General features: G+C 66.7%; 41 protein-coding genes, 3 tRNA genes and 2 pseudogenes. 19 read left to right on the top strand and 27 right to left on the bottom strand.

The genetic code is table 11. From position 1 onward, the window contains the following. Positions 1 to 241, bottom strand: a pseudogene (locus tag C9E82_RS20295) ((S)-ureidoglycine aminohydrolase); the annotation flags it as partial. Between the two features lie 43 nt (positions 242 to 284). After that, positions 285 to 1,616 (bottom strand): C4-dicarboxylate transporter DctA, encoded by a 1,332-nt coding sequence (locus tag C9E82_RS20290; RefSeq protein ID WP_119897912.1) that lies wholly within the window; start codon positions 1,614 to 1,616, stop codon positions 285 to 287. Between the two features lie 200 nt (positions 1,617 to 1,816). Between C9E82_RS20290 and C9E82_RS20285 the strand changes: the two genes are divergently transcribed. Then, complete coding sequence (locus C9E82_RS20285) at positions 1,817 to 2,719, top strand: LysR family transcriptional regulator (protein WP_119897911.1); 903 nt, start codon at positions 1,817 to 1,819, stop codon at positions 2,717 to 2,719. Here the strand turns inward: C9E82_RS20285 and C9E82_RS20280 are convergent. From C9E82_RS20280 to C9E82_RS20230, 11 genes and pseudogenes are all read right to left on the bottom strand, one after another. Continuing rightward, positions 2,716 to 3,573: a DUF2189 domain-containing protein gene (locus C9E82_RS20280; RefSeq protein WP_119897910.1), complete on the bottom strand. Its 858-nt coding sequence runs from the start codon at positions 3,571 to 3,573 to the stop codon at positions 2,716 to 2,718. The two genes, C9E82_RS20285 and C9E82_RS20280, sit on opposite strands and share 4 nt — an antisense overlap. 297 nt (positions 3,574 to 3,870) lie before the next feature. Beyond that, a pseudogene (locus C9E82_RS20275) lies at positions 3,871 to 4,738 on the bottom strand (IS701 family transposase); the annotation flags it as partial. Between the two features lie 171 nt (positions 4,739 to 4,909). Further along, positions 4,910 to 7,972, bottom strand: coding sequence for an efflux RND transporter permease subunit (locus tag C9E82_RS20270; protein ID WP_170162058.1), 3,063 nt, complete (start codon positions 7,970 to 7,972; stop codon positions 4,910 to 4,912). Between the two features lie 22 nt (positions 7,973 to 7,994). Continuing rightward, the gene (locus C9E82_RS20265; RefSeq protein ID WP_119897908.1) at positions 7,995 to 9,113 is read right to left on the bottom strand and encodes an efflux RND transporter periplasmic adaptor subunit; all 1,119 of its coding nucleotides are present in this window, start codon (positions 9,111 to 9,113) and stop codon (positions 7,995 to 7,997) included. Positions 9,114 to 9,146: 33 nt separating this feature from the next. Next, positions 9,147 to 9,542, bottom strand: coding sequence for a hypothetical protein (locus C9E82_RS20260; RefSeq protein ID WP_119897907.1), 396 nt, complete (start codon positions 9,540 to 9,542; stop codon positions 9,147 to 9,149). Further along, positions 9,532 to 10,302 carry an SDR family oxidoreductase gene (locus C9E82_RS20255; RefSeq protein WP_170162057.1) on the bottom strand — a complete coding sequence of 257 codons (771 nt, stop codon included), beginning with the start codon at positions 10,300 to 10,302 and terminating at the stop codon, positions 9,532 to 9,534. The genes C9E82_RS20260 and C9E82_RS20255 overlap by 11 nt, the downstream gene beginning before the upstream one ends. A gap of 10 nt (positions 10,303 to 10,312) precedes the next feature. Further along, entirely contained in the window at positions 10,313 to 11,080 is a 768-nt protein-coding gene (locus C9E82_RS20250; RefSeq protein WP_119897905.1) for an SDR family NAD(P)-dependent oxidoreductase, read from the bottom strand. Between the two features lie 6 nt (positions 11,081 to 11,086). After that, on the bottom strand, positions 11,087 to 12,238 hold the full coding sequence (locus tag C9E82_RS20245) for an oxidoreductase (RefSeq protein WP_119897904.1): 1,152 nt from the start codon (positions 12,236 to 12,238) through the stop codon (positions 11,087 to 11,089). Positions 12,239 to 12,241: 3 nt separating this feature from the next. Continuing rightward, positions 12,242 to 13,429: an AfsA-related hotdog domain-containing protein gene (locus C9E82_RS20240; protein ID WP_170162056.1), complete on the bottom strand. Its 1,188-nt coding sequence runs from the start codon at positions 13,427 to 13,429 to the stop codon at positions 12,242 to 12,244. A 30-nt stretch (positions 13,430 to 13,459) separates the two neighbouring features. After that, the gene (locus C9E82_RS20235; protein WP_170162055.1) at positions 13,460 to 13,906 is read right to left on the bottom strand and encodes a DUF2867 domain-containing protein; all 447 of its coding nucleotides are present in this window, start codon (positions 13,904 to 13,906) and stop codon (positions 13,460 to 13,462) included. A 55-nt stretch (positions 13,907 to 13,961) separates the two neighbouring features. Further along, entirely contained in the window at positions 13,962 to 14,555 is a 594-nt protein-coding gene (locus C9E82_RS20230) for an NAD(P)H-dependent oxidoreductase (protein WP_119897901.1), read from the bottom strand. Positions 14,556 to 14,832: 277 nt separating this feature from the next. Here C9E82_RS20230 and C9E82_RS24200 point away from each other — a divergent pair, with 277 nt between their 5' ends. Then, positions 14,833 to 15,066 carry a hypothetical protein gene (locus tag C9E82_RS24200; RefSeq protein WP_147393073.1) on the top strand — a complete coding sequence of 78 codons (234 nt, stop codon included), beginning with the start codon at positions 14,833 to 14,835 and terminating at the stop codon, positions 15,064 to 15,066. 18 nt (positions 15,067 to 15,084) lie between these two features. Here C9E82_RS24200 and C9E82_RS20225 read toward each other — a convergent pair whose 3' ends face one another. Continuing rightward, positions 15,085 to 17,874, bottom strand: a complete 2,790-nt coding sequence (locus C9E82_RS20225) for a bifunctional aconitate hydratase 2/2-methylisocitrate dehydratase (protein WP_119897900.1) — start codon at positions 17,872 to 17,874, stop codon at positions 15,085 to 15,087. Positions 17,875 to 18,221: 347 nt separating this feature from the next. Further along, a tRNA-Tyr gene (locus C9E82_RS20220) sits at positions 18,222 to 18,305 on the bottom strand. A gap of 124 nt (positions 18,306 to 18,429) precedes the next feature. Here C9E82_RS20220 and rlmB point away from each other — a divergent pair. The 3 genes from rlmB (at position 18,430) to C9E82_RS20205 (ending at position 20,377) form a co-directional block, all read left to right on the top strand. Beyond that, positions 18,430 to 19,233: a 23S rRNA (guanosine(2251)-2'-O)-methyltransferase RlmB gene (gene rlmB, locus C9E82_RS20215; protein WP_119897899.1), complete on the top strand. Its 804-nt coding sequence runs from the start codon at positions 18,430 to 18,432 to the stop codon at positions 19,231 to 19,233. Positions 19,234 to 19,322: 89 nt separating this feature from the next. Continuing rightward, positions 19,323 to 19,730 carry a YHS domain-containing (seleno)protein gene (locus C9E82_RS20210; RefSeq protein WP_147393072.1) on the top strand — a complete coding sequence of 136 codons (408 nt, stop codon included), beginning with the start codon at positions 19,323 to 19,325 and terminating at the stop codon, positions 19,728 to 19,730. Between the two features lie 215 nt (positions 19,731 to 19,945). After that, positions 19,946 to 20,377, top strand: a complete 432-nt coding sequence (locus C9E82_RS20205; protein WP_183154121.1) for a CoA-binding protein — start codon at positions 19,946 to 19,948, stop codon at positions 20,375 to 20,377. A 51-nt stretch (positions 20,378 to 20,428) separates the two neighbouring features. On the opposite strand, the gene C9E82_RS20200 is transcribed toward C9E82_RS20205, so the two are convergent. The 6 genes from C9E82_RS20200 to C9E82_RS20175 all read right to left on the bottom strand — a co-directional run bounded on the left by C9E82_RS20200 (position 20,429) and on the right by C9E82_RS20175 (position 26,772). Beyond that, on the bottom strand, positions 20,429 to 22,564 hold the full coding sequence (locus C9E82_RS20200) for an OmpA family protein (RefSeq protein WP_119897897.1): 2,136 nt from the start codon (positions 22,562 to 22,564) through the stop codon (positions 20,429 to 20,431). Between the two features lie 208 nt (positions 22,565 to 22,772). Further along, the gene (locus C9E82_RS20195; protein WP_119897896.1) at positions 22,773 to 23,612 is read right to left on the bottom strand and encodes a ferredoxin--NADP reductase; all 840 of its coding nucleotides are present in this window, start codon (positions 23,610 to 23,612) and stop codon (positions 22,773 to 22,775) included. A 54-nt stretch (positions 23,613 to 23,666) separates the two neighbouring features. Further along, on the bottom strand, positions 23,667 to 24,038 hold the full coding sequence (locus C9E82_RS20190) for a DUF934 domain-containing protein (protein ID WP_119897895.1): 372 nt from the start codon (positions 24,036 to 24,038) through the stop codon (positions 23,667 to 23,669). Further along, positions 24,035 to 24,766, bottom strand: a complete 732-nt coding sequence (locus C9E82_RS20185; protein WP_119897894.1) for a phosphoadenylyl-sulfate reductase — start codon at positions 24,764 to 24,766, stop codon at positions 24,035 to 24,037. The genes C9E82_RS20190 and C9E82_RS20185 overlap by 4 nt, the downstream gene beginning before the upstream one ends. After that, positions 24,759 to 26,417, bottom strand: a complete 1,659-nt coding sequence (locus C9E82_RS20180; RefSeq protein ID WP_119897893.1) for a nitrite/sulfite reductase — start codon at positions 26,415 to 26,417, stop codon at positions 24,759 to 24,761. Before C9E82_RS20180 ends, C9E82_RS20185 begins: the two co-directional genes overlap by 8 nt. Next, a complete protein-coding gene (locus tag C9E82_RS20175; protein ID WP_119897892.1) occupies positions 26,410 to 26,772 on the bottom strand; it encodes a DUF2849 domain-containing protein in 363 nt (120 codons plus the stop codon). Before C9E82_RS20175 ends, C9E82_RS20180 begins: the two co-directional genes overlap by 8 nt. Before the next feature lie 99 nt (positions 26,773 to 26,871). Here C9E82_RS20175 and C9E82_RS20170 point away from each other — a divergent pair, with 99 nt between their 5' ends. Genes C9E82_RS20170 through arsH form a run of 3 tightly spaced genes read left to right on the top strand, consistent with a single transcriptional unit; the run spans position 26,872 to position 28,490 of the window. Continuing rightward, positions 26,872 to 27,387 (top strand): Lrp/AsnC family transcriptional regulator, encoded by a 516-nt coding sequence (locus tag C9E82_RS20170; protein WP_119897891.1) that lies wholly within the window; start codon positions 26,872 to 26,874, stop codon positions 27,385 to 27,387. A 42-nt stretch (positions 27,388 to 27,429) separates the two neighbouring features. Then, the gene (gene arsC / locus C9E82_RS20165; protein WP_119897890.1) at positions 27,430 to 27,798 is read left to right on the top strand and encodes an arsenate reductase (glutaredoxin); all 369 of its coding nucleotides are present in this window, start codon (positions 27,430 to 27,432) and stop codon (positions 27,796 to 27,798) included. Beyond that, a complete protein-coding gene (gene arsH, locus C9E82_RS20160; protein WP_119897889.1) occupies positions 27,798 to 28,490 on the top strand; it encodes an arsenical resistance protein ArsH in 693 nt (230 codons plus the stop codon). The genes arsC and arsH overlap by 1 nt, the downstream gene beginning before the upstream one ends. 6 nt (positions 28,491 to 28,496) lie before the next feature. Here the strand turns inward: arsH and iscR are convergent, their stop codons facing one another. After that, positions 28,497 to 28,955, bottom strand: a complete 459-nt coding sequence (gene iscR, locus C9E82_RS20155; RefSeq protein WP_119897888.1) for a Fe-S cluster assembly transcriptional regulator IscR — start codon at positions 28,953 to 28,955, stop codon at positions 28,497 to 28,499. 175 nt (positions 28,956 to 29,130) lie between these two features. Between iscR and C9E82_RS20150 the strand changes: the two genes are divergently transcribed. After that, on the top strand, positions 29,131 to 29,793 hold the full coding sequence (locus C9E82_RS20150) for an alpha/beta hydrolase (RefSeq protein WP_119897887.1): 663 nt from the start codon (positions 29,131 to 29,133) through the stop codon (positions 29,791 to 29,793). A 28-nt stretch (positions 29,794 to 29,821) separates the two neighbouring features. Then, the gene (locus tag C9E82_RS20145) at positions 29,822 to 30,946 is read left to right on the top strand and encodes an HD domain-containing protein (protein ID WP_119897886.1); all 1,125 of its coding nucleotides are present in this window, start codon (positions 29,822 to 29,824) and stop codon (positions 30,944 to 30,946) included. 52 nt (positions 30,947 to 30,998) lie between these two features. Here C9E82_RS20145 and C9E82_RS20140 read toward each other — a convergent pair whose 3' ends face one another. Continuing rightward, complete coding sequence (locus tag C9E82_RS20140) at positions 30,999 to 31,907, bottom strand: Hint domain-containing protein (protein WP_240643513.1); 909 nt, start codon at positions 31,905 to 31,907, stop codon at positions 30,999 to 31,001. Positions 31,908 to 32,416: 509 nt separating this feature from the next. Here C9E82_RS20140 and C9E82_RS20135 point away from each other — a divergent pair. The 7 genes from C9E82_RS20135 to folE2 all read left to right on the top strand — a co-directional run bounded on the left by C9E82_RS20135 (position 32,417) and on the right by folE2 (position 41,011). Continuing rightward, a complete protein-coding gene (locus tag C9E82_RS20135) occupies positions 32,417 to 33,628 on the top strand; it encodes an NADP-dependent isocitrate dehydrogenase (protein ID WP_119897884.1) in 1,212 nt (403 codons plus the stop codon). Positions 33,629 to 33,688: 60 nt separating this feature from the next. Further along, positions 33,689 to 34,114: an EamA family transporter gene (locus tag C9E82_RS20130; RefSeq protein WP_119897883.1), complete on the top strand. Its 426-nt coding sequence runs from the start codon at positions 33,689 to 33,691 to the stop codon at positions 34,112 to 34,114. A gap of 72 nt (positions 34,115 to 34,186) precedes the next feature. Further along, the gene (gene purQ / locus C9E82_RS20125; RefSeq protein ID WP_119897882.1) at positions 34,187 to 34,855 is read left to right on the top strand and encodes a phosphoribosylformylglycinamidine synthase subunit PurQ; all 669 of its coding nucleotides are present in this window, start codon (positions 34,187 to 34,189) and stop codon (positions 34,853 to 34,855) included. Positions 34,856 to 34,936: 81 nt separating this feature from the next. Then, positions 34,937 to 36,712 (top strand): sensor histidine kinase, encoded by a 1,776-nt coding sequence (locus C9E82_RS20120; protein ID WP_420849819.1) that lies wholly within the window; start codon positions 34,937 to 34,939, stop codon positions 36,710 to 36,712. Positions 36,713 to 36,734: 22 nt separating this feature from the next. After that, entirely contained in the window at positions 36,735 to 38,060 is a 1,326-nt protein-coding gene (locus C9E82_RS20115) for a sigma-54-dependent transcriptional regulator (protein ID WP_119897881.1), read from the top strand. Positions 38,061 to 38,727: 667 nt separating this feature from the next. Next, positions 38,728 to 39,915 (top strand): O-succinylhomoserine sulfhydrylase, encoded by a 1,188-nt coding sequence (gene metZ, locus C9E82_RS20110; protein WP_119897880.1) that lies wholly within the window; start codon positions 38,728 to 38,730, stop codon positions 39,913 to 39,915. A 118-nt stretch (positions 39,916 to 40,033) separates the two neighbouring features. Beyond that, entirely contained in the window at positions 40,034 to 41,011 is a 978-nt protein-coding gene (gene folE2, locus C9E82_RS20105) for a GTP cyclohydrolase FolE2 (protein ID WP_119897879.1), read from the top strand. Between the two features lie 48 nt (positions 41,012 to 41,059). On the opposite strand, the gene C9E82_RS20100 is transcribed toward folE2, so the two are convergent. Next, positions 41,060 to 42,700 (bottom strand): OpgD/OpgG family glucan biosynthesis protein, encoded by a 1,641-nt coding sequence (locus tag C9E82_RS20100; protein WP_240643512.1) that lies wholly within the window; start codon positions 42,698 to 42,700, stop codon positions 41,060 to 41,062. Between the two features lie 334 nt (positions 42,701 to 43,034). On the opposite strand from C9E82_RS20100, the gene C9E82_RS24645 reads away from it, so the two are divergent. Continuing rightward, positions 43,035 to 43,484: a universal stress protein gene (locus C9E82_RS24645; protein ID WP_170162054.1), complete on the top strand. Its 450-nt coding sequence runs from the start codon at positions 43,035 to 43,037 to the stop codon at positions 43,482 to 43,484. A gap of 241 nt (positions 43,485 to 43,725) precedes the next feature. Here C9E82_RS24645 and C9E82_RS20090 read toward each other — a convergent pair. Next, positions 43,726 to 43,801: transfer RNA gene (locus C9E82_RS20090), tRNA-Thr, on the bottom strand. 448 nt (positions 43,802 to 44,249) lie between these two features. On the opposite strand from C9E82_RS20090, the gene C9E82_RS20085 reads away from it, so the two are divergent. Next, positions 44,250 to 44,325 (top strand) — tRNA-Lys (locus tag C9E82_RS20085). A gap of 177 nt (positions 44,326 to 44,502) precedes the next feature. Here C9E82_RS20085 and C9E82_RS20080 read toward each other — a convergent pair. Both C9E82_RS20080 and C9E82_RS24870 read right to left on the bottom strand, forming a co-directional pair. Beyond that, positions 44,503 to 44,877 carry a hypothetical protein gene (locus C9E82_RS20080; protein ID WP_119897877.1) on the bottom strand — a complete coding sequence of 125 codons (375 nt, stop codon included), beginning with the start codon at positions 44,875 to 44,877 and terminating at the stop codon, positions 44,503 to 44,505. Further along, a partial coding sequence (locus tag C9E82_RS24870; protein WP_205962161.1) for a hypothetical protein occupies positions 44,868 to 45,099 on the bottom strand: 232 nt, incomplete at its 5' end. The genes C9E82_RS24870 and C9E82_RS20080, both read right to left, overlap by 10 nt.

Genomic DNA, 45,099 nt, shown 5'->3' with positions numbered 1-45,099 from the left:
GCTCGACGATATACTGGCTGAAGGTCTCGGCGAAGCCCGAGAGCGGCCGGGCCAGGACCCACATGCGCATCCCCTGCCAGCCGGGCAGGAGGCTGGTGACGATGTCGCGCATGGTGCTGGACGGGATCACCGCATAGGCCTCGGTGAAGACCGCGGTGTCGGTGGTCAGGTCGCTCTGCGGCGGAAGGCCGGTGGCGGGGCCCGCGTAGCGGGCGGCGGGATGGGGCGACAGATCGGTCATCGAGGGCTCCTGCGGCGGATGGGTTGCGTGCCTTTCGGGATGGTCATACATGCTGCACCTCCTTGTCCGCCTCGCTCAGCGGCGCGGGTTCCTCCAGGATGTCGAGGCTGTCCAGATCCTCGCCATCCAGCACGCGGCGGGCACGATCCCGGTCGATATCGCCGACCCAGGAGGCGACCGCGACGGTGGCCACGCAATTGCCCAGATAGTTGCCCATCGCGCGGGCGATCCCCATGAACCAGTCCACCGACAGCACCAGGACCAGGCCGATCGCCGGGATGGCGGGAACGGCGGTCAGGGTCGCGGCCAGGATCACGATGGCGGAACCCGGCACCCCATGCGCGCCCTTCGAGGTGATCAGCGCCACGCCGAGGATCGTCAGCAGGTCGAAGAAGGACAGGTCGGTATTCGTCGCCTGGGCGATGAACAGCGCCGCAAGGGTCAGGTAGATCGAGAAGGCATCGAGGTTGAAGGAATAGCCCGTGGGAACCACCAGCCCGACCGTCGAGTCCTTGATGCCAAGATGTTCCAGCTTGCGCATGGTCTGCGGCAGCACCGCATCGCTGCTGGCGGTGCCGGCGACGATGCCGATCTCGGTACGCATGTAGCGGATCAGCTTGACCAGGCTGAAGCCCGAGACCCGCATCACGAGGCCGAGGATCGCAAAGACGAAGATCGCGACAGTCACGTAGAACAGCGCCACCAGATAGCCCAGCTGCGCCAGCGAGCCGATGCCGTAGCTGCCCACCGTATAGGCGATCGCCCCGAAGACCCCCAGCGGCGCCAGGCGGACGATGAAGCCCATGATGCGGAAGGTGGTGTCGCCGGCAAGCTCGATGATCGACAGAAGCGGGCGCCCGCGATCCCCCAGCAGCGACAGCGCGCAGCCGAACAGCACCGCGACGACCAGCACCTGCAGCACGTCGCCGGTGGCGAAGCCGCTGAAGATCGTGGTCGGGATCAGCTTCATCAGGAACTCGACCGTGCCGCCCTGGCTGACCTGGTCGGCGCGGTCGACATAGGCCCCCAGCGCCGAGGCGTCCAGCATGCTGGTGTCGATGTTCATGCCCGCGCCGGGCTGGAAGACATAGGCAAGCACGATGCCCAGGACCAGCGCGATGGTGGTGATGACCTCGAAATAGATGATCGCCCGCACGCCGACCCGGCCGACCTTCTTCAGGTCCCCGGCCCCGGCGATGCCGTGGACCACGACGCAGAACACGATGGCGGGGATCAGCATCTTGATCAGCTTGATGAAGCCGTCCCCCAGCGGCTTCATGCTGGCGGCGAATTCCGGCGCGAAGAAGCCGACCACGATTCCCAGCACCAGCGCAATACAGACCTGTCCGAACAACGATCTGGACCAACTCGGCATATTCCGTCCTCCCTGAAACGGGCGGCCCGTCGCAGAAGGCCGGCAAGGCTGCGCGCGTCACCGGCAGGCATCCGCCTTGCCGAATTCGCCGCAGCCCGCCCGGATGTCCTGTCGGGCCGCATCCTTGAGTGGCAGGATGATTGGTCAATTCGACAATCTGAGTCTAATATCAAATTACCGCAGATCTATTCGGTTTTGATATGAGAATACGCCAATTGCACTGTTTCGTGGTTCTGGCCGAAGAGCTGAACTTCACCCGCGCCGCCCGGCGGCTGAACATGTCGCAGCCGCCATTAAGCACGCTGATCCAGTCGCTTGAGCGCGAGGTGGGGACCGAGCTGCTCAGCCGCACCAGCCGCAAGATGGCGCTGACCCGCGCAGGCGAGGCCTTCCTGCTGCGCGCCCGCAACATCCTGGCCCAGCACCAGCGCAGCCTGCTGGAAATCGACGAGATCAAGGCCGGGCAGCACGGCATGATCGAGATCGGCACGACCGGGTCGATCCTGCGCGGCGGGCTGGCCGATCTTCTGGCCACCTTCTGCCGCGACCATCCGCGAATCACGGTGCGGATCCATGAACAGTCGCCGACCATCCAGATCAGCGAGGTGATCAGCCGCCGCGCCGATGTCAGCTTCAACCGCTCGATCCCGGCCGATGACGAACTGGCCTATGAATTCGCCTGGCGCGAGGAACTGGTCGCCTTGCTGCCCGACACCCACCCGGCCGCCGGGCAGGAAAGCGTCTCGATCCGCGAGCTGCGCCACGATGCGCATGTGATCCTGCGGCCGGACAGTTCGGATTTCGCGGCCTATGTGATGTCGCATCTGTCCAGCAGCGGCTATCGGCCCAGGATCTCGCAACAGGTGGTGGATGCGCAATCCATCCCCAGCCTGATCGTCGCGGGCTTCGGGGTCGGCGTGGTTCCCTCGGCCATCGCGCGGCTGACCTCGGGGCCGCTGGTCTTCCTGCCGATCCGCCCGGACCCGCCGGTGTCCGACGTCTTCGCGGTCTATCGCCAGCACGACCAGACACCGGCCTTGCAGGTCTTCCTGAAGGCCATGCGCGAGGTTCTGGGAAAACCGCCGGGCGGCGATCGGTCCTAGAGCACCGCCCGCCGATAAAGATGCCATGTCGCGTGACCGAGGATCGGCAGCACCACGATCAGCCCGACGAACAGCGGGATCGTCCCCAGCACCAGCGCACCGGCGACGATCAGCCCCCAGAGCGCCGTCGCGCCCGGATTGCGGCGCGCCACCGCAAGCGAGGTCGCCAGCGCCACCTGCACGCCCACCGGCCGGTCGATCAGCAGCGGGAAGGACACCAGGCCAAGGCAAAGCACCAGGGCCGCGAACAGGAACCCGACCCCCATCCCGATCAGGATCATCTCCCAGCCCGCCGGGGTGGTCAGCGTGTCGCGCAGAAAGGCCACGATGCTGTCATGGGGCACCGGCCCCATCGTGGCGGCCCAGATCAGATGCGCGGCATAGAGCCACAGCACGAAGATCACCGCCAGGATCAGGCCCAGCACCAGAACCGGCCCCAGAACCCGCCCGGTCAGCGTGGCCAGCGCCGCGCCCCAGTTCGTCGCCTCGCCCCGCTCGCGCCGCCGGCTCATCTCGTAGAGCCCGATCGCCGCGACCGGCCCGACCAGCGGAAAGCCCGCGATCAGCGGGAACAGCAGATGCACCTGCCCCGAATTGAAGGCCCAGAAGGCAAGCACGAACCCCATCAGCGGATAGAGCGCCACCACGAAGATCACGTCGGTGCGCAACGCGGCAAAATCCTCGGCGCCCTTTCGAAGCGCCACGCGGATGTCCTCCAGGCCGATCTGCTTGACCTCGGGCCGGCTCGTCTCGTGGCTGCCGATCCCGTCCAGCGCCGCCCCGAGGCCGCGGCCGACTCCGGCCAGCCTCTGCGCGCTCCAGCTCAGCGGGTTTCCGATCGTTTCGCGGGGCATGGCTGCATCCTCCCTGCTTCGAGGGCCCGAAACCGGGCGATGCGTCCGCCGACGAGGCCGGCAAACGCCCGCCAACGGACCGGGCCGAACCATCCTCGCCCTCCAGTCTAGCAGATACAGCGCCAGGTTGCACTCCTGGAATCAGCCGCGCCGTCTTGCACTACTTTGGCAGAAGTCTGTTGAGCATTTTTCGCCACTTCCTACGGCAGCGGGGACAGTTGGCGGCGGCTGACTGAGCTGGATCAAGATCGTCTGCCTGATAGCTGGTAGGCTCGGTTGCGGCGGGGGAGCTGGGGCCCTTTTTTTCCAGCCCGCTGCCTTCAGGCGTCGGGCTTGCAGGAAGGCGAACGCGATCATGGTCATGAGCGCATGTCCTGCCATGATCGGCCCTCGAAGTGGTCAAGGCCCAACTCTTCCTTGAGTTGCTGATGGGCTTGCTCACAGACCCAACGGGCCTTGATGGCCCCGGCCAGTTTATTGAGCGGTGTGTCGGCCGGCAGGTTGCTGAGGTAGTATTTGCGCTCGCCGGTGGAACGGTACTCGCCGACCAGCCAGACCTCCTCGCCGGGCAAATGCTGCTGGCCAAGATTGCCAAGGCGCTGCGGCGGTCCGTCGGCGACGCGGACACGCATGGCAGCGAACCGGGCTGAGAGCTTGCCTTTCGTGCCGCGCCGCCAACTCACGGCCTGCCACTTCGCCTTCCCAAGTATCTGCTGCGCCGGGCGAGATGGGACATCGGGGACATGGTTCTTACGCGGTCGCCCGCGACCGGCGACCGGGAAGATCAGGGCAACCTTGGCCGGGTAGACCTTCTGCTTGTGAGGGATGCCCACGGCCCAGGTCAGTCCGCGCTCGGTGAGCGCCTGCCGGAACGGGCCAGACAGGCCATAGCCGGCGTCGGCCAGGATGCCGCCAAAGCGCGCAGCTGCGCTGCGCACACGGTCGATCCCGGCCAAGGCGATCTCCGGCTTGGGTCACGGTAGGTGCGCGCCTCGTCAGGAACCTTTGCCCGACCCATGCGCGCCGTATCACTGGTCCAGCTCTCGGGCAGAAACAGCCGAAGCCCGATCATCACGGGCACTTCGCCTGATGCCAGCGTCACCGACACAAGGGTCTGGCAGTTGGCGTTCTTGCCGAGCGCCGACGCGTATTGCGGTGCTATCCCAGGGCATTGCTGCCGCGCCTGCGGCGAAACGGGCGCGTGGCACCAGTGCGGTCGACCCACGACCTCACGGACATGCAGCGGTCCGGGCAGGATCGGTGATGCGGCGTCACCGCGCCGGCGTCGGCGCGGCAGCAGGGTCATGCTCTGGCCGTCCCATGCGCCCGGCGGCGATCAGGTGGTTTCTGACGTGCCGGACAGCTGGCGGCGGAACCACAGCGCGTAGAGCGCGGGCAGGAACAGGATCGTCATGAAGGTCGCAAGGATCAGGCCGCCCATGATGGTCAGTGCCATCGGCCCCCAGAAGACCGAGCGCGACAGCGGGATCAGGGCCAGCACCGCCGCGGTCGAGGTCAGCGCCACGGGGCGCGCGCGCAAGAGGGTCGCCTCGATGATGGCCTGGCGCATGGGCATGTGCCTGCGCAGGTTCGCGTCCACCTGGTCGACCAGGATGACCGAATTGCGGATGTCCATGCCCGACAGCGCCAACAGCCCCAGCAGCGCGACGAAGCCGAAGGGTGTATGCGTCAGGTTCAGCACCAGCGAGGCTCCGATGAGGCCAAGCGGCGCGCTGAGCAGGATCAGCACCAGCCGCGACACGCTTTGCACCTGGACCATGATGACCGTCAGCATCAGCAGCAGGACGCCCGGAAAGACCTTGGCGATGGAAAGATTCGCCTTCATCGATTCCTCCCACGCGCCGCCCTGGGTCATGCGGTAGCCGGGGGGCAGGGCGGCGCGGATCCCGTCAAGCTGCGGCCACAACGCGGCGCCCACGTCGGGGCCCTGCACGCCGTCGATGACATCGGCGGCGACGGTCAGGGTTTCCTCGCGGCTGCGCTGCCAGATGATGGGTTCCTCGTTGACGACATGAACGGCGGCGACCTGCGACAGCGGCACCGGGCGGCCGTCGATATTGGCGACGACCGTGTCGGACAGGAAGGCCGGGTCGTTGCGCCGCGCGCCTGCCGCCCGCAAGATCACGTCGAGGCTTTCGTCCTGCTGGCGCAGGACCCCGGCCCGCGCGCCATCGACCGCCATGTGAAGGCGCGCCGCCAGTTGCGCAAGGCTCAGGCCAAGCAGGCGCATCCGGTCCGGCTCGATCTCGAGCTGCAGCGCGGGCGACAGCTCGTTCCAGTTCATGTGCGGGTCGATCATGCGCCGGTCCTGGGCCATGATCCCGCGCACCTCGTCGCCGATCCGGCGCAATTCCCGCGGGTCGGGGCCCGAGATGCGGATCTCGACCGGATAGGCGACCGGCGGGCCGAAGGAAAAGCGGATGACGCGGGCGCGGGCCGCCCCGGCAAGGCCCTGGGACAGGGCCTGTTCCAGCCGCTCTTTCAGCCTCTCTCGCGCGGGGATGTCGCGGCCCAGCACGACAAGCTCGGCATAGGCGGGGTTCGGCAGCGCCGGGTTCAGCGCCAGCCAGAAGCGGGGCGGCCCCTGCCCGACATAGGTCGTGACCGAGGTCGCGTCGGGATCGCCGTCCAGGAAACGCTCGACCTCGGCGGCGGCGCGAGCCGTCGCCTCGATGGAACTGCCCTGGGGCAGGCGAAGCTGGACGAACAGATCGACACGCTCGGATACCGGGAAGAACTGCTTCTGCACGGTGACGAATCCAAGCCCGGCCAGCAGGAACAGGGCCGCGATGGTCCCGATCACCTTGCCGTAATGGTCCACCGCCCAGTGAACGGCCCTGCGCAGCCCTTCGTTCACGCGATCCTGCAACCGCTGGATCCGGGGCGAGTGCCGGTGTCCCTGTGCCGGCAGCAGATGCACGCCAAGCCAGGGCGTCAGCATCACCGCCACCAGCCACGAGGCGATCAGCGCGATGGCGATCACCCAGAACATCGAGGCAAGGTATTCCCCCGTCGATGAGGGCGCGAAGCCGACCGGCATGAAGCCGATGAAGGTGACAAGCGTGCCCGTCAGCATCGGGAAGGCGGTCGAGTTCCAGGCCATGCCCGCCGCCTCGCGCCGGGATTTACCGGCCTCGATGCTGCGCAACATGCTTTCGATGGCGATGATCGCGTCATCGACCAGCAGCCCCAGCGCGATGATCAGCGCCCCCAGCGAGACACGGTGAAGCTCGATCCCCATGGCGCGCATGACGACGAAGGTGATGGCCAGCACCACCGGCACCGACAGCGCGACGACGATCCCCGTGCGCCAGCCCAGCACGACGAGGCAGACCGCCAGGACGATGACCAGCGCCTCGACGAAGGCGGTCATGAACTCCTGGATCGCGTCGTCGACCACGGCGGGCTGGTTTGCCACGCGCTGGACCTCGATGCCCTGGGGCAGGTTCGCCTCGGCCAGGGTGCGGGTGACGATGCGGTCGATGCGGGCAAGGTTCTCGCCCTCGGCCATGACGACGCCCAGGATCACCGCGTGCTGGCCGTCATGGCGCACGATCTGGGACGGGGGCGCGGGATAGCCGACCGTTACCTGCGCCAGGTCGTCCAGCCGCAGCACGCTGTGACCGACCGGGATCGGGACGGCGCCGATGGCGCCGGCAAGCCCGTCGTCCGCGGCAAGGGAGATCCGCAGCCGCTGCTGGCCGTTGTCCAGCGAGCCGGCATCGTGCTGGCGGGTGAAATCCGCAAGCGCGGCAGAGATCGCCTCGGGCGGGACGCCAAGCGTGCCGATGCGCGCGTCGTCATATTCGACCAGCACCTGCCGCGGCTGCTTGCCATAGCTGCGAATGCGGGAAATCTCGGAATGGCGCAGCAGCGCGATCTGCAACCGGTCCGCGATCCGTTCCAGGTCGTGCGGACTGGCCCCTTCGCCCTTGATCGCCAGCAGGACGGAATCGACATCGCCGAATTCGTCGTCGACGAAGGGGCCCTGAACGCCCTCGGGCAGGGTGCCGGCCATGTCATACAGCTTCTTGCGCAGCTGATAGAAGGATTGCGGCACCTGCGCGGGCGGGGTGTGATCCTTGACCCAGACCTGCATCGCCAGATAGCCGGGCGTCGCATAGGTGTCGATGCGGTCGAAATAGGGGATCGTCTGAAGCTTTTCCTCGATCGGGTCGGCCACCTGGTCGCGCATTTCCTGCGCCGAGGCGCCGGGCCACAGCGCGACGACGTTGACCACCTTGATCGCATAGCTGGGATCCTCGGACCGGCCCAGCTTCAGGTAGGAATCCAGCCCGGCAAGGCACAGCACGACGGCGAAGAAGCCGACCAGCGCGCCGTGGCGCACCGCCCATGCGGAAAGGTTGAACGAGATCATCCCCGGCCCTTCATTCGGCGCCTCATTCGGACGCGCGTTCGATGGCATGGACCTGCTGGCCGTCCCGAAGCCGGTTCGCCCCGAGCGCCACGATGTCGAAGGGGCCGTCGGCGGCGGTCTCGACCAGGGCGCTGTCGCCTTCCAGCCGCCGGACCGTCACCGGCAGGCGGTGCAGCCTGCCGCCCTCGACCCGCCAGACCGCCGGGGGGCCGCCCATGCCGTCGTCGAACAGGGCCGCGGCGGGAAGGCGCGTCAGCCCCGCGCCCCGGTTCGCGATCTCCAGCGTCAGCCAGCCGGTATTGCCGAAGGCAAGGCCCGCGACCTGATCCTCGGGCAGCGCGAAGCGGGCGCGGTGCATATGGGTCGCGGGATCGGCCAGGGGGCTGATCTCGCGCAGGGAAACGGCGATGCTGCGATCCGGCGCCCCCCAGGGGGTGAAGCTGGCGGATATGGCGTCGCGCTGCGCGTAAAGCGTTTCGGGCAGATCGGTTTCCGCATCCAGCCCGGGCGTTCCGGCGATCCTCAGGACGACCTGCCCGGCAGAGACGATCTGCCCCGGCTCGATGTCGCGCCCGGTCACCACGCCGTCCGACCGCGCGCGCAAGGTCGCATAGGCCAGCGCGTTCGCCGCGATGTCAAGCTGCGCCTGCGCCCGGTCCAGGCGCGAATGCGCCTCTTGCCGGCTGCGCCGGGCGCTGTCCAGCCCGGCCGTGGACACGACGCCGCTTTCGCGCAGTGAAAGGGTGCGATCCTCGTTGGCGCGGGCGACGGTCAGGGCCTGGGTGGCGGCGGCGACCTCGGCCTCGGCCTGCCGGACGACCAGGTCGAAGTCGCTGCGGTCCAGCCGGGCGATTTCCTGCCCCGCGCCGACCGCGTCGCCGATCTGGACCAGCCGCGCCTGCACCCGTCCCGGCACCTGGAAGGCATGGGGCGTTTCGCTGCGGGGCTGCAGCACGGCGACGGTGCGCCGCGACAGCTGGCCGGGCTGGGGCCGGACCTGCTGGGTGATGACCGTGACCGGGGGCGGCATGGCGGTCCCGTCGGCATCGGCGGCGCTTCCCATGGAGCGCGCCAGCAGCCACAGCGCGGCGGCAAGGCAGCCCGCGCCGCCGAGCGCCGCCATTGCAATCGTCTTGCGCATTGTCACTCCTTCGCGATGCGCCACCTGCCCGGATCAGTCGCCGCGGGGGCGGCGCAATTCCAGGATCGCGATGATCGCCAGGACAAGGCCGATCCCCAGCAGGATCGGCGTCGCGCCCATGGCGACGGCCCAGACCTGCAGACCCACCAGCGCCAGTCGAAGCCCCGCATCCATGCGGCCGAGCTGGACGGTGGGCATCCGCAGCCGGGCGATGGCCCAGATGATGACGAAGCAGCCCGCCAGGTTGATCAGGAACATCGTCGTGGCGTCCACCGGCCGGAAGGCGGTGTCGAAGCCAAGCTGCGCGTCCAGGCCCCGGATGACGCCCAGCACCACGGCGGCAAGCGGCGGAACCGCAAGGCCCGCGGTTGCGATCAGGTCATAGATCGCACCGAAGCGGACCAGGCGCGCATAGCTTTCATTGGTCATCCGAAATCACCTTCTGCTGTAACGGGTCGGGAATGGACTTGAGCAAGTCACGGATCTCGCGGAAGCGGCCCGGCTCCAGCCCGCGGGCGTGGTCCAGCACCGCAAGGATATGGGCTGCGCGTTCGTCCGGCGTCACGACATAGCCGGGCTGGCCTGCCCGCTGGCGCAGGGCATATAGCTCTGGCAGCTCCGGCCCGGCCTGGATCGTCACCTGGCCAAGCGGGGTGGCGACGTTGCACAGGCCCAGGGGCAGGAAGAAGATGTCGGGGTTCTCGATCTGATAGGTCATCATCAGCGCGTTCAGCGCCGCCTTCGAGGTGGCATAGCTCAGCATTCCCGCCCGCTGCCTCTGCCCCGAGATCGAGGCCGAGGCGATGACCTGCCGCGGCCTCTGCGGCAGGGAAAGGCAGGCATCCAGCGTGGCCTTGACGCCGCCCGCGTTCAGCGCCAGCACCGCCATGAAGTCCTGCGCCGCCACCCGCTCGGCGCGGGCGGGCGGCGGGCCGAAGGTTCCGGCATTGGCAAAGACGGTGTCGAAGCCCGCGATCCCCGCCCTGTCGCAAAGCTGCCGGATCGCCGGTGCGACCAGGGCGAAATCGGTCAGGTCGGCGCTGATCGCGTGCAGCGACGGATGCCCGGCCAAGGCCGCGTCGGGCAGGCGGCGCGACAGGCCGCAGACGCGATGGCCGCGCCGCAGAAGCGCCTGGGCCAATGCCGCGCCGATGCCGCTGCTGATCCCGGTGACAAGAACGTTTCCCATCGCCCGCGCCCTAGAACTTGCCGGCGCTGTAGCCGCCATCGGCGTCCAGGACCGCGCCGGTGAGGTAGCTTGCCGCATCGCTCAGCAGGAAGACGGCGGCCTGGGCGACCTCCTCGGGCGCGGCCATGCGCTTCATGGCGGTGACGGCCAGCTTGCGCCGCGTCGCCTCGGGGTTGGCGGCCAGCCGCTCGGCCGAGTTCATGCCGCCAAGCGTCGGTCCCGGCGCGATGGCGTTGACGCGGACGGGGTGGCGGCCGGGCTGCGCCGTCGCCGCCTCGATCGCGGCGACGCGGGTCAGGCTGTTCACCGCCGCCTTGCTGACGGAATAGGCCGCCTGGTCGCCGATCACCTGCACCCCCGCGCAGGACGAGACATTGACGACGCTGCCCCCCGGCTGCATGTCCAGCCTGCGCAACTGCCGGGTCAGGCAGCGCAGCGTTCCCGTCAGGTTGATGTCCAGCACGCGCTGCCAGCTGCCCACATCGATGTCGCGGACCGGCGCGCGGGGCGCGGTGACGCCGGCATTGTTCACGGCATGATGCAGCGGGCCTTGCCGGTCGAGATGGTCGAACAGCGCCTCGACCGAGCCCGCATCGGCGATCTCGCAGGGGTGGAAGCTGCACGCGCCCCCGATCTCGGCCGCCGCGGCATGGCCTTTCTGCGGATCGCGGCCGGTGATGACGACCTGCGCCCCGGCCCGTGCCAGCAGCGTGGCGATGCTGCGCCCGATGCCCTGCGTGCCCCCGGTGACCAGAACGTTCCTTCCTGAAAACGACATGCGGACCTACGAATAGCTGATATGGGACGGGCGAAGGTATTTCGGATTGACGCAGCAATAGACCCGGTCAAGCTGCGGATTTCCCTTGTCGCGGAAGCAGTTGCCGTCGAAGCGGCATCGGTCGACGGGCTGGCCCGCGACGGTCTTCGCAACCAGGTCGTTGTCGGCGAACAGCGCGCGGGTCATGCCGATGAAATCCGCCCCGGTCAGGTCCATCGCCGCTTCCGCCTCGGCCAGGCTGCCGACGAAGCCCGCGAAGCCAAGCGGCAGCCGCGTCGCGGGCCTGAGGGTCGCGACGCCGCGGCGAAGGCGGTCGTTCGCCTCGGGCGAATAGCGCAGCATCGCCGCGAAGGTCTGGCCGATGGACATCGAGCAGGTGATCGCCACCGCGCCCGCCATCTCCAGCATCTCCAGGCAGGGGGCCAGCAGTTCGGGGCGCTGGCCGCCCTCGGGCAGGCAATCGTCGATGCCCAGCCGCACCGAGACCGCCAGCGCCGGATGCGCCTGCCGGATCGCCCGCACCACCTCGATCAGAAAGCGCATCCTGCGCGCCGGATCGCCGCCATAATCGTCGTCGCGGCGGTTGGTGTGAGGCGACAGGAAACTGCTCAGCAGATAGCCGTTCGAGGCCTGAAGCTGCACCATCCGCGCCCCCGCCATCCGCGCCAGCCCCGCCGCCGCGACGAATTGCTGCGTCACCTCGGCGATGTCGGCGCGGGTCATGGCGACGGTCCGATAGCCGGGATCGGCTGCGGCCATGCGCGGGCAGGGCACGCCGCTTGGCGACAGCAGCGGCCCGCCGCTGCGCGTCGCGCTGCCTTGCGCGCCGTAATGCTGAAGCTGGACGACCACCGGGCAATCGTGATCTTCCCCCAGGCGCAGCAGCGGCGCCAGCGCGCGGGCCTGCGCCGCGTCGTGCAGGCACAGCCCGCGCCGGTGCAGCCGTGACGCGGGATGGATCGAGGCATTACCCAGCACCACCATCCCGCATCCCCCGGCGATGATGCCCCGATAGAAGCCGGTCATCTCGTCCGAGGCGGTTCCGTCCTCGTGGGCGACGTCGATACCCATCGGCGCGAAATAGATCCGGTTCTTCAGCCGCAACCCGGCGGACAGGCGCAGCGGTCGAAGAACGCGCGCGAAACGCGGTGGGGTCATCGGCTATTTCGCCGCGCGCGTCGCGATGGCCGGCCGGCTGGCGGCGGCATCAGGATCGTGCCGCTCGGCGAAGAAGCAGTGGCACTTGATGGTTTCCTGCAACCGATAGCGTTGATCGGCGGACAACTCGGCGAAATCCATCTCGTATTGACCGCCATGGTCCCGCGGCGTCCGGGCCTGAAGCGGCAGCGTCAGAAAGCCCTGGCCCGAGACGTGAAGGGTGATGCTGTGCGGCGGCTGTTCCGGCAGCGCCGGGGCCCGGAAGCGGATGCCGGTCGAGGACAGGCGTTCCAGGGCGACGCAGAGGATCTCGCCCCGCTGGTCGGCCAGGATCGCGCGCTGCAGGATGCGCGACGAGGGCGTGAACCAATGCGCGGGCGGGAATTTCAGCGTCCGCATCCGCTTGAACAGCTTCATCTTCATCGCGCCGCCCTGCAGCCTGATGCGCGAGACCATGCGCCCGTTCTGATAGAAGGTCGCGGTCTTGTCGACGAAGCGCGGCTGCTTGCGCGCCAGTTCCTGCGTCTGGGTGACGACCACGTCCAGCGCATAGGCGGATTCGACATAGCTGTAGAATTCCACGTCGAGGCTGGAAATCGAGATCGAGACCTCGCCCCGCGAATAGCCGCTGTGATTGTAGAAGTAATGATACATGGCCTGGCGTGCGATCTCGATCAGCATCAGGCCGGGCACATGTTCATGCGTCTTTCTATAGAAGAAATAATTCTGCGTGTCGTTCAGGACGCGATAGCGATTGACCGGGCAGATGCCGTTTTCCAGCCTGTCGGCCAGGATCTGGCTGACGGCCTGCCGTTGCCTTTCCGTCAGCGCGCCGCCGTCCGGGTGAATATCGACCACCTCCCCGATACCACTTGGAACGACGATGTTGTCGACGCACCAGGTATCGCCCTCCAGCCGATATGTCCGGGCGATGTCGGTTTCGAGACCAGGGACAGCGTTGACGCAAGCCGCGGGAATATGCGTCGGCTGATGGCGCAGGAAATACCGGTCACCGATGCGGGCATAGGCTTCGTCAAGCAGGGCTTTTTCCGCGGGCGCCAATACGCGGTCCAGTTCGGCGGTGGTTTCCCGGTTCAGTCGCGCGGGCAATACAAGTTCGAAATCGCTCAGCAGAACGTCTTCAGCGCAATCCTTGTGGAGAATTTCCGGGGTGATTGTATACTGAATCATGACCATAACCATTGCGAAAATAAAAAAGTATCAGGAAATACTGTCGAGCATGCCTCGGACGATGATCCCATGCGCGGGTTTGACCGGCAGCATGTAGATCCGTCCCAGAAACTCCTTTGTCTTGACCGAGGTGGTGATCGAAAGTTTCTGCCGCAAACCGGTTTCCCGGTCCAGCTGCAGCGCAACAACGACCGTCAGGTGGCGGTCGTCCGAATAAAGGACAAGCTCGTCGTCGCTGATGGAATGGACGTCGAAGAAATCCAGCTTGTTCCCGGCAGCGACGGTCCGGGGCAGATCGCCCGTCGAAAAGCCGCCGATCGACTCGATCCCGACCAGCCGGCAAAGCGCGTCGCGTATCCGGAAGGCCACGCGCAGGAAAAGCGGGTTATACGAGGTCATGGCGCGATAGACCTCAAGCGCCGTCATGCCCGGTTCGACGAAGGTTTCGTCCCTGTGGCGATAGTCCAGCTGGTCCACCGGGGTTTCCAGCACATTTTCGACGGCCATCGGATTCGCCATCCTCGCACCTGCCCTATGCCGAGATCAGGGCGATCTGCGCCAGTTCCGCCTTCAGAAGCATCTTTTCATAAAGCTGGTCCGGGCTTTCCTGCCTGCCGATCATATGGGGAACGGCTTCGGCCACCGCGGCCTTGATCGCGGCCTCGTCGATGAATACCGATTCATAGACCGCGATCGTGGGCAGGAATGTCGCCTTCACGTAACGGACGGTTTGCTGAAGGGGGCGCAGCAATTCGTCGATGGTATGATTGTTGAACCCGCCTGCGCGATAACCCGCGGAAGGGGCGCCGACAGTGGTGACGGCCAGGATTTCCTTTCCGGCCAGCTTGTCTCCGCCCCGCGCATAGGCGAAGCCCGGCAGGAAGACATCATCCAGCCATTTCTTCATCAAGGCGGGCATCGAATACCAGAACAGGGGAAACAGCAGGACAATGCGATCATGTTCGGCCAGAAGGGTTTGTTCACGGGGGATGTCGAAATCGTAATTTCTGTGACTTTCCGAAAGGCGGTGAATCGTGGCCGGAGTTCTGGAAAGCTGAGACAGAAACTCCGCATTCACACGAGAATGTTCCAGGTCGGGATGACCTGCCACGACAATCGTTTTCATAAAACCACCCGTGAATCAGAAAAAACTTTGAAAAAACCAGTTGGACGAAAATATGGTATTTTCCTAAAATGGCTTTCGAGGTGCCGCAAGGTCAGGCTTTGCGCACTGGCGGAATTCCGCTTGCCTTGCATTTGCATGGGCGGTTTTCCCGGGTATCGATGGCGGGGAAATATTTTCCCATATCGGTTCTGTTGTGAAAGGTGTCTCCGAAAACCCCCGCGATTCTCCTGTCGCCGAAGCGCAAGGGGCGAGCGTTACCGGAAAATCGGGGCTTTCCGTGCTGTACATCCTGTCGCAAGCGGTAAAACACCTGCGACAGGATGACGCCGACCGGGCGCATGAACGGGTGGAAATGGACGAGAACCGGCTTGATGTGGGTTCGCTGCTCACGCCCGGCGCATCCGTCGCTATGGGACCCAACGCCCGTCCGACTGGCCGGTCTCGCCCGCGATGGACGATCTACACCCGGCTGGCGGTCGGGCGCGTGACGCGGCGCGGACAGGGATCCTGAACCGCGCCGGCCGGTCGCTCAGAAATGAACCGATCGGGTCGCTTCCGGCTTTTCCAGCGGCGGAGAGAAGCGGGTCAGGTCGATCCCCTCCACGGCCGCCTTGTATTCCTCGGCACTGGGCGTCCGGCCGAGGATTGCGGAAAGCACGACGACCGGGGTCGAGGCAAGCAGGGATTCCCCCTTCTTCTCGGCCGCGTCCTCGACCACCCGGCCCTGGAACAGGCGCGTGGACGTGGCCAGGACCGTGTCGCCCTTCTCGGCCTTTTCCTGGTTGCCCATGCACAGGTTGCAGCCGGGCCGCTCCAGATACAGGATGTTCTCGTATTCGGTGCGGGCGGTGCTTTTCGGGAACAGGTCGTCGAACTCGAAGCCCGAATATTTCTGGAGGATGTCCCAGTCGCCCTCGGCCTTCAGCTCGTCGATGATGTTGTAGGTCGGCGCGGCGACGACCAGCGGCGCCTTGAACTCGACCTTGCCCTGCGCCTTTTCCAGGTTCTTCAGCATCTGGGCGACGATCTTCACGTCGCCCTTGTGGACCATGCATGACCCGACGAAGCCCAGGTCGACCTTCTTCTGGCCGCCGTAATGGGAAATCGGGCGGATCGTGTCATGGGTATAGCGTTTCGAGACATCCGCGTTGTTCACGTCCGGGTCGGCGATCATCGGCTCGTCGATCAGGTCCAGATCGACCACGACCTCGGCGAAATATTTCGCGTTGGCGTCGGGCGCCAGCGCCGGTTTCTCGCCCGAGCGGATTTCGGCGATGCGCCTGTCGGCCTTGTCGATCAGCCCGTGCAGGGTGCGCGCCTCGTTCTCCATCCCCTTGTCGATCATGATCTGGATGCGCGATTTCGCGATTTCCAGCGATTCGATCAGGGTTTCGTCCTGGCTGACGCAGATCGAGGCCTTGGCCTTCATCTCGGCGGTCCAGTCGGTGAAGGTGAATGCCTGGTCGGCCAGCAGGGTGCCGATATGGACCTCGATCACCCGGCCCTGGAACACGTTCTCGCCGCATTGCTGCAGCATCTGCGCCTGGGTCGCATGGACCACATCGCGGAAATCCATATGCGGCTGCATGCTGCCCTTGAACGTGACCTTGACCGATTCCGGGATCGGCATGGTCGCCTCGCCGGTGGCCAGCGCCAGCGCGACGGTGCCGGAATCGGCGCCAAAGGCCACGCCCTTGGACATGCGGGTATGGCTGTCGCCGCCGATGATGATCGCCCAGTCGTCCACGGTGATGTCGTTCAGCACCTTGTGGATCACGTCGGTCATCGCGTGATAGACGCCCTTCGGGTCGCGCGCGGTGATCAGGCCGAAATTGTTCATGAAGGCCATCAGCTTCGGGATGTTCGCCTGCGCCTTCTTGTCCCAGACCGAGGCCGTGTGGCAGCCCGACTGATAGGCGCCGTCGACCAGCGGCGAGATGGTGGTGGCCGCCATCGCCTCCAGCTCCTGCGCGGTCATCAGGCCGGTGGTGTCTTGCGAGCCGACGATGTTCACCCTGACCCGCGCGTCCGATCCCGCATGAAGCACCTTGCCCGGCGTCACGCCGACCGCATTGCGGTTGAAGATCTTCTCGACCGCGGTCAGGCCCTGGCCCTCGTGCGAGATTTCCTTGTTGGGGGCGAAGACCGGGGTCGGCTCGATGCCCAGGGTCTCGGCGGCGAAGGTCTGCAGCTTCTTGCCGAAGACGATGGCGTAGGAACCGCCGGCCTTCATGAACTCGACCTTCTGCGGCGTGAAGGCCGCGGCGACGTCGACCAGCTCCTTGCCGCTTTCGTCGCGCAGCGTCCGGTTCTTCGCGTCGATGGTCAGCACGGTGCCGGTCTCGACCGAGTATTTCTGTTCCAGGATCGGATTGCCGTCATTGTTCAGGATCGGCTTGCCGTCCTCGCCCGTCTTGCGGACCCAGTTCTTCAGGTTGATGCCGATCCCGCCGGTCACGTCCACCGTGGTCGCGAAGATCGGCGAGATGCCGTTGGTGCCGGCGACGACCGGGGCGATGTTGACGAAGGGCACATAGGGGCTGGCCTGCCTGCCGGTCCACAGCGCGACATTGTTCACGCCCGACATCCGCGACGAGCCCACGCCCATCGTGCCCTTTTCCGCGATCAGCATCACCCGCTTGTCGGGATGCTGCTGCTGCAGCGCCCGGATCTCGGCCTGGGCCTCGGGCGAGATCATGCATTGGCCGTGCAACTCTCGGTCCGAGCGCGAATGCGCCTGGTTGCCGGGCGACAGCAGGTCGGTGGAAATGTCGCCTTCGGCGGCGATATAGGTCACGACCTTGATCTCGTCCTCGATCTCGGGAAGCTTGGTGAAGAACTCGGCCCTGGCATAGCTTTCCAGGATGCCCTTCGCGACCGCATTGCCGGCCTTGAAGGCGGCGTCCAGCCGGGCCATGTCCGCGTCATAGAGGAAGACCTGGGTCTTCAGCACCTCTGCCGCCTGCTGCGCGATCGCGGCATCCTCGCCAAGGGCAAGGTCCAGCAGCGCCTCGACCGAGGGGCCGCCCTTCATGTGCGACAGAAGCTCGAAGGCGAAGGCGGGGGCGATTTCCGGCACGACGGCCTCGCCCAGGATGATCTTCTTCAGGAACGTCGCCTTGACCCCCGCCGCGCTGGTCGTGCCGGGCAGGGTGTTGTAGATGAAGAAGTTCAGGGAATCGCTGCGATATTCGTTGCCGGCATCCTCGATCTGCGCGATGAGCTCTGCCACCAGGGCGCCGTCCTCGATGGGCTTGGGATGCAGGCCCTGACCCTTGCGCGTTTCGATTTCGGTCAGGTAGTCTGTGTACAAGCTCATGACGGTCCCTACGATTTTCAGTGCCGGATCAGGCTGGACCACCGCGCCGCACGGATCTTCGGCACGCAGCGGACAGCCAATTGTATGCGGATGTATACCGGAAAGCCGCGCGGAGCAAGCGGCCATCTCGCCCCGCAAGCGCCGAAACCGGGGCCTGGGCCTTGTCCCGGTTGCGATCGGCAGGGCGGCAGGCCGCGGGGCACATCAGCGATTGGCTGGGCTTCCGGTCAGGAATCGACCAGCGGAAGCAAGATACCCCGTGCCGGGACCGGCCTGGAGAAGCCGTAATGCGCATGCTGTGGCGCACCAGGCGAAAGCGGCATGCAAGCAGTTGATTTCAGGAAAAGTGGTGGGCGACCCTGGAATCGAACCAGGCATGGGTCTCCCCGGCGGAGTTACAGTCCGCTGCCGCACCTTGCAGCACGTCGCCCGCCGATTGCCGTCGGCGTGGTGGGGTGATTATCTGCCGCGGGACAAGGCGTCAAGCGCATTTCCGGGGCTTGCGCGCAGGCTTTTCGGCGCGCAGAGAGAAATCCGCAGGAAAGGAACCGCCGCATGGCCGAAAAACCGGGCAGATCGAAGAAACCCACCTGGGTGATCGACAAGGAACGCAGCCGCCGCGCCGCCGCGGCCGAGACGCTGTGGCTGTTCGGGCTTCATGCCGTGCGCGACGCCCTGGCCAATCCCGCGCGCCAGAAGCTGCGGCTGGTCGTCACCCGCAACGCGCTGGAGCGGCTGGGCGATACCGGCGGCATGACCCCCGAGATCAGCGATCCGCGCGTCTTCGGCAAGGTGGTGCCGCTGGCGCCCGACAGCGTCCACCAGGGCGCCGCGCTGGAGGTAAAGCCGCTGAAATGGGGCAGCCTCAGCGAAGCCGCGCTGCGCGACGCGCCGGGCGAACGGCGCCCGCTGCTGGTGGCGCTGGACCGGGTGACCGATCCGCACAATATCGGCGCCGTCCTGCGCTCGGCCGAGGTGTTCGGCGCCCGCGCGGTGATCGCCCCGGCGCGGCATTCGGCACCCGAGACCGGCGCGCTGGCCAAGACCGCCTCGGGCGCGCTGGAGCGCCAGCCCTATCTGCGCGTGCCCAACCTGGCCGAGGCGCTGGCGCAGCTGAAGCAGATGGGCTTCACGCTGATCGGCCTGGACGGCACCGGAGAGCAGGAACTGCCGGCGCTGCTGGAGGGCCTGCAGGGCCGCGCGATCTGCCTGGTGCTGGGGGCCGAGGGGCCGGGAATGCGCGATCTGACGATGAAAAGCTGCGACCATGTCGCGCGAATCCCCTTCGCCGCGGATTTCGGGTCCTTGAACGTGTCGAACGCGGCGGCGGTCGCGCTTTATGCCGCGTCGCGCGGGTGACATCACATCCATGCGACATCGTGCCGCGATGCGTTGAGAATCGGTCCCGCCGCCGCCTATCTATGCTGGTGCCCAGCCCGTCGGATATCATGCGTTTCCTGATCCTGTTCCTTGCGATGCTTTCCCCCTCGCTGCCCGCAGCCGCGCAGGACTGGGCGCTGGAGGGTTATGACCCCGTCGGCTATGTCGCGCAGGGCCATCCGGTGCCCGGACGAAGCGAGATCGCGACCATGTGGAAGGGCAAGATCTGGCACTTCGCCAGCGAAGAAAACCGCGCCCGGTTCGAATCCGATCCCAATGGCTATGCCCCTGGATTCGCTGGAAATTGCCCGGTCTCTCTGTCGGAAGGCCGCAAGGAGGCCGGCGATCCGCGCTATTTCATGCTGGTGGGCAACCGGCTCTACCTGATGCGCTCGGCCCAGGCGCAGCGCCAGATGCAGCAGCACAGCGACGAGGTGCTGGCCAAGGCCACGGCGGTCTGGAACGCGATGCGCTGACGCTCTCGTTCGCGCGACTGCGAATCACGAAATCGCGAAAGGGCTGGAACTTTCCGCAGGTGATGCACATTTGTCTAACTGAACATGACCACGGAACGGTCATGTTCAGATCACTGTCCCTCGTTCCGCGACTTGCGCCCGGCCAGATTTCTGGACCGGGCGCCTTTTCTGTGACAGGCTGCTGCAACTTATGGGTGAGGGGGAGGAGGCCCGACATGGATGCTGAACTGATGGAAGACGAGGATGTCGCCCGGATCGCGCGTTCGGCCAGGGTGATCGCGGTGGTCGGCCTGTCGCCCAACGAAGCGCGTCCGTCCTGGGGGGTGGCCCGCTATCTGCAGTCGCAGGGGTTTCGCATCATTCCGGTCAATCCCGGCCATGCCGGCAAGACCCTGCTGGGGGAAACCGTCTATGCCGACCTGTCGCAGATCCCCGCCGATGCCCGCGTGGACATGGTCGACATCTTCCGCCGTTCCGAGGCCGTGCCGCAGATCGTGGACGAGGCGCTGGCCCATCTGCCGGACCTGAAGGTCATCTGGACGCAGCTTGGCGTCATCCACGATGCCGCCGCCGAAAAGGCCCGTTCGCGGGGCGTGACGGTGGTGCAGAACCGCTGCCCCAAGATCGAGTTCCCGCGCTTCCTGTAACGGCTGCCCGACATGAAAAGGCCCCGGAATTCCGGGGCCTTTCGCTTGCGCCTAGTTCTGCGAGGCCTGCAGCAGGTCGGTGATGCGCCGGACCGAGGCGCGGCGATTCTCGCGGATGTCGCCTTCGGCGCGCACCTTCAGGAACTGCTCGCCATAGCCCTGCGCGACCAGGTTCTCGGGCGGGACGTCGAAATATTCGCTCAGCGCCAGCGCCACCGATTCGGCGCGGCGGTCCGACAGCGCCAGGTTCATCGCGTCCGAGCCGACCGTGTCCGTATGCCCCTCGATCAGGAAGATCTCGCGCGGGTTCTCGGCGATGGCCTCCTGGATCACATGCCCCAGCGTCGACAGCTGCCGCGCCTGGTCGGGCGTGATCGCGGCCGAGCCGGTGTCGAAGGTGATCGCGTCGATATTGATCGGCGGCACCAGGGCGCGGACTTCGGGGATGTTGCGGATCTGGCCCAGGGTGAAATGGCGGTTCACCTCGGCCTCGCGGCGCAGCGCGGCGGCCAGCGCCTCCTCGTCCATCGACGAGGTGCCTGAGGGCACCGGCGCCGGGGCGGGCAGCGAGGCCACGTCCACCGGATCGACCTCGGCGGTGTCGTCGATCAGCTGCGTGCTGCGCCCGTCGGCCGAGATCAGCGTGCGCCGCAGCACCCGCAGGTCGGCATCGCGAATCGTCACCACCCTGCTGCCATCGGGCCGGCTGACCACGGTGCGCGACGAGCCGTCGTCGAAATTCTCGGTGGTGACGGTAGAGCCGGGCTGGCGCAGCAGCGCCACCTCGTCCTTGATGACCTCCTGGCTGCCATCGGGCCGGGTGACGACCACGCGGTCGGGCGAGCTGAGCGCGACCTGGCGGTTGTTGTTCAGCATGCTGCCGACCGCCAGCGCGCCCAGGCCCAGCACCAGCGCCTTGGTCAGGTCGCTGCCGCTGTCGTCGTCGTCATCGTCGCGGGCGCGGGTCTGGCCATTGGCCCCGGCCAGCGCATCGCGCAGGCTGGTGGCGAAATCCTCGGAGGAGGAGCGGCTGTTCTGCTCGGTGATCAGCTGCTCGAAGATGCGTCCCTGGGCCTCGCGCTCTTCCAGCGCCGCGGCGCGGCGGGCGGCACGTTCCTGCGCCGCCTCCAGCGCGGACTGGGTTTCGCGAACGTCCTCTTCCGCGGCGCGGGGCACGATCCGGCCCTCGCCGTCCACGCGGTTCATCTGCTGCGCGGCCGGCGCAAGCAGCAATTCGCCCCGCGGATTGGTGGCCACGACCACGCCCTGCGGCGTCACCATCGGGCCGCCATCGGCGCAGGGCGGCGCGCCGCCCGCCAGGCAGCGCAGCTGATCGGTGCTGAGGCCGCCTTCGATCTCGTCGTTCAGCACGCGGCCGAGGCCGGGCATGTTGCCCGCGCGCTGCCGCGCCTGATCGCCCTGCGCCAGGCCCAGGCGGCCCTGGCCGGCCTCCTGCTGCTGGCTTTCCTCAAGACGGCGGCGCAGCTCGTCTTCCTGATCCTCGGCCTGCCGTTCGCGCTGCTCGTCCTGGCGCCGCTCTTCGGCCTGCCGCTCACGCCGTTCGTCCTGGCGTTGCTCCTCGGCTTGCTGCTCACGCTGCTCTTCCTCGAGGCGCTCCTCCAGGCGGTGCTGTTCCTCGCGTTCCTCCTCGGCGCGGCGTTCTTCCTCGGCCTGCGATTCACGCTGCTGCGCTTCCTCGCGCTCACGGGCCTCCTCGTCGGCGCGTTCCTGCTCGCGTTCGGCCGCGCGCTGTTCTTCTTCCTCGGCCTGGCGCTGCTCTTCGGCCTGGCGCTCCTGCCGTTCCTGCCGGCGGCGCTCCTGCGCCTCGTCGCGTTCGGCCTGCTGCTCGGCTTCCTGGCGCTGGCGTCGTTCCTGCTGCCGGCCCTCGCGCTCCTGCACCTGCTCGTCCTGCTGTGCCTGACGTTCCTGCTGGCGGCGCTGCCGTTCTTCCTGGCGGGACTGTTCTTCCTGCTGCTGGGCTTGCTCGTCCTGCCCGGCGCGATCGTCCTCGCCCCCGCCTTCCTCGCCCTGGCCTTCCTCGCGGCCCACGGCCCTTTGCGGCGCGTCGTCCTGCTGCTGCTGAAGCTGGTCCCTTCTGGGCGGTTGCTGCTGGGCCAGCGCGAAATCGGGGGCGAGAATGGCCAGGCAGGCCACGATCGCCGTGCTGTTGTGAATGATCCGGCGCATAGAGGGCTCCTTTCCCCTTGGTCGGTGCGGTCATGGCCGCATCCCTTAACAGCCTTCCGGGCGCGGGGTTCCAAACAAGCGCGTGACCCTTTCGTGATCCCGCCCGTCGCGAACCCGGCGGTGCCGGATGGGCTGGGTCACAACGAAACGGGCGCGGGTTTATTCCCGCGCCCGTTTCCGATTTTCGCTGTCGGCCTGGCGCGGCCGTTCAGATCCCGTCGCCCACGAAGGCCTTCTCGACCACGAATTCCTTCGGATCGGAATTGGCGCCCTCGCGCAGGCCGAAGCCTTCCAGCACCTCCTTCACATCGACGTTGAAGGCCAGGCTGCCGCAGATCATCGCCCGGTCGGTTTCCGGCGAGATGGGCGGCAGGCCCAGGTCCTGGAACACCTTGCCCGAGGTCATGTTGTCGGTGATCCGCCCCATCAGCGGCGATTCTTCGCGCGTGGTGGTCGGGTAATACAGCAGCCGGTTGGCGAAATCCTCGCCGTAAAGCTCGCCCAGCAGCGGGTCGTGGCGCAGGTTTTCGACCAGCTCGCGGCCATAGGCCAGCTCGTCGGCGGTGCGGCAGGTATGCATCATGATGACCTGCTCGTAACGCTCATAGGTCTCGGGGTCGCGCATCAGGCTGGCGAAGGGGGCGATGCCGGTGCCGGTCGCCAGGAACCACAGCCGCTTGCCCGGCAGCAGCGCGTCAAGCACCAGCGTGCCCACCGGCTTGGGGCGCAGGATGATCTCGTCGCCCGGCTGGATATGCTGCAGCTTCGAGGTCAGCGGCCCGTCCGGCACCTTGATCGAGTAGAATTCCAGCTCCTCGTCCCAGTTGGGCGAGGCGATGGAATAGGCGCGCAGCAGCGGCTTGCCGTTGTCGCCCAAGAGCCCGATCATCACGAATTCGCCCGAGCGGAAGCGCAGGCTGGCGGGGCGGCTGACGCGGAAGGAAAACAGCCGGTCGGTCCAGTGCCGGACCGAAGTCACGGTCTGCGCGTCGGGAAGGGTTTTCGCGGGTTTCTGGGCAACATCGGCCACGGTCATATCCAGCGTCATGTCGAATTTCCTGAGTGTTCTAGGCGTTAATGCGGCCGGGCGAAAGGGGGGCGCTCAGCCGGCAAGCTGCGACCGATGATCCCAGTCGCGCCAGTCGGCGCGGGCAAGCCATTGGTCCTCGGGCTGGCGGGCGGCGATGTCGGGGGCCACGGCGACCTCGTCGAAGCCCACGCGGCGGGCCATCGCATACTGGTCGGCGATCAGCCGGCCACTGGCGCGCAGCCGGCCCTGGAAGCCCAGCTCGCGCAGCCGGCGCGCCAGCGAGAAGCCGCGCCCGTCGCCGAAACCGGGAAAGTCGATGGCGACCAGGCCCCGATGCAGGTGGTCGACCAGCTCCTCGGGATTGGTGTCCGGGGCCAGGGTGATTTCGGCTTCCTCGGTCTGGGGATGGAAGCCGTCGTCGCGGACGATGATCTGCTCGCTCATGCCGGAACCTTTCCGCGGACCATGCGCCCGCCAATGAAGTGAATGCCGCATTCCGATTTCTCGCTGCCGCGCCAGCGACCGGCGCGCGGATCCTCGCCCGGCTTCACCGGCGAGGTGCAGGGCGCGCAGCCGATCGAGGGATAGCCCTTCGCGACCAGCGGATGCCGCGGCAGGTTGTTCTCGATCATGTATTCCTGCACATCCTCGGGCCGCCAATGGGCCAGCGGATTGACCCGCAGCCGCAGCGGCGGCTCGGGCTCGAAGAATTCCAGCGCCGCGCGCTCGCCGTTCTGGAACCGCTTGCGGCCGGTGATCCAGGCGTCATAGCCCGACAGGGCCTGCTCCAGCGGCAGGGTCTTGCGGAAGTTGCAGCAGGCATCGGCATCGGTCTTGTGCAGCGTGCCATGGGGATCGTGCAGCGCCACCTGTTCGTCGCTGGCGCGGATCACCTGCACATTGGTCAGGCCCAGCCTGGCCGAGACCTCGCGCTGGTATTCCAGCGTTTCGGGGAACAGCATCTGCGTGTCGATGAACAGCACCGGCAGGCCCGGCGCCGCGACCGAGACCATGTGCAGCAGCACCACCGATTCCGCCCCGAAGGAAGAGACCAGCGCCACCCGACCCAGATCGGGGTCGTTCACCGCCCGCCGCAACACCTCGGTCGCGGCGTGGTGGCGATAGCGCTGGTTCAGTCGCGCGGCGCGGCCGTCCAGCGTGTCGTCAAGCATGGGCGGCCTCGGGGTAAAGGGCGGCCTTGAAGGGCGCGGGGCCCAGGCGGCGATAGGCGTCGATGAAGCGTTCCGAGACGTCCTCGCGGATCTCCAGATAGGCGCGCAGCAGCCGGTCGATGGCCGGCACAACCTCTTCGGCGGGAAAGCCCGCGCCGGCGCGCTGGCCGATGGCCGGGATGTCGTAGCCGTCGCCGCCAAGCGTGATCTGGTAGTTCTCGACGCCCGCGCGGTCCAGCCCCAGGATGCCGATATGGCCCAGGTGGTGATGGCCGCAGGCATTGATGCAGCCCGAGATGCGGATGTTCAGCTTGCCGATCTCGTCCTCCAGCCCCTGCTCGCGGAAATGCTCGGCGATCTCCTGCGCGATGGGGATCGAGCGGGCGGTGGCCAGGGTGCAGTAATCCATGCCGGGGCAGGCGACGATGTCGCTGGTCAGCCCGGCATTGGCGGTGGCCAGCCCGGCATCGCGCAGCGCCGCGTAAAGCGCCGGCAGGTCGGATTTGTGGACATGCGGCAGCACGACGTTCTGGTCGTGGCTGACGCGCAGGTCGGCATGGCCGTAGCGTTCGGCCAGATTGGCCAGCAGCCGCATCTGTTCGGCCGAGGCATCGCCCGGCGTGGCGCCCGGCGCCTTGAAGGTCACGATGACGCTGGCATAGCCGTCCACGCGATGGGGATGCAGGTTGGTGTCGGTCCAGCTGCGGAAGCCGGCGCTTTTCGCGCGCTCGGCTTCATAGTCGCCCTCGGGCGCGTTGCGGAACGAGGGCGGCGCGAAGCGGTCGCGGAAGACGGCCAGCGCCTCGCGGTCGGCGCCGTGGAAGTCGCGGCGGCGGCGGGCGAATTCGTCCTCGATCTCGGCCCGCATCACGTCCAGGCCGCGCTCGGAGACGGTGATCTTGATGCGCGCCTTGTACTTGTTGTCGCGGCGGCCCGACAGGTTGTAGGTCGCGATGATCGCCTCGACATAGGGCAGCAGGTCTTCCTCGGGCAGGAAGTCGCGGACCACCTGGCCCAGCAGCGGCGTGCGGCCCAGGCCGCCGCCGATCCAGACCTCGAAGCCGGTCTGGCCGTCGCGCGTGACCAGCCGCAGCCCGATGTCATGGGCGGCGACGATGGCGCGGTCCTTCGCGCCGCCGGAAATGGCGATCTTGAACTTGCGCGGCAGGAACTGGAACTCGGCATGGTCGGTGGACCAGCTGCGCAGCAGTTCCGCATAGGGGCGCGGATCGGCGACCTCGTCGACCGCGGCGCCCGCGAAGGCGTCGGTCGTGACGTTGCGGATCGTGTTGCCCGAGGTCTGGATCGCGTGCATCCCGACCGAGGCCAGCAGGTCCAGCATATCGGGGATGTCCACCAGCTTGGGCCAGTTGAACTGGATGTTCTGGCGGGTGGTCCAGTGGCCATAGCCCTTGTCGTAATGCTGGGCCAGGTGGGCCAGCATCCGCATCTGGTCGGGGCTGATCGTGCCGTAGGGGATCGCCACGCGCAGCATGTAGGCGTGCAGCTGCAGATAGACGCCGTTCATCAGCCGCAGCGGACGGAACTCGTCCTCGGTCAGGCTGCCGTCCAGCCGCCGGGCGACCTGGGCGCGGAACTGGGCCGCACGGTGGCGAACATAGTCGGTATCGACCGGGCGGGCGTCAAACATGAGCTGGCTCCGATTGCTGCGGGTTTGCTTGCTGCGGATTTGCGGATTTCCGGGCCTGGATGCCGTGGAAATAGTTGGACGGGCCGCGCTGGCGGAACGCCTCGCGGAAATGGGTGGGCTCGGGGCCGTCGGGGCCGCGCCGCGCCTCGACGATATAGGGGCCGACCACCAGGTTCGCCTGGCCGATGGCCTTCAGCAGCGCCAGTTCGGCGATGGCCTCGTCCTCGAACAGGGTCGCCTCGGCGGGATCGTCGGTCCAGCCGTCCTCGCACATCCAGACATTGTGGCCTTCACGCAGATCGTTCGCGGTGATGACGCCGGGTTTCGCGGCGCTTGGGGTGAAGGCTTTGCTCATCTGTGGGCCCTTTCGGTTGACCTGCCTAATATAGAATATTGTTCTGGATTTTTGCGATAGATTCGTGAAAATAAGGACATATGAACTTGCAGGACGGTCATGTCAGAACAAATTCCCGACAATGCGGTTGCAGAGAAAACGCCCGTCCGGCTGGATGAGGTGGACCGCAAAATCCTGTCCCTGCTGCAGGAGGATGCCAGCCTGTCGCTGGACCAGATCGCCGAGCGGGTGGGGGCCTCGAAAACCCCGGTCTGGAACCGGATTCGCAAGCTGCGCGACGCCGGCGTGATCCGCCGGCAGGTGGCGATTCTGGACCCCGAGGCGCTGGGGCTGGAGGCCTGCTTCTTCGTGCTGATCCGCACCAGCGAACATGACAAGGACTGGGCCGCGCGCTTCCTCAAGGCCCTGCGCGAACGCCCCGAGGTGGTCGAGGCGCATCGGCTGGCGGGCGACATCGACTATATCCTGAAGGTGCAGGTCAGGAACGCGCGGGCCTATGACCGTTTCTACCAGTCGCTGATCGGCGAGGTGAAGATCCACAACGTCACCGCGCTGCTGTCGATGGAGGAGATCAAGTCCTCCAGCGCGCTTCCCATCCCGGATGCGGCGGGCTAGGCTGCCCGCGTTCCGCGCGGTGCAAACGATGAAGGGGGCCGCATGACCGGCGAATACGTGATCTGGCACAACCCGAAATGCTCGACCTCGCGCTTCGTGCTGGCGGCCATGCGCGAGGCGGGGATCGATCCGGTGGTGCGCGACTACCAGAGGGATGCGCCCTCGGCCGCGGAACTGCGCGAGGCCTTGGCGGCGCTGGGCATTCCGGCGCGGGCGCTGCTGCGGCGCAAGAACACCCCCCATGACGAGCTTGGCCTGGGCGATGCGGCGCTGGACGAGGCGGCGCTGGTCGCGGCGATGGCCGCGCATCCGGCGGTGATCGAGCGGCCGGTGGTCTTCACCCCGCGCGGCGCGGCCCTGTGCCGCCCGAAAGAGAAGATCTTCGAGCTGCTGCCGGGACAGGGCGGCTGATGCGGCTTCTGCCCCTGCGCGATCCCGGCCATCTTCCGGCGCTGGATCCCGGCCTGCTGCCGGAAGGCCCGCTGCCGGGGCAGGATCCCGCAGGCCCCCCGGTCCGGGTGCTGCTGCTGTATGGCAGCCTGCGCGACCGCAGCTATTCCCGCTTCGCCGCCGAGGAGGCCGCCCGCCTGCTGCTGCGCATGGGGGCCGAGGCGCGGATCTTCGACCCCTCGGACCTGCCCTTCCCCGACGCGCATCGCGACCTGCATCCGGCCGTGGCCGAACTGCGCGCGCTGGCGCATTGGGCCGATGCGATGGTCTGGTCCTCGCCCGAGACGCATGGCCAGATGTCGGCGCTGATGAAGGCGCAGATCGAGCATATCCCGCAATTCATCGACGGGGTCTGCCCGACCCAGGGGCAGGTGCTGGCGCTGATGCAGGTCTGCGGCGGCAGCCAGAGCTTCAACGCGCTGAACAACATGCGCATCCTGGGGCGCTGGATGCGGATGCTGACGATCCCGAACCAGTCCTCGGTCGCGCGGGCGCATCACGAATTCGACGCCGAGGGGCGGATGCGGCCCTCGGCCTATTACGACCGCATCGTCGACGTGGCCGAGGAATTGCTGCGCTTCGCCCTGCTGACCCGTCCGCATCGCGCGCTGCTGGCCGACCGCTATTCGGGGCGGGCGGCCGATCGGCGCTGAGGCGGCCTATTCGTCCACGACGTTCAGGATCTGCGGCAGCGCCGGGCAGGGCAGCAGCTGGTTGCGGGCCACGTCGGCCAGCGTGTGGTTGTGCAGGAAGACATAGACATGCGCCGACAGGCTCTCCCACAGCCGGTTCGACAGGGTCTGCGCCCGCGATCCCGACACCCCGCCCGAGGCCCCCGCCCCGACATGCATGGCGCTGACCGTCTCGTCCACGGCCTCCAGCACCTCGGCGATGCGGATCGTCTCGGGCGCGCGGGCCAGCCGATAGCCGCCGCCGGGGCCGCGGACCGAGGTGACCAGCCCCGCCCGGCGCAGCCGCACAAACAGCTGCTCCAGATAGGGCAGCGAGATGTCCTGCCGCTTCGAGATCTCGGCCAGGGAGGTCAGGTCGTCGCCCTTGGCGATGGCCAGGTCGACAAGCGCGATGATCGCATAGCGCCCCTTGGTGGACAGTTTCATCGCTTCTCCTCCGGTATTCGGCCGGGCCGGTCGGCCGGTCCATTGACGGCTGGCATATGCCTGCGCTATCCCGCCTTGGCCTGTTCCTTGCGCAGATCGTGCAGACATCCCAGATAGCTGGTCTAGAAGCCATGCGCCAATGCGTCAAGAAACTCACCAGCCTCGAAGGAAGACGATGCCAGAGCTGATTTTTCCCGGACCCGAAGGTCGCCTTGAGGGTCGCTACCACCCCCAGCCCGGCAAGCCCGACGCGCCCATCGCCATTGTCCTGCATCCGCATCCGCAATTCGGCGGGACGATGAACAACCGCGTCGTCTATAACCTGCATTACGCGTTCCACAACATGGGCTTCACCGTGATGCGGTTCAATTTCCGCGGGGTCGGGCGCAGCCAGGGCGAATTCGACCAGGGCATCGGCGAGCTGTCGGATGCCGCCTCGGCGCTGGACTATCTGCAGGCGATGAACCCGAATTCCAAGCATTGCTGGGTGGCGGGCTTCAGCTTCGGGGCCTGGATCGGGATGCAACTGCTGATGCGCCGCCCCGAGATCACCGGCTTCATCAGTGTCGCGCCGCCCGCGAACATGTATGATTTCAGCTTCCTGGCGCCTTGCCCCTCCTCGGGGCTGATCGTGAACGGCACCGCCGACCGGGTGGCGCCGCCCAAGGACACGCATTCGCTGGTCGGCAAGCTGCGCGAGCAGAAGGGCATCACCATCACCCACGAGGAGATCGAGGGCGCGGATCACTTCTTCCGCGACGACGAGGCCCATATGAAGCCAATGATAGAGCTGGTGCAGAACTATGTCCGGCGCCGGCTGACCGAGACCACGCGCTAGGGGCGGCTTGCCCTGGAAGGGGGCGGATATGGACAGGCTGAGCCGTCACGTCGGGTTCCTGAACGAGGCCGACCGGCTGAAATCGGTCCATCGCGCGAATGTGCTGATGGACCTGTCGCGGCCCGAGAACAGCGCCGAGCACAGCTGGCATGTGGCGCTCTACGCAATGGTCTTCGGGGCCTCGGACCGGGCGATCCGGATGCTGATCCTGCATGACCTGGTCGAGATCGACGTGGGCGACCATCCGATCCACCTGGCCCACGACCCCGGCCATGTCGCCGATGCCGAGGCGCGCGCGGCCGCGCGGATCCTGGGCCTGTCGCCGGATGGCGAGGACCTGCTGGCGCTGTGGCACGAATTCGAGGGCGACAGGGGCGAGGATGCACGGATGGCGCGGCGCATGGACCACGGCCAGCCGCTGTTCCAGGTCCTGTCGGCCCCCGTGCCGTTGCGGGACCATGTGCGGATCGTGCGCGACAACCTGCATTCCGGCCGCGCGGCCCGGCTGCGGGCGGAATGGCCTGACGCCTTCGCCCTGGCCGAGGCGATGCTGGAGGGCGAGCGTCCCGGCGAATCGGACCTGGCCGCGCGGCTGCGCTTCCTGGCCGAGGCCGACCGGCTGAAGACGGTCCATCGCGCGAATACGCTGATCGACCGCTCGCGGCGCGAGAACAGCGCCGAACACAGCTGGCACCTGGCGCTTTATGCGCTGGCGCTGGCGGATCAGGCGCAGGCGGGCGTCGATATCGGGCGGGTGATCCGCATGTTGCTGCTGCATGACCTGGTCGAGATCGACGTGGGCGACGTGCCGCTGCATTCGGCGGCGGGCACGGCACATGGATCGGCCGAGATCCAGGCCGCCGAGGCGGCCGCCGCGCGGCGGATCTTCGGCCTGCTGCCGGGCGCGCAGGGGGCGGAATTCATGGCGCTGTGGCAGGAATTCGAGGCGGCCGAAAGCGCCGATGCGGTCTTCGCCAAGGCGCTGGACCGCTGCCAGCCGGTGCTTCAGAACCTGGGGTCGGGCGGCGCGGGCTGGGTCGAATACGGCGTGACGCTTCGCGACGTGGAAAGCCGCGTCGGCCGCTGGATCATGCCCGGCGCCCCGGCGCTGTGGGACTGGCTGCACCACCGCTTGCGGCTGCATTTCGGCTGATCGGCCCGCGGCCCCGCCACGCGCCGCTGGCCTGGCGGCGGGGCCGGCTGCCTCAGCTTGCCAGCGGCTGCCCGTTCGCGCTGTGGCGCGCCGCCAGCTTGCGCGCGCGCTTGCCGGCGACGAAGGGGCGCGCGCCCAGCACGGCCTGCGGATCGTCCAGCAGTTCCGGGAAGATCGCGCGGATCTCGGCCTCGGCCTCGGCGCCCAGGGCCGCGACCGCCATCGGGCCGGGATAGAGCGATTCCGTTTCCGCGCCATTCGACATCAGCACCTCGTGATGGTCGAACATCAGGTGCAGATAGGTGACTTCGGCCGCCTCGTGGTCGATCTCGATCCCCGGAATTTCCACCAATTGCTTGGCCGGGACCAGGATCTCGGCGGCGCCGAACATCCGCGCGGCGATGGCCGAGCGCACCAGGATGCGATGCTGGGGCGAGACCACCAGGTCCTGCGCCGGCTGGCCGGCCCCCAGCGCGCCCGCCCGGATGCGGATCGGGCGCAGCTTGGGATTGGCGGCAAGCGCGTCCGCGCCCAGCCGGCGCGTGCCCCGCCAGCGGATCGGCTGCGGGCCGTGGTCGCGCGTCCAGACCAGGTCGCCCACCGACAGCGCCTCGACCGGGCGCTGGCCGTCCGGGGTGCGGATCATCGTGCCGGCGGTGAAGCAGGGCACGATTTCGATATCGAAGATATTGGGGTTGAACGAGATCGTGGCCGCATAAGTGGTGCTGGGAAGCGGCGTGGCCGAGATGACGGTGACGCCGCGCAGGCCCTCGATATCGTCCCAATCGTTGACCGAATCCCGAGAGGGGCGGAAGAACACATCGCCATTGGCCATCTGGATGCCGACGCCGTTTTCCTCGCGGGTCGTGCCGTCGGGCATGGTCAACTGGTAGCGGACGCTGGCGAAACCGGTGATCTGGCTTGTGACAATGCCGCCTGCAGAAGGCGAATCATATGTCATGTTCGAAGGGCCGTTTGCATGGCCGTTATAGGTCGTGGCAAAGGCTTGGTCGGTTATCGGCCGCCCCCACCGGTCATAGCCGGTGATGATCGTCCGGGTTTCCCCCGTGACTTCCACGGCGCGGATCTGGTTGGGGCCGAACGCCGTATAACCGATGGTGGAATCCGCGTCTGCCTGGGAAAGCGGCGTGCCGGGGTCCGAGTTGACCTGCGGTTGATTGCCAAACCAAAGCCAATTCACTGTCGCGGGCATGACGCCTCCAAAATGATACTGGTTACACACACTTAATAGGGGCATTCACTACCACGGTTTCGCGCCGGGGGTATCTGTTTTTTTTGGGCAGGTTTTTAGGAAAACTGGTGGCATCGCCGCTGTCCGCTTGCGCCGGGTGGCGCGCGCGGCCTGCAGATCGCGCGGAAATCGGCATACAATCGCATACCGTCTTTCAATCCATCCGCTTTCCGGCTATAGCCCGGCCAGCACGAATCCAACGCCAAAGGGAGACATCCATGTCGAAGATCAAGGTCGCAAACCCTGTCGTCGAGCTCGACGGCGACGAGATGACCCGGATCATCTGGGACTTCATCAAGCAGAAACTGATCCTGCCCTATCTGGATGTCGACCTGAAATACTATGACCTGGGCATCGAGGAGCGCGACCGGACCGACGACCAGATCACCGTGGACGCGGCCGAGGCGATCAAGAAATACGGCGTCGGCGTGAAATGCGCCACCATCACCCCCGACGAGGCGCGGGTCGAGGAATTCGGCCTGAAGAAGATGTGGCGCAGCCCCAACGGCACGATCCGCAACATCCTGGGCGGCGTGATCTTCCGCGAGCCGATCATCTGCCGCAACGTGCCGCGGCTGGTGCCGGGCTGGACCCAGCCGATCATCGTCGGCCGCCACGCCTTCGGCGACCAGTATCGGGCCACCGATTTCCGCTTCCCCGGCGCGGGCAAGCTGACCATCAAGTTCACCGGCGAGGATGGCGAGACCATCGAGCACGAGGTCTTCCAGGCCCCCGGCGCCGGCGTCGCGATGGCGATGTACAACCTGGACGAATCGATCATCGACTTCGCGCGGGCCAGCATGAACTATGGCCTGGTTCGCGGCGTGCCGGTCTATCTGTCGACCAAGAACACCATCCTCAAGGCCTATGACGGCCGCTTCAAGGACCTGTTCCAGAAGGTCTACGAGGAAGAGTTCGAGGAGAAGTTCAAGAAGGCCGGCATCCATTACGAGCATCGCCTGATCGACGACATGGTCGCCTCGGCGCTGAAATGGTCGGGCGGCTATGTCTGGGCCTGCAAGAACTATGACGGCGACGTGCAGTCCGACACCGTGGCGCAGGGCTTCGGCAGCCTGGGGCTGATGACCTCGGTGCTGATGACGCCGGACGGGAAGATCGTGGAATCGGAAGCGGCCCACGGCACCGTCACCCGCCACTATCGCGAGCATCAGAAGGGCAACGCGACCTCGACCAACTCGATCGCGTCGATCTTCGCCTGGACCGGCGGGCTGAAGCACCGCGCCAAGCTGGACGGCAACGAGGCGCTGAAGACCTTCGCCGAGACGCTGGAGAAGGTCACCGTGCAGGCGGTCGAGGACGGCTTCATGACCAAGGACCTGGCGCTGCTGGTCGGGCCGGACCAGAAATGGCTGACCACCATGGGCTATCTGGAAAAGGTCGACGAATACCTGAACAAGGCGCTGAACTGAGCCGCCGCAGGATGCAGGAAGGCCGGGCTTAGCCCGGCCTTTTTCGTCGGGGGGATCCGCATGGTCGAAAGCTGGACATTCTGGGCGGTGCTGTCGGCGGTCTTCGCGGCGCTGACGGCGATCTTCGGCAAGGTCGGCGTGGCCGGGGTCGGCGCCGATTTCGCGACCTTCATCCGCACCGTGGTGATCCTTGCCGCGCTGGCGCTGATCCTTGGCGCGACCGGGCAGTGGCAGGGGGTCGGCGGCGTCTCGGGGCGCAGCTGGCTGTTTCTGGTCCTGTCGGGGCTGGCCACCGGGGCCAGCTGGGTCTGCTATTACCGGGCGCTGAAGCTGGGCGACGCCGCCCGCGTCGCGCCCATCGACAAGCTCAGCGTGGTGCTGGTCGCGCTGTTCGGCGTGGCCTTCCTGGGCGAGCGGCTGAGCCTTGCGAACTGGGGCGGGGTGGCGCTGATCGCCGCCGGCGCCGTGCTGGTCGCCTGGCGCTGAGCGCCGGATTTGCGGCTTAACACCGGCCGGCATCTGGGATAAGAGGCGGCAAGCCTCAGCCGGAGCCCTGCCATGAAAGCTGCCGTCGTCACCTTTCCCGGATCGAATTGCGACCGCGACCTTGCCGTCGCGCTTGAACAGGCCGGGGCCGATGTCGCTCGCGTCTGGCACAAGGACGAGGCGCTGCCCGCGGGGACCGATCTGGTGGCGGTGCCGGGCGGGTTTTCCTTCGGCGACTATCTGCGCTGCGGGGCCATCGCCGCGCATTCGCCCATCGCCGCCGCGCTTCGCGACCATGCCACGCGCGGCGGCTATGTGCTGGGGATCTGCAACGGCTTCCAGGTCCTGACCGAGCTGGGCCTGCTGCCCGGCGCGCTGATGCGCAATCGCGGGCTGACCTTCCTCTGCCGCCCGGCGGTGCTGCGGGTCGAGACCACCGACAGCGCCTTTACCGCCGGCTATGCCAAGGGCCAGCAGATCACCATTCCGGTCGCCCATCACGACGGCAACTATCAGATCGGCGCGGAGGGGCTGGCCCAGCTGAAGGACCAGGACCGCATCGCCTTCACCTATGCGCCCGAGATCAACGGCTCGGTCGCCGATATCGCCGGGGTGCTTTCCGCCAACCGGCGGGTGCTGGGAATGATGCCGCATCCCGAACGCGCGGCCGATCCGGCCCTTGGCGGGGCCGATGGTTTGCCGATGTTCAGGGCATTGGTGAAGGACCTGGTGAACGCCTGACTTGAGCGGCGGGCGTTCTGGGCATAAATTGCGTCAGTTGAGCATTTTAGCCGGACCCGCGCCTTGAGCGATGACAGCGATATCAGACGGCGTCGCCCCAGGCGTCGGAGCGATGAGCCGCAGCGGGCCAATCCGTGGTGGCTGCGCTCGGCGTTGGCGCTGTTCTTCCTGACGGCGGCGGCGGCGATCTGGACGACCAATGCCTGGCTGACCGAGCGGTTCTCGGAGAATACCCGCGTCCGGGCCGAGCTGCGGCTGGCGCTCTATACCGGCAACCTGATCTCGGAATTGCAGCGGACCGCGGTCGTGCCGCTGCTGCTGGCCCGCGACCCGGCGCTGATCGGATCGCTGAACAACAACGAATTCTCGACCACCTCGGCGCGGCTGATCGCGGCGCAGAAGGAAATCGGCGCGGCATCGATCCGACTGCTGGACGCCTCGGGCCGGACGGTGGGCTCGACCGACCGCTACCAGATCGGCACCAACCAGGTGACGGCGCCCTATTACGTCGAGGCGCTGCGGTCGCGCGATACGGTCTTTACCGTCTATAATCATGGCTCTGGCGCCTATGAATTCACCTATTCGCGGGCCGTGATCTCGGACGGGCGGACGCTTGGGGTGATCGTCGTCGGCACCGACCTGACCCGGCTGGAACGGTCCTGGTCCGGGATATCCGACGCGGTCGCCGTGACCGACAGCGAAGGCCAGATCATCCTGGCGACCGAGCCGCGCTGGCGCGGCCTGACCCTGCCCGAGGCGCTGTCGGTGCGCTCGGCCCCCTCGGCGATCCAGCGCGCCTTCCAGGTCACCGCGGACTGGACCAACAACCCGGCCGACGCCTATGTCCAGGGCCGGGCGGTGATGCAGAACGAGGCGCGTGTGCCGTTCCGCGGCTGGCGGATGATCAGCTTCACCACCTACGAATCCATCCGCGAACGGGTGAACGCGGTCCTGGCGCTGGAGATCATGGGCTTCGCCGTCCTGCTGGCCGCCGCCTTCTATCTTCTGTCGCGCCGGGCGCGGATGCAGTCCGAGGCCTATATGCGCGAATCGGCCGACCTGCGCGAGCTGAACCTGCGCCTGACCAGCGAGATCGCCGCCCGCGAACGCGCCCAGAAAGAGCTGCGCGTGGCCGAGCAGACCGTGCAGCAAAGCTCGAAACTGGCGGCGCTGGGGGAAATGTCGGCGGGCGTCAGCCACGAACTGAACCAGCCGCTGGCGGCGATGAAGACCTATCTGGCCGGGGCGCGCCTGCTGTTGCAGCGCGGCCGCAGCGAGGAGGCGCTGTCCAGCTTCCAGCGCATCGACGACCTGATCGAGCGCATGGGCGCCATCACCCGGCAGCTGAAATCCTATGCCCGCAAGGGCGGCGAGGCGGTCGAGCCGGTGGACCTGCGCAAGGCGGTGTCCTCGGCGCTGACCATGATGGAGCCGCAATTGCGCAACGGCACCATCCGCGTCACCCGCGCCGTCCCCCGAGAGGCGGTGACGGTGCTGGCCGACCGGATCCGGCTGGAGCAGGTGATCATCAACCTGCTGCGCAATGCCGTGGACGCGGTGAAGGACCGCCGCGACGCCCGGATCGACATCACCGTGCAGGCCGGCGCTCACGCCTATGTGTCCGTTCGCGATAACGGGCCGGGTGTTTCCGATCTGGAAAAACTGTTTGAACCCTTCTGGACAACGAAGAAGCCCGGCGAGGGAACCGGGTTGGGTCTGGCGATCTCCTCGACGATCGTTGCCGATTTCGGAGGCCGCCTGACCGCGCATAACGAAACCGAGGGTGGCGCCGTGTTCAGCGTTGAACTGCCATTGCATCGGCCGGGCGAGACGCAACAGCCGCTGGCGGCCGAATGAAGATCGAAAAAGGAGTGACCGTATGTCGCGCAAGTTGAAGATCGCGATCGTGGACGATGAGCCGGATATGCGCGAATCGATCAGCCAGTGGCTGGTGCTTTCCGGGTTCGAGACCGAAAGCTATGCCAGCGCCGAGGATGCGCTGAAGGTGATCGGGGCCGACTGGCCGGGCATCGTGGTATCGGATATCCGCATGCCGGGCATGGACGGGATCAGCTTCCTCAAGCGGCTGATGGGCATCGATTCCGCGCTGCCGGTGATCCTGATCACCGGCCATGGCGACGTGCCGATGGCGGTCGAGGCGATGCGGCTGGGCGCCATGGATTTCATGGAAAAACCCTTCAATCCCGACCGGATGAGCGCGCTGGCCAAGAAGGCCACGCAGGCGCGGCGGATGACGCTGGACAACCGCGCCCTGCGCCGCGACCTGTCCGAGGGCCAGCAGGTCATGTCCAAGCTGATCGGCACCAGCCCGGTCATGGATCGGCTGCGCGAGGATATCCTGGACCTGGGGCAGGCCGACGGCCATGTGCTGATCGACGGCGAGACCGGCACCGGCAAGACGCTGGTGGCCCATGCGCTGCACGCGGTCGGCCCGCGCGCCTCGAAGAAATTCGTGCCCGTGTCCTGCGCGGCCTATAACGACGAGGCGCTGACCGCGCGGCTGTTCGGCCCGCTGGAGGACGGCATCCCCGCGGTCGAGGAGGCGCGCGGCGGGACCCTGTGCCTGGAGGATATCGAGGCGCTGTCCGAACCCTTGCAGGCGCGGCTTCTGGCCTTCATCAGCGACCAGGGCACCCCCGCCGAGACGCGAATCATCGCCATCTCGAACGCCCGCGCGGAAGGCCGCAAGGCCGAGGATTCGCTGCGCCCGGACCTGTTCTATCGCCTGTCCGCGCTGAAGATCACCCTGCCGCCATTGCGCGCGCGGGGCGAGGACATCCTGGCGCTGTTCACCCGCATGAGCGAGCAGTTTTCCGAGGAATACGGCTGCGAGCCGCCGCAGGTTTCCGCGCAGGAGGCCGCGCAGCTTCTGCAGGCGCCCTGGCCCGGCAATATCCGCCAGCTGATCAACGTGGCCGAACGCGCGGTCCTGCAGAACCGGCGCGGCTCGGGCTCGATCGCCTCGCTGCTGATGGCGGATGGCGACGACAACCAGCAGGCCACCACGACCGAGGGCAAGCCGCTGAAGGAATATGTCGAGAGCTTCGAGAAGATGCTGATCGACAACACCATGCGCCGCCACAAGGGCAGCATCGCCAATGTCATGGAAGAGCTGTGCCTGCCGCGCCGGACGCTGAACGAGAAGATGGCGAAATACGGCTTGCAGCGCGGCGACTACCTGTAGGCTTCGCTTGGCGCGTCTGCCGCAAAAAGAAGCGGGGGCGGTAATCCGCCCCCGAATCCTTTGATCCCTCTCGCCGTCACCGAACACTCTTGAACACAGGCAAAGCCCGCGAGGCTGGGATCCTGTTCTTTCAGCCGCCAGAACACGCGGCGCAACATCGCACCATTTACCCGTCACCACTTACAAGACGGGGTCCCGCGCATCCCCTGCAGGGATGTCCGGGTCAGACAACCAGATACACAGAAACCGGCAAAAACGGTCTCCCTCGTCCTTCACACGACCTCCGGCAAGGCCGGAATTGCGAGCCGCAGAAAGCCTGCCCACCGCCGAAGAAAACGGGTGGAGTGGGTGGCGGTATCTTTGGAAAACTGTCTGGCAGGTCCTTCCCTCGGATCGCAGGGCCAATCTACTTTGACTCGCGGATCAATCAACCTGTCCTTTTGGTCAAATGCCTTGCTTCCCGATGCGGGTTTGTTTCAGATCAATGGGTTGAGGAAAATCACTACAATTCTAGCGGGTTTTCTTTCCGCTTTCGCGATAGGTGGCGCAAGGTAAAACATCCGGCAGTTGTCGCACCCTGCTTGCGGCCGGTGAAATCCGCTCGGGCCTTGCGTCGGAAGGGGCGCGGGTTTAACCCCGCAGGACAGCAGAACAAGGCGTCCCGACAATGAGCGATACATCCGCCAAGGGTCTTCACCCGCGCACCCGTGCTGTCCATCACGGCACCCGTCGCAGCCAGTATGGCGAGATGGCCGAGGCCATCTTCCTGACGCAGGGCTTCGTCTACGATTCGGCCGAACAGGCCGAGGCGCGGTTCCAGGGGACCGGCCCCGACGAATTCATCTATGCCCGCTACGGCAACCCGACCAGCCGGATGTTCGAGGACCGCATCGCCGCGCTGGAGGGGACCGAGGACGCCTTCGCCACCGCCAGCGGCATGGCGGCGGTCAACGGCGCGCTGTTCGCGCTGTGCGCGCCGGGCGATCATGTCGTCGCGGCGCGGGCGCTGTTCGGGTCCTGCCTCTATGTGCTGGAGCTGCTGGCCAAGTTCGGGGTCGAGGTCAGCTATGTCGATGGCGCCGACCTGGACCAGTGGAAGGCGGCGCTGCGCCCCGGCACCAAGGCGGTGTTCTTCGAATCGGTCTCGAACCCGACGCTGGAGGTCGTCGACCTGAAGGCGGTGTCGGACCTGGCCCATGGGGCGGGCGCGCTGGTGGTGGTGGACAATGTCTTTGCCACGCCGGTCTTCTCGAAGGCGGTCGAGCTGGGCGCCGATGTGGTGGTCTATTCCGCGACCAAGCATATCGACGGCGGCGGCCGGGCGCTGGCCGGGGTGATCTGCGGCAGCCGCGACTATATCCGCGGCACGGTCGAGCCCTATCTGAAACATACCGGCGGCGCGATCAGCCCCTTCCACAGCTGGATCATGCTGAACGGGCTGACGACCATGGACCTGCGGGTGCGGGCGCAGGCCGACAGCGCGCTGCGGATCGCCCAGGCCATGCAGGGCCATCCGGCGCTGAGCCGGGTGATCTATCCGGGCCTGCCCGACCATCCCCAGCACGGCCTGGCCATGGCGCAGATGGGGTCGGGCGGGACGATGATCGCGCTGGAGGTCGCCGCCGGCAAGGAGGCCGCCTTCGCCGCGCTGAACCGGCTGGGGATCGTGCGGATCTCGAACAACCTGGGCGATGCGAAATCCATCGTCACCCATCCCGCCACGACCACGCATCAGCGGCTGTCGGACGAGGAGAAGGCGCATCTGGGCATCACGCCGGGCCTGTTGCGGCTGTCGGTGGGGCTGGAGGACGCGCAGGACCTGATCGCCGACCTGAACCAGGCGCTGGAGGGCTGAAAAGCCGCAAAGGCGCCATATCGGGCCGGATTCGGGGTGAAAAACCGTTTCCGGCCCTTTAGAACGGGGGGCGCGGGCCCCATATCTGGCGCCGCTGTCCCGCAAGGAGGATGACCGCATGACCGAAGCCCGTCCGATGGTCCCGGCCTATCCGGCCCTGGTCCGCGAATATGACGCGGATTTCCGCGCAGGTCCGGACTACAAGGCGGGGCTGCCCGACCTGCAGAACGGCCCGGCCAGCCTGATCGTCGGCGCCCGCGCCCCGATCCAGCATGTCGGCATCTCGAATTTCCGCCTGCCGATCCGCTATCAGACCCGCCCCGATTCGCTTCATGGCGGCGGAGAGATCCAGCTGGAGACCAGCGTGACCGGCACGGTCAGCCTGGAGGCCGACCGCAAGGGCATCAACATGAGCCGGATCATGCGGTCCTTCTACGGCCATTCCGAACATCTGTTCAGCGTCAAGGTGCTGGAGGCCGCGCTGGACGACTACAAGGCCGATCTGGACGCTTTCGACGCGCGCATCCAGATGCGGTTTTCCTATCCGATCCGCGTCGAGTCGCTGCGCTCGGGCCTGTCGGGCTGGCAATATTACGACATCGCGCAAGAGGTGCTGGAGCATCGCGGCCAGCGGCTGCGGATCATGCATTTCGACTACGTCTATTCCTCGACCTGCCCCTGTTCGCTGGAACTGGCCGAACATGCGCGCGAGACGCGCTCGCGGCTGGCCACGCCGCATTCGCAACGCTCGATCGCGCGGATCTCGGCGGTGATGAAGGGGCCGGAAAAGTTCTGGTTCGAGGACCTGGTGGACATGTGCCGCCGCGCCGTGCCGACCGAGACGCAGGTGATGGTCAAGCGCGAGGACGAGCAGGCCTTCGCGGAACTGAACGCCTCGAACCCGATCTTCGTCGAGGATGCGGTGCGCGCCTTCGCCAAGCAGCTGCAGGACGACCCGCGCATCGGCGATTTCCGCGTCGTGGCCAGCCACCAGGAATCGCTGCATTCGCATGATGCCGTCAGCCTGCTGGTCGAGGGGCCGACCTTCGCGCAATCCTCGCTGGACCCGATGACCTTCGCCGGGCTGCGGGCCTGAGCGTCCTTCTGCGTCCGGCGCGCCCGTGATCCGGGCGCGCGAGCGGGCTTATTCGGCCGGGGCTTCCTGGTTGCGATGGCCGGGCCGGGCGGCGTCGAACTGCACCGGATGGACCTGGCCCAGCCAGGTCTCGGTCAGCGGCGCGCCGTCGCGCGACAGATAGGCGCGGATATCGGCGGTATCGACGCCCTCGGCCGAGATGTCGAAGACCAGCCGCCAGCGATCCGTGCCGACCACCGGCAGGGCATAGGCCTGTTCCAGCGTCACCCCCTCGGGGACGGTGATCTGCGGCTCGACCCCCTCGTCCTGGCCGAGGCCCGACAGTTCCCAGCCCTGGAAGTCGATGACGATCTTCAGATGCCCGTCCGGGCGCGGCTGGCCGGGAACGCCGCCCGCGCCGATCCGCGTCGCGACGGTCTTGGCCAGCTCGCCATCATCCGGGGCGTCCTTGACCCAGTGCAGCGCATAGTCGAAGGCCAGCTCGCTGCCCGCCTCGGGGGGCTCGGCCGGGTTCCAGAACGAGACGATATTGTCATAGATCTCGTCATCGGTCGGGATCTCGACCAGCTGGACCTGGCCCAGGCCCCAGTCGCCGCGCGGCTCGATCCAGACCGAGGCGCGCTTGTCGTAGAAGACGCCGTCATCCTCGTAATTGGCAAAGTCGCGGTCGCGCTGCAGCAGGCCGAAGCCGCGCGGGCTTTCGGTCATGAAGCTGGAGGTGATGACCCGGTCGGGATTGTTCAGCGGCCGCCAGATGCGTTCGCCGTCGCCCATCACCATCATCAGCCCGTCGGCGTCATGCACCTCGGGGCGCCAGTCGAAGCCCAGCACCCGGTTGGTTTCCGAATACCAGTACATCGAGGTCAGCGGCGCGATGCCCAGCCGCGCCACCGAGGCGCGGAAGAACAGGCGCGAGGCGATCTCCATCTTCTGGCCCTCGTCGCCCTCGCCGTCGCGGATCTCCATCCGGTAGGCGCCGGCGACCGAGGGGCTGTCCAGCAGCGCGTGGATGATGACGTCGGTCTCCTCGTCGCCCTCGGGCGCGGGCTCGACATAGAATTCGGTGAAGCGGGGGAATTCCTCGGGCTCGGCCATGCCGGAATTGATCGCCAGCCCGCGCGCCGACATGCCGTATTGGTCGAACGGCCCCGAGGTGCGGAAATACGAGGCGCCCAGGAAGCTGATCCAGTCGCTCTGCAGCCCCTCGTCCATCAGCCTAAAGCCCGCAAAGCCCGCCTGGTCGGACAGGGCATGGGCGGGGCTGTCCTCGGGCATCTCGAAGAAGCGGCGGTCATACAGCACCTCGCGGGCCATGCCGTCCTCGACCACGCTCATCTTCACCGGCGTGCGGAAATAGGTGCCCAGGTGGAAGAACTGCATCGGCATGTCGCCGACCGTGACCGTCGCGTCAGGCTGGAAGCGGATCTTCCAATGCGCGTCATAGTCGATGCGCTCCAGCACCTCGGGCTGGTCGACCTGCGGCTCGGCATAGGGGCTGGCGGCCAGTTCGCGGGCGCGCTCGGTCAGGATCTCGAACGAGAAATCCTGCGCCTCGCCGAATTGCGGCGCGAAGGCGGCCTGCTGGGCAGCGGGGGCGGGATCCTGCGCATGGGCAGGTGCGGCAAGCGGGGCGGCAAGGCCCATGGCAAGGGCGATCAGGCGAAGGGCGGGGCCTGGGGCAGGTCGCAATTTGGCTTCTCCCTGGTTGGAGCGAAAGAACATTGAAGTTTCAGGATCATGGCGAGCGGTAACATATCGGTATGATGCGCCCCGCCGGCAGGCAAGCGCCGAGTGGCCGCCGGGGACGAATCGAGACCCGCCTGCGGGAAATTGCCAACACCAGGCGCAGGCCCTGCGGGGGCGCGCGCGAATTCATGCTGATGGCCGGCGATCCGGCGCCTGCCGCGGCGTCGCAGGGAACCGGAGCCCGGCTGGCGAAACATCCGGCCGGGCCGCATTTCGGCAGCCAAAACAATGGGTGACGCGGCAAATCCGTGATAGGATCAATGCAGGAGGGCATGTCATGTTCAAGCATATTCTCACGGCAACGGATGGGTCCGAGCTGTCGCAGCGCGGCGTCGAGATGGCCACGAGGCTGGCGATGGCCTTCGGAGCGAAACTGACCATCGTGGCGGCGTCCGAGCTTCGGATGGGGGTCGTGGCCGCCGAGGGCTATATCCAGCCGGACGATTTCACCCGGATGCGGGACGTCTCGCTCAAGCAGGAACGCGAGCATCTGGCCGAGGCGGGCGCGCTGGCGCGCCGGATCGGCCTGCCCGAGGCGCTTCTGCGCACCGTTCAATGCGACGAGACCGACCCTGCCGACGCGATCGTCCACAAGGCTGCCAGCCTCGGCTGCGACCTGATCGTGATGAGCTCGCGCGGCCGGCGGGGGCTGACGAAGCTGGTCCTGGGCAGCCAGACGGCAGAGGTCCTGGCGGGGACGCAGGTCCCGGTGCTGGTGGTCAGATAGCGGGGCCTGCGATCGGGCGGACCGCGCCGGTGGTTTCGGCCCTGAACCGGCATCGGGCGGGGCGCAGCCTAACCCCGATGGCGCCGGGCGCCGGTGAATGCCCTCGCCCGGTTCTCGCGCTTGCCCGAACCGGCGTCTTGATCGCGCCTTGGCCGGTGGCGGGGATCGTCTGGGGCAGCACGACGGAAGGACAAGGGCCTGCCCGTTCCAAGGCAAATTCTGCGCAAGGTTTTGAATTCGCTGGTGCCGCCAGAAGGATTTGAACCCTCGACCCCCTGATTACAAGTCAGGTGCTCTACCAGCTGAGCTATGACGGCGATCCATCGTGCCTAGCACGCCGATGCGCCGACTCGCAACCCGTCTGTCCGCCCGCCCCGACCGGCCGCGCCTCAGCCCTATCCGGGTAAGCGTCCCCGCCCGCGACAGCCACGACGCCTGGGCTGCCGAACCGCCCAGCCGGCGAATGACGGGCTTCGAGGTGATCGGCCGGAGCTTCCGAACCGATGAGCGGACAGGCATATCGGCCGCGATCACCGCAGGCCAGCCAACCGCCTTCCCAAGAGCCCGGAATCAACTCCGCGCGGCCGATGGCCTGCCCACCTTTCCGCGGTGTCAGGTGGCGGTTCCAGCATCCCGTATCCGCGTGATTTTCGATAATTTACGAATATAAATCAGACTGTTGTGCGGGGGCGCGGAGAATTCGGACTCCATCCCGACAGACCGGGGTTGACACCATCTGCCCCCCTATATAGGTAGCCCCTCGTTGGGCCCGTAGCTCAGTTGGTAGAGCAACTGACTTTTAATCAGTGGGTCACAGGTTCGAATCCTGTCGGGCTCACCATTTTTCTATTTGTGTCAAGCGACACTAGTAAGTATCGCAAACGACAGTAAAACTATCTCAAACGACAAGCGAGATTAACTCAACCCTCGATTTCGGGGGTTTTGAGGCGTTTTGGGCGGACACGGAAAAGCCCCGCCGAGCCAGTCAACGGGGCGATACTTTTCGTGTGAGCGGAAGTCAGATCGCGATGATCGGGGCAGCTTCCTCGTGCAGGTAGATCTTGCTGCAATGCTCGGGTAGCCGGATCGGCCAGACCTCTGCCTTGTCGAGCCGGGCGGCCACATGTTTGGCCTGTGTGCCAAGCGCGTGGGCCATCAGCCCGAGCGGCAGGTATCTGGCAAGGAATCGGTCCAGTTCCTGCGGAGATACCCGTGACTGAGGGTATCGCGTGCGCGGCCCCCGCACTCTCTTGCTGGCGATTATCCCCGTGCGGAGCAGCAGGCTGATGGTGGAACTGTTGACATGGAGCCGCTTGCGAAGATCGTCATGTCTCAGGCCCTCCACGGACTGGACCGCGAAGTGGTCCAGCACCTCATCCAGGTTCAGAAGCACGGCAGGCAGTCCGTCAGCGCCGCGCCCTCGCGCAGAACATGTTCGGCCAGGTTCACCCGCGCCCCCTCCGCTTCATGCCGCGCGCGCCCCGCATCTTCTCTGATGCTGTGACCGCCCCCCGACGGCATCTGTGTGCCAAGGTGGGTCTGCAATGATCCACAAAGGAGAGCGGTCATGTCGGAGATTATCACGGTCGGACTCGATTTGGCGAAGAATGTGTTT

The organism is Paracoccus sigandri (assembly GCF_003709565.1).
Lineage (GTDB): Bacteria > Pseudomonadota > Alphaproteobacteria > Rhodobacterales > Rhodobacteraceae > Paracoccus > Paracoccus siganidrum.
Note: the sequence above shows the minus strand (reverse complement) of the source record. Positions and strands in the feature narration are given on the sequence as shown.

Coding starts and splice junctions, on each gene's coding strand:
- C9E82_RS20265 (WP_119897908.1), bottom strand. CDS start 9,113: ATGCGCAAGACGATTGCAATGGCGGCGCTCGGCGGCGCGGGCTGCCTT.
- folE2 (WP_119897879.1), top strand. CDS start 40,034: ATGACCGAAGCCCGTCCGATGGTCCCGGCCTATCCGGCCCTGGTCCGC.
- C9E82_RS20255 (WP_170162057.1), bottom strand. CDS start 10,302: ATGGGAAACGTTCTTGTCACCGGGATCAGCAGCGGCATCGGCGCGGCA.
- iscR (WP_119897888.1), bottom strand. CDS start 28,955: ATGAAACTGTCCACCAAGGGGCGCTATGCGATCATCGCGCTTGTCGAC.
- C9E82_RS24645 (WP_170162054.1), top strand. CDS start 43,035: ATGTTCAAGCATATTCTCACGGCAACGGATGGGTCCGAGCTGTCGCAG.
- arsH (WP_119897889.1), top strand. CDS start 27,798: ATGCGGCTTCTGCCCCTGCGCGATCCCGGCCATCTTCCGGCGCTGGAT.
- metZ (WP_119897880.1), top strand. CDS start 38,728: ATGAGCGATACATCCGCCAAGGGTCTTCACCCGCGCACCCGTGCTGTC.
- C9E82_RS20135 (WP_119897884.1), top strand. CDS start 32,417: ATGTCGAAGATCAAGGTCGCAAACCCTGTCGTCGAGCTCGACGGCGAC.
- C9E82_RS20210 (WP_147393072.1), top strand. CDS start 19,323: ATGCGTTTCCTGATCCTGTTCCTTGCGATGCTTTCCCCCTCGCTGCCC.
- C9E82_RS20245 (WP_119897904.1), bottom strand. CDS start 12,238: ATGACCCCACCGCGTTTCGCGCGCGTTCTTCGACCGCTGCGCCTGTCC.
- C9E82_RS20185 (WP_119897894.1), bottom strand. CDS start 24,766: ATGCTTGACGACACGCTGGACGGCCGCGCCGCGCGACTGAACCAGCGC.
- purQ (WP_119897882.1), top strand. CDS start 34,187: ATGAAAGCTGCCGTCGTCACCTTTCCCGGATCGAATTGCGACCGCGAC.
- C9E82_RS20260 (WP_119897907.1), bottom strand. CDS start 9,542: ATGACCAATGAAAGCTATGCGCGCCTGGTCCGCTTCGGTGCGATCTAT.
- C9E82_RS20170 (WP_119897891.1), top strand. CDS start 26,872: ATGTCAGAACAAATTCCCGACAATGCGGTTGCAGAGAAAACGCCCGTC.
- C9E82_RS20140 (WP_240643513.1), bottom strand. CDS start 31,907: ATGACATATGATTCGCCTTCTGCAGGCGGCATTGTCACAAGCCAGATC.
- C9E82_RS20180 (WP_119897893.1), bottom strand. CDS start 26,417: ATGTTTGACGCCCGCCCGGTCGATACCGACTATGTTCGCCACCGTGCG.
- C9E82_RS20270 (WP_170162058.1), bottom strand. CDS start 7,972: ATGATCTCGTTCAACCTTTCCGCATGGGCGGTGCGCCACGGCGCGCTG.
- C9E82_RS20290 (WP_119897912.1), bottom strand. CDS start 1,616: ATGCCGAGTTGGTCCAGATCGTTGTTCGGACAGGTCTGTATTGCGCTG.
- C9E82_RS20280 (WP_119897910.1), bottom strand. CDS start 3,573: ATGCCCCGCGAAACGATCGGAAACCCGCTGAGCTGGAGCGCGCAGAGG.
- C9E82_RS20285 (WP_119897911.1), top strand. CDS start 1,817: ATGAGAATACGCCAATTGCACTGTTTCGTGGTTCTGGCCGAAGAGCTG.
- C9E82_RS20225 (WP_119897900.1), bottom strand. CDS start 17,874: ATGAGCTTGTACACAGACTACCTGACCGAAATCGAAACGCGCAAGGGT.
- C9E82_RS20145 (WP_119897886.1), top strand. CDS start 29,822: ATGGACAGGCTGAGCCGTCACGTCGGGTTCCTGAACGAGGCCGACCGG.
- C9E82_RS20195 (WP_119897896.1), bottom strand. CDS start 23,612: ATGACGCTGGATATGACCGTGGCCGATGTTGCCCAGAAACCCGCGAAA.
- C9E82_RS20115 (WP_119897881.1), top strand. CDS start 36,735: ATGTCGCGCAAGTTGAAGATCGCGATCGTGGACGATGAGCCGGATATG.
- arsC (WP_119897890.1), top strand. CDS start 27,430: ATGACCGGCGAATACGTGATCTGGCACAACCCGAAATGCTCGACCTCG.
- C9E82_RS20250 (WP_119897905.1), bottom strand. CDS start 11,080: ATGTCGTTTTCAGGAAGGAACGTTCTGGTCACCGGGGGCACGCAGGGC.
- C9E82_RS20130 (WP_119897883.1), top strand. CDS start 33,689: ATGGTCGAAAGCTGGACATTCTGGGCGGTGCTGTCGGCGGTCTTCGCG.
- C9E82_RS20190 (WP_119897895.1), bottom strand. CDS start 24,038: ATGAGCGAGCAGATCATCGTCCGCGACGACGGCTTCCATCCCCAGACC.
- C9E82_RS20200 (WP_119897897.1), bottom strand. CDS start 22,564: ATGCGCCGGATCATTCACAACAGCACGGCGATCGTGGCCTGCCTGGCC.
- C9E82_RS20175 (WP_119897892.1), bottom strand. CDS start 26,772: ATGAGCAAAGCCTTCACCCCAAGCGCCGCGAAACCCGGCGTCATCACC.
- C9E82_RS20240 (WP_170162056.1), bottom strand. CDS start 13,429: ATGATTCAGTATACAATCACCCCGGAAATTCTCCACAAGGATTGCGCT.
- C9E82_RS20230 (WP_119897901.1), bottom strand. CDS start 14,555: ATGAAAACGATTGTCGTGGCAGGTCATCCCGACCTGGAACATTCTCGT.
- C9E82_RS20205 (WP_183154121.1), top strand. CDS start 19,946: ATGGATGCTGAACTGATGGAAGACGAGGATGTCGCCCGGATCGCGCGT.
- rlmB (WP_119897899.1), top strand. CDS start 18,430: ATGGCCGAAAAACCGGGCAGATCGAAGAAACCCACCTGGGTGATCGAC.
- C9E82_RS20150 (WP_119897887.1), top strand. CDS start 29,131: ATGCCAGAGCTGATTTTTCCCGGACCCGAAGGTCGCCTTGAGGGTCGC.